Source organism: Paenibacillus taihuensis (genome assembly GCF_003386535.1).
Classification (GTDB): domain Bacteria; phylum Bacillota; class Bacilli; order Paenibacillales; family Paenibacillaceae; genus Paenibacillus_Z; species Paenibacillus_Z taihuensis.
Window position 1 is genome coordinate 1 of record NZ_QTTN01000035.1, and the last position, 54,554, is coordinate 54,554.

Here is a 54,554-nt window from a genome sequence, read left to right on the forward strand (position 1 = left end):
TTTCCCAACTCGACCATGCAGCCAAGTTGCATATCCGGTATTAGCATTCGTTTCCGAATGTTATCCCGGTCTCACAGGCAGGTTGCCTACGTGTTACTCACCCGTCCGCCGCTAACCTTACCCGAAGGTAAGATCCGCTCGACTTGCATGTATTAGGCACGCCGCCAGCGTTCGTCCTGAGCCAGGATCAAACTCTCCATAAAGGCGAAATGGCGGAGCCATTTGCGCTAAATGAATTCGCTTGTTAGCTCATTCAAAAAACTAGCTTAATTGTATGACCTTTTGACAGGTCGCTCATTGTTCAGTTTTCAAGGAACAAATTGTTTCTTTTTACTCTCGTGCGCCGTATGTCTCAGCGGCGACTTGATTAATATATCACACCGTTAATAAACAATGCAACCCTTTTTTTCATTTTTTTTATTCACATGTGAATTGACCTTTAAATCAGCGGTATGAGCGCATATTGAGCGCGTAACGGGACAGCTCTTTCGGGGAGGCGATACGGGCATACATCCGAAAAATCACTTTATAACGTTTAGCAATCGCGGTCTTAATATCACCGTCTAGCCGGGAATCGTTCAAGTCGAGTAGCATTTCGTCGAGTTCTTTGCGGAGTACATAGTCTAGTTCTTTACATTCTTTGTCGTTGAACAATATTCCAAGCATAACCGATTGCGGCCTCCTTCTTTAAACTAGCCGATACAAAACGGCGGTCTCGCATGACACGAAACCGCCGCTTTATTGTTATGCACAAAAATTGGTAATTTTATTACTTTCCTAATAACCAGACTGTAACTGTACTTTCAATTAACGCTGCAAAGGCAAGCATGACAGTTAGTAAAACCATGACCGGAAGTGTTCGCATGACGAAACGTTCGAGCTCCTGCGACCAACCTGGTCTTCTCGTTAGCAGCGCGCCGATGCCTTGGAGCATGATTTTGCCAAACCGCAGTCCATATGCGCATGCAATTACAATCGCGGCAAGCTCGATGATGCCGTGAGGAAGCAGCCCTTTAAAGACGATGGTAAATAACGTGTCTCCGCCCTGCTCCGCTGACTTATGAACCAAATAACCGATCATCATCCCGTTGATCGCCAAGAAGATGATGGGTACTATGCCGAAGATAGCTCCTATGTACATGACCAGAATGGCTTTAATGACGTTATTAAAGAAAATAAACACCATTAAGAATAATGTCGGGTGGCTGCTGGAATCGATATTTTGCGCGACGTTACGAAGTCCGCTCATCTGTCCTTGAATAAAGGCCTCGAGGTCCGGATTCGTAGCTCCAACAACCATGCCTGCGAGCAGAAAGATCGTACTGAATGCAATATAATGCCGCATCATCTTCAGATGGCGGAATATTTCCTTGGGAGAGAACATAAGTGCAAGCACCTCTTTAAGCAGTTTTTGGGCCGAGCTGTAATAAGTTGATGGTACGAGCATATCTTGTACTAGAACAAGCCTAATTAGAGGGGAGTGTACGAAAATAATGAACATGTTTTATGTAATGAACGGACGAAAGCTGAAACGTTATTTTCTAATGACAGTCGGGATTATCTTTGCTGCCGGCGTAATTTACGCAGAGAAGGACAATATTACGGTGTTTGCCCCGGACCAGCCCGCGGCGATCTACAGTGTTCCGACGGATAAGAAAGTGGTTGCGCTGACGTTCGATATTAGCTGGGGTGAAAAGCGTACGGAGCCGATTCTCGAGGTGCTGAAGGAAAAAGGGGTTAAGAACGTTACCTTCTTCCTCTCCTCCCCTTGGAGCCAGTCCCATCCGGATATTGTGAAGAAGATCGTCGATGCAGGGTATGAAATCGGAAGCCACGGCCATAAGCATGGCAATTATAGCACGTTCAGCGATGAGGAAATTCGCACTCAAATCGAAACGGCACAAAACATCCTTACACAGGTAACCGGCAAAACTCCGTCCCTGATTCGCATGCCTAATGGCGATTTTGACAAAAGGGTCCTTCGTATTGCGGAACAAATGAACTATAAAGTCATTCAGTGGGATACAGATTCGCTCGATTGGATGAACATTGGCACGGAGAAAATCATTAACCGCGTTGTGAGCAAGGCTCATCCGGGCGATATCATTCTCATGCATGCAAGCGACTCCGTAAAACAAACGCATGAAGCGCTGCCGGCCATCATTGACCAGCTGCGCAGCAAAGGCTATGAGTTTGTGACGGTGTCCGAGCTGATCGCGCAAACGGAGCTGCAGGGCAAAACGGTGCAGGATAAAGCAACGATGTTCCATCAGCAGCTCGACGCTTCAGCAGAAAATTAATGTTATGAACTAGACGGCCGGTTTCGCATTCGATGCGGAATCGGCTGTTTGCTCTTTGCGGACAAGACGGTGCAGCAGCAGGATTTGATAAGCGTTGCAAGCGAACATCGGAACAATCATGAAGAACATGGCATTAACGTTCGCTCCATCGCCCTGCAGCGCTTTCCACGACTCAATAACGGTAACGACCACTTGCAGGAACAGCGTAGGAATAAACGCATTGTTGTTCGTAAGTTTTGATTTGTAATATGCCACTCCATATGCGGCAATTGCTAGTCCTAGCGGCAGTACCCAGAAAATCCAACTATTTAAGGACGCGCGATCCTGATACAGCAAATAACCGATGCCTCCGAGGGCAAATAATACAGTGTAAGCTTGCAGCGCATTCCAGAGGTAGCCTTTGCGCAGAACGCTCAGGGCGATGTAATTCAGCGTCAAGTAAGAAAAGAAGCCCATTTGGCTGAATGCACCGAACAGCAGGCCGACGAGCGCCATCATGCCTGCATTAAAGCCTGCCGCTTCCACGCCGACAAAGCCGAACGAGCGGTCCGTCCACTGCATCATGCTGCCAACAATAGTTGTAACGACAGCGCCGACTGCCATTGTGCTCCAGAATAAGAAAAACCATTTTCGAATATTCACGTTAATTCAGCTCCTAAACAATTTGTGCGGGCAAGTATTATGCCGTTTAAACGGCTTATTTTTCAATCAAGTTTAATCATCCTTCATTGTACCACGCCACTTGCAAAAAGCTATGTCTCGTCCATGATAATCCGATGAACATTGTCGCATACTACAGCTAGAAAAAAGCCGTATTTTCAGAAGGGAGACAGTGCCAATATGCTCAAACGTTTGTCATGGGTAGGTGCCATCGCCATTATCGCATCACTATTGTCCGGCTGCGGGTCTGAGCCGACCAGCGCGTCCAGTGAGCCGATTAGTTATAAGGATATGAAATCGATGGTCATCGACATTCTTAAAACCGAGGATGCCCAAAAGGCGCTTCAGGAATCGGCCTCAGCAACTATAGGCAACAACGGTACCGGTGCACGAATTCTGTCCGTACAAGATCAGGAACAAATGCGGATGGCTGTAAAAGAAACGCTCGTATCACCGGAGTACAATAAAACGATCGAGAAATTGATGACAGATCCCCGCTTCGCTGGCGAGTTTGCGAAGGCAGTCAATAAGCAGAACAAGCAAATTCATAAGGATTTGCTGAAGGATCCGACTTATCAGAAGGATCTTATGCAAGTGATGAAGAGCCCTGAAATGGATAAAATGATTCTGGAAGTGCTGCAAAGCACGCAATATCGCAAGCAGGTCATGTCGATCATGCAGGAATCGATGCAAAGCCCGCTCTACCGCTTAGAAATTCTCGATCTGCTTAAAAAAGCCGTTCAAGAAGAACTTAAGCCGAAGCCTGATGAAAAAGTGACAAAGCAAAAGGATAGCGGCGGCGGTGAGGGTGACAGCGGCGGTGATAGTGGCGGCGACAGCGGCGGCGATGGTATGGGTGACTCCGGCGGCGGCGGTTGATCCAATTCGAAAGTTATACAGGATAAGTGGATAAGTCGTGGATAAGGGAACTGGATAAGAGACAGTGGTTAAGCGGCAGTGGATATACACAGGTGGATAAGTAATTGAATAAAGAAAAGCCAACATCTTATGCACAATTGTGCAGGATGTTGGCTTTTTTAGTTGATGAAGGTGACGTGAAGGGTTAAGAGTGCAGTGCGTGTAGTGCAAAGGCGTGTAAGCAGTCCAGTGAGTTGTGGCTTACGCTTCACACTTCGCGATAACAGAGTCAGCCACTTCCAAGTAGATGCGGCCCGTGTCTGTATCGGCTTTATATACGCATGGTGCAAAATCCGGCTCGGTCGCGAGGTTGTCCGGCGCGCCAAGCGGAATTTGGGCAAGCAGATCCGCGTTCAGCGACTCCGCCAGTCTCGCGCCGCCGCCGCGGCCAAACACGTACTCGTGCTCCCCGTCCTTGCTGATGTAGTACGACATATTCTCAACGATACCGATAATTTCATGTTCGGTCTTGATTGCCATTGCGCCTGCTCGTGCAGCAACGAAGGCAGCTGTCGCATGCGGCGTCGTAACGATGATTTCCTTGCTCTGCGGAATCATCTGATGAACATCTAGCGCCACGTCGCCTGTGCCTGGCGGCAGGTCAAGCAGCAGGTAGTCCAGCTCGCCCCACTCGATCTCCGCGAAGAAATTGCGGAGCATCTTGCCGAGCATTGGACCACGCCATACGATCGGCGCATTGTCTTCAACGAAGAAGCCCATCGACATCACTTTGACCCCGAATTTCTCAATCGGGATTACGCGTTCGTTCACGACCTCTGGGCGCTCCTCGATGCCCATCATATCGGGCACGCTGAAGCCGTAGATGTCGGCGTCGATAATGCCCACACGCTTGCCCCTGCGGGCTAAGGCGACCGCGAGATTGACGGTCACCGTGGACTTGCCGACGCCGCCCTTGCCGCTGGCGACGGCGATGAAGTGCGTCCCGCTGCTACCGCCGAGCAGCGGATTCGCCTCAAGGCCGGCCCCGTGACCACGTACGGGGCCCGCGCCGCCTGCCGCGCCTGCGGCGGAAGCGCCCGCAGCTGCTGCTGCGCCTGCGCTGCCGGCCGCCTGCGGCGCGGCCTCGCCGGACCGAAACCGGCAGTGCACGGTTTCGGCGCCGGCTGCGGTCAGCGCTTCGCGCAGAGCAGCCTCAAGCGCGCTCTCCGCGCTCGCGGCCGCACCGATGACCGTCATCGATACGTGACGGTCCTTCACTACAACATCGCGGAAGGTAATCTGCGTGCCTTCCGCTTTATAAGGAGCCGCCACTGATTCGGCGGCTTCAATTACATTCTCACGGGTCAACATGTATATTCGTCTCCTCTTGTCCCTGATTTCAACATTAGTGCATATATGCTGTAAGTACTTGCTCTTATTATAACAAGACAATGCCCGCCTTCCAACCTCAGCACCGAATAAGCGAAGCCTTAAGCTCGTCTATCCTTTAGGCGCAGCTCCCCACTTCTCGCCCGCTGTGAAGCGCAGAACGCCTTGATAGATCGATGCTGCCACCTTCTTCTGATACTCGGCATCTGCCAGCCTGGAAGCCTCGCCTGGGTTCGATAAGAAGCCCACCTCAACGAGCGCGGTTGGTACATCTTGCATAGCCTTCAAGAGGTAGACGGTATTCACTGTGGCCGCAAGGCGATCCGTGTTGGCGAGATTTCGCCGTATTTCATCTTGAATTAGTGATGCGAGGACGGCGTTCTCCGGCATATTCGGATAGAAGAATGTCTGTGCGCCGGACCATTTAGGCGAAGGTATACTGTTCATGTGAATGCTCAGCAGCAGGCTTGCATGGTTGTCCTTCACGAATTGTGCCCGTTTCACCAAGTCCTGCGTTTTACGCTGGCTGATCTTCGAGGTTCCCTTGTCAGCAAGGTCGTAATCACCTTCTCGGGTCATCACGACAATTGCGCCGGCCTCCTGCAGATAATCCCGAAGCTGAAGAGCAATCGCGAGGTTCAAGTCCTTCTCCACAAGCCCCTGATTGCTAACCGCTCCTCCGTCCACTCCGCCGTGTCCCGCATCGATGGCGATCACTTTGCCGGATAGCGGCAGCGTCCAATACGTCCAGGTACGCGTAGCCGGCACTTCCTGCGTCAACAGGATCACGGTTAGCAGAACAGCGATGACACCTAGCGTAATGCGGACCGCGCCTCGATAGGTAATCCAGATGACGAAGCGTTTCCGAACTTTGGTCATACAAAAAGCCACCCCAATCTCCATCCGATGATCATGCACAGAAGTTGTCCTGTGCTTCTTTATCATCCTATGGGACGAGGTGGCTTGTTATGCTCTTAATTCACAGGCTGTTCAGCCATACCTTCGATAAGAATCTTGGCCACTTCCGGACGGGAGAATTCTGGCGGAGGGCATACGCCATCGCGCAGCAGCGCACGAACCTTCGTACCGGACAATGTCAAATGATCCTCTTTGCCGTGCGGGCAAGTTTTGCTCGATGCCATGTTGCCGCACTTCGTGCAGAAGAAGCTGTGTTCAAAATAAAGCGGCTGGATACCGAGATCGTCCGCCGGGAACGAACGAAGCAGCTCTTGCGCTTCATACGTACCGTAGTAATCACCTACACCAGCATGGTCACGTCCAACGATGAAGTGCGTGCAGCCGTAGTTTTTGCGAACCATCGCATGGAAGATCGCTTCACGCGGGCCAGCATAACGCATTGCTGCCGGGAATACGCCAAGGAACGTACGATCCGCTGGGTAGTAGTTCTCGAGCAGCGCGATGTAGCTCTTCATCCGAACGTTCGCTGGAACATCATCGGACTTCGTTTCGCCAACAAGCGGGTTCAAGAAGAGTGCATCTACAATTTCCATTGCACACTTCTGGATATATTCATGAGCACGGTGAACCGGATTACGTGTTTGGAAGCCAACAACTGAGCGCCAGCCCTTCTCCGCGAAGATCCGTCTTGTTTCAGCCGGGTCAAAATAAAACTCGTTGAATTTCTCCGGCACAGGACGGTTCAGTACAGTAATCGAACCCCCTACGTACGTAGAAGGACGAGCGTAGAGCTTCGCTACGCCTGGGTGTGCAACATCGTCTGTCTTGAACACATTCACAGCTTCGTGCTTCTGATCAACGTTATAGATGCTCTCGATCTCGATAACGGCATATACCGTATTATCTTCACCAATAAGCGCTGCACGCTGGCCTGTGGACAGTTCAGCTGCCTTCGCTTCTTCAACGGCAAGTGTAATTGGGATACTCCATACTGTGCCGTCTGCAAGCCGCATACGCTCAACAACCGAGCGATAGTCCGCTTCATTAAGGAATCCTGTAAGCGGCGAGAACGCGCCTACGCCGATCAAATCCAAATCGGAAATAGTCCAATTGTTAATGATGATGGATGGTAACGATGCCGCTTCTGGTAAGAGCGCTTCGCGTTCAGCGCCTGTTGCGATTCGGTTGACGAGTACGCCGCCATGCGGCTTAATGCTGGTCATGTATGGGAAACTCCTCTGCTTATTAATTAATTATTTTATTTATGCAATCCGCACTCTGTTTTCTCTTGACCGGACCAACGTCCTGCACGAGGATCTTCACCTGGCATAACTTGGCGTGTGCAGTATTCGCAGCCGATACTCGGATAGTTGTTGTCGTGTAGCGGATTGTAGTAAACATTGTTCTCACGGATATAGTTCCAAACATCCTCGGAAGTCCAGTTCGCGATCGGATTGAATTTTACCAATCCGAACTTCGTGTCGTACTCGATCTTCTTCGCATTAGCACGAGTCGGCGCTTGGTCACGGCGAATGCCTGTGATCCATGCTTCGTACTTGGACAGGATTTGTGTAAGTGGATCTACCTTACGAATGTTACAGCATTGAGTTGCATCCGACTTCCACAGCTCTTCGCCGAATTGGACAGCTTGCTCCTCAGGCGTAATGGCTGGCTTCACTTGAACGAACTTCAGGTTGTAGATCTCTTCCATCTTGTCGCGTGTCTCATACGTTTCTTTAAAGTGGAAGTCCGTATCCAGATAGAAAATATCTGTCTTCGGGCTAATCTTCTGCAGCATATCGACAAGCACGACATCTTCCGCGCCAAAACTGCATGCAAATGTGATGTTCGGGAATGTTTCTACCGCGAACTTCAGGATTTCTTGCGGCGTTGCGTTTTCCAGTAGTTCTGCCTGCTCTTTGATGAGCGCTTCTTTTTCAAACAGATTCATGGTGATGCCCTCCATATCTTAATTCCTAGTAAATCAATCTACATTAAATTATACGTCCATTCTGGAAATTGTTCAATGCTTATAAATATGTATATAAATGAAAAATGCCCTCTCTGCTTGAACAGAGAAGGCATTTGATGAAAAATATTAACGTTTCGAGAATTGTGGTGCACGACGAGCTGCTTTAAGACCGTATTTCTTACGTTCTTTCATACGTGGGTCACGAGTCAAGAAGCCAGCACGTTTCAGAGCTGGACGGAATTCAGGGTCTGCTTTGAGCAATGCACGGGAAATACCGTGACGGATTGCGCCAGCTTGGCCGGAGATACCGCCGCCGTGTGCGATTACCAAGATATCGTATTTGCTTGTAGTCTCAGTAAGAGCAAGCGGTTGTTTAACGATCAGCTTCAGTGTTTCCAAACCGAAGTAGTCATTAAGATCACGTTTGTTGATAATGATTCGTCCTTCACCCGGCACGAGACGTACACGTGCTACAGAGTGTTTACGACGACCGGTTCCATAGTATTGAACTTGTGCCATGAAACTGACCTCCCTCTAATTAACCGCGAAGTTCGTAAACTTCTGGATTTTGTGCTTGATGCGGGTGTTCCGATCCTGCATATACTTTGAGTTTAAGCTTCATTTTGTCGCCAAGGCGATTTTTAGGAAGCATGCCGTGGATAGCTTGTTCCAGAACGTATTCTGGCTTGTTCTTGATCATGTCTTGGGCTGGAGTAACTTTCAAACCGCCTTGGTACATGGAGTGACGGTAGTACATTTTGTTTTGCAATTTCTTGCCTGTCAGGTGGATCTTTTCAGCGTTGATGACAACTACGAAGTCACCCGTGTCAACGTGAGGTGTAAATTGTGGTTTGTGTTTGCCGCGGATCAGGGCTGCAGCTTCGCTCGCAAGGCGGCCAAGCGTTTTGCCTTCTGCGTCAATGACGTACCATTTGCGTTCAACTTCATTTGGCTTAGCCATATAGGTAGTGCGCATGGATGTTCCTCCTTCTTCATTTCAAACAATCGGTTCATTTATGTTGTTATGTGACCTTTAAAGATGATGCTGAATCGACCATCGGTCTCCTCGAGCCAATCATCCGTAAACGGCTCGATTAATCGTCAAAATACTGATGTTACGCGGCGATCTCAGTCGGGGCTGTGGGAGAGCCACTAAGAAAGCACAAGTTATATTCTACTACAACGAATAGGCAAGTGCAAGTGATTTCTTTGGATACGATGCATGTGAAGAGTTGGAAATACTCATCAATCGTCGTACTCCACTTCCCACAACATAAGTCCGTGAGCCATAGCCGTAGGTCCAGCTTTAGTGCGGTCCTTGGCAGCTAGAATGCGGACAACATCATCTACATTCCACTTGCCTTCTCCAACTCGCAGAAGCGTTCCTACAATGATTCTTACCATGTTGTAAAGGAAACCATCCCCCGTAATGAAGAGATCAAGCTTCCCTTCGCTCTCGTCCAAACGTGCGCTGATCACTGTCCGCGTATGGGTTCGTTTGGTCGATCGCTGCGATGCGAATGATGTGAAGTCATGCTGGCCTACCAGCTTCGCAAGCGCAGCTCTCATCTCGGGCAGACGAAGAGGCATGGGATAATGAAATCGATAATACCGTTCAAAAATATCCGCAAACTTGTTCGTATCGATGGAATACCGATACGTCTTCCGTTTGGCGCTGTAACTGGCATGAAAATCAAGGGGCACTTCATCCGCTCTCAGTACCGAAATATCATCCGGAAGTCTGGAATTGAGCGCCAATGCCCAGCGATGCACGGGTATTGGTGATGAAGTCAGGAAGTTGATGACTTGTCCACGTGCGTGAACGCCAGCATCTGTTCTTCCTGACGCAGTAATATTTACTTTCTCCCCCGTTAGCACGACAATTGCCTGCTCTAAGACATCTTGAACCGTGTTACCGATCGGTTGTGTCTGAAAGCCGTGGTAGGACGTTCCTACATAGCTGATGACCATCCGAATGTTCCTCATCCCAAGTCTCCTTTCACCGGTGCTCCTAAGGGCAACAAAAAAAGGTGGCCGCAAGGTCCACCCTTCGTTTGCTACGCGCGGTCTACCAGTTCCAAGTAAACCATAGGCGCCGCGTCACCGCGACGAGGTCCTAGCTTCAAGATACGCGTATAGCCGCCTGGACGCTCCGAGTAACGAGTTGCCAGTTCTGAGAACAATTTTTGGATTGCATCTTGCTCACCTGCAGCAAGAGACTCACGGCGAACGAAAGCTGCAACTTGACGACGCGCGTGAAGATCACCGCGTTTAGCAAGCGTGATCAGCTTCTCAGCGATTGGACGAAGTTCTTTCGCTTTCGCCTCAGTCGTTTGAATACGCTCATACAAGAACAAGTCAGTAACGAGATCGCGGAACAATGCTTTCCGGGAGCTAGCGTCACGGCTCAATTTTGAATATGCCATTCGAATTTCCCCTCCTTAAAACAGTCTATAGACCTCTAGTCTGTGCTGCTTTCTATTCTTCCATGCGGAGGCCAAGACCAAGTTCTTCAAGCTTCTCTTGAACTTCTTCCAAAGACTTGCGTCCGAGGTTACGGACTTTCATCATGTCTTCTTCCGTCTTCGTGATCAGCTCTTGAACGGTGTTGATACCTGCACGTTTGAGACAGTTATAAGAACGCACGGACAGATCGAGTTCTTCGATCGTCATCTCGAGCACTTTCTCTTTCTTGTCTTCTTCTTTTTCAACCATGATCTCAGCATCTTTCGCTTCGTCAGTCAGACCAACGAACAGATCCAGATGCTCAGTCAAAATTTTGGCGCCGAGGCTGACTGCCTCTTCCGGACGAATGCTTCCGTCAGTCCAAACTTCAAGTGTGAGCTTATCGTAGTTAGTCACTTGACCAACACGTGTATTCTCAATCGAGTAGTTTACACGAGTAATCGGCGTGTAGATCGAATCAACAGGGATAACGCCGATAGGCTGATCTTCCCGTTTGTTGCGATCTGCTTGCACATAACCGCGTCCGCGGTTAGCAAATACTCGCATGTGAAGACGTGCACCGGAGGCCAGCGTCGCGATATGAAGATCAGGGCTTAAAATCTCGACATCGCTGTCTGCGCGAATATCGCCAGCCGTAACGTTGCCTTCACCTTCCGCATCAATTTCCAATACCTTCTCTTCGTCGGAATGGATTTTTAGCGAGAGGCCTTTGAGATTCAGGATGATTTCAGTAACATCTTCCATCACACCTGGAACCGTAGAGAACTCATGAAGAACACCATCGATTTGAACAGATGTTACCGCTGCGCCAGGCAGCGACGACAACAGAATTCTACGAAGGGAATTCCCAAGCGTTGCTCCGTATCCACGTTCAAGCGGTTCAACGACGAACCGTCCGTAAGTGCCATCCTCATTCAGTTCTACGGTTTCGATTTTCGGCTTTTCGATCTCAATCACTAATAGAACCCTCCCTCAAAACGTCGCTCCGTTACCATTATCGCGATTGTAAGTCAAATCATGTAGTATGGCAAACCTTCACAACCATTATTCACAAGTTGGATTAATTTGATACCACAAAATTTGGACTATACGCGACGACGTTTTGGCGGGCGGCATCCGTTATGTGGAACCGGAGTTACGTCTTTAATAAGGTTAACTTCCAGACCAGTTGCTTGAAGCGAACGAATTGCTGCTTCACGACCAGCGCCTGGGCCTTTAACCATTACCTCGACCGTTTTCATACCGTGTTCCATTGCCGCTTTAGCTGCGGATTCAGCAGCCATTTGAGCTGCATAAGGCGTGCTCTTACGGGAACCTTTAAAGCCGAGGTTACCCGAGCTTGCCCAAGAAATCGCGTTTCCGTGCGGATCTGTAATCGTTACGATCGTATTATTGAATGTCGAGCGGATGTGCGCTACGCCAGAATCAATATTTTTACGGTCACGACGTTTCGTACGCACCACTTTTTTTGGTTTAGCCATTATCGGTTATCCCTCCTTCTTATTTCTTCTTGTTCGCTACAGTCCGGCGAGGACCTTTACGCGTACGAGCATTTGTTTTAGTCCGTTGACCACGAACCGGAAGACCACGACGGTGACGAACACCACGGTAGCAACCGATTTCGATCAGACGTTTGATGTTAAGCGAGATCTCACGACGAAGGTCGCCTTCAACTTTAACAGTCTTGTCGATTGTTTCACGAAGTTGGCTAACTTCATCTTCAGTCAGATCGCGAACGCGAGTATTTTCGCTAATACCAGTCGTTTCCAGGATCTTGTTAGCAGTTGTTCTGCCGATACCGAAGATGTACGTTAGAGCGATGACAACGCGCTTATCACGCGGTAAGTCTACACCAGCAATACGTGCCATGTACCGTTATTCCTCCTTTATCCTTGTTTTTGTTTGTGTTTCGGATTTTCACAAATAACCATAACATTGCCTTTGCGGCGAATGACTTTACATTTCTCGCAAATCGGCTTGACCGAAGGTCTTACCTTCATTGTGATTACCTCCCGATATCTTTCGTGGGCAGGCGCCTTAAGCGACTACTTCCGATAGGTAATGCGTCCTCTTGACAAATCATAAGGTGACAACTGAATGACTACTTTATCTCCTGTCAGAATACGGATGAAATGCATTCTGAGCTTGCCCGATACGTGAGCGAGAATCTGGTGTCCGTTCTCCAGTTCCACCTTGAACATGGCGTTAGGTAGTGGTTCAATAACCGTACCTTCGACTTCAATGACGTCTTCTTTAGCCAAAGTCAGTCTCCTTTCCCTTGCAGAGCCTTCTGAATAGCATAACGCAATTTTGCGTTTGTTACACGGCCGGTTTCCCGCATGCTGTCAGCCACTTCTGGACTGACGACCGGTTGCATCAGAAGATGCAGTACGTTCTTCTTCTTCGATTGATCGAAGCGCCGCTTGTCGCCGTCTGCTACAAGAACAAAACGTTCATCCAGAACCTGAATGATAACGGCATATGAGCCTGCGTCTTTCCCCCGAAGCACCTTCACAAGTCGACCGATCTCCGGCATATATTCCAATGCGCTCAACCTGCCTGCTCCCTGGATAGGGTTAATATTTCGCAGCCATCTTCAGTTACAGCCACCGTATGCTCGAAGTGAGCACACCATGAACCGTCTTCCGTAACGACTGTCCAATTATCCTCCAGAGTACGCACATATCGCTCACCGATGTTGACCATCGGCTCAATCGCCAGAACCATTCCTGGTTTAAGACGAGGTCCGCGATCGGGTAATCCGTAGTTCGGAATTTCAGGTTCTTCATGGAGGTCTGCACCAATACCATGACCGACAAACTCACGAACAACAGATAAACCAGCAGCTTCGATCACTTGTTGAATCGCATGCGAGATGGTAAACAAACGAACATCCGGCTTCACGAGTGCGAGTCCTGCATACAGTGACTGTTCTGTAATGTCGAGCAGCCGCTTTGACTCTTCACTTATCTCGCCCACACCATAGGTCCATGCCGAATCGCCATGATACCCTTTGTACTGTGCGCCGATATCAATACTGATGACGTCGCCGTCGTTCAGTTTGCGTGGTCCAGGAATGCCGTGTACCAGCTCATTGTTTACAGAAGCGCAGATGCTGGCAGGAAATTGATTGTACCCTTTGAAAGAAGGTATGGCGTCCTGACTGCGAATGTACGATTCAGCAATTTCGTCCAATTCCTTGGTGGTTACACCTGGGCGAATCGCTTGTTTAAGCAATCGATGCGTTTCCGCAACAATTTGACCAGCTCTTCTCATATATTGCAATTCCGAATCGGATTTGCATATGATCATTCCGCTGTTCCCCGTAGGCAGCTTACGATCTCAGCCGTAACTTCGTCGATTTCCCTCTCGCCGTCTACTTCACACAAAACGCCTTTGTTCGAGTAGTACTCGAGCAATGGAGCCGTTTTGGAGATGTATTCGTCAAGACGCGTGCCTACTTTTGCTTCCGTATCGTCTGACCGCTGATACAGCTCGCCGCCGCATTTATCACAAACGCCTTCTTGCTTCGGCGGGTTGAACATAACATGGTACGTGGAGCCGCATGATTTACAAATGCGACGACCGGTCAGACGCGCAAGCAGTAGACCGCGGTCAACCTTGAGGTTAACGACGTGATCGATACTGCGTCCCATTTCAGCCAACATCCCGTCCAGCGCCTCAGCTTGCTGAAGCGTGCGTGGAAAACCGTCAAGCAGGAAGCCTATGTTGCAATCCTCTTGCGCAAGGCGGTCACGAACGATGCCGTTCGTAATTTCATCGGGAACAAGAAGACCTTGATCCACGAATTCTTTCGCCTTCACACCAAGTGGAGTGCCTTGCTTCATTGCCAAACGGAAAGCATCGCCAGTGGAGATATGCGGTACTTTGAAAGTATCCACAATACGTTCCGCCTGTGTGCCTTTACCTGCGCCTGGAGGGCCCATGAATAAGATGTTCATTAGCGTGTTCCTCGCTTTAAACATAATAGGCTCGGCCGGGTCCCGCCACATGCTACATGCGCGGAAGCCCGCTAGCGAACCTATAGTTATTTATTGATAAACCCTTTGTAGTGGCGCTTGATCAATTGCGTCTCGATCTGCTTCATCGTATCCAATGCAACACCGATAACGATTAGCAGCGATGTACCGCCCAGCTTAACGTCACGAGGCAGATCTGCGAGCGTACCGAACAGAACCGGCAGGATCGAGATAAGCGACAAGAAAATCGCACCGCTGAGCGTGATACGCGACATGACGCGTGTAATGTAAGAGGATGTTGGTTTACCTGGGCGAATACCTGGGATATAACCGCCATTCTTCTTCATTTGATCAGCCATCTGCACCGGATTGATTTGCACGAACGTGTAGAAGAACGTGAAAGCTACAATCAGAATTACATACAACACCATACCAAGCGGTTTGTCGTAAGGCATGTGTTCTTGAACCCATCTTGCCCAAGAGTGTGTCGACCAGAAGTTCGCGATCGTGATCGGGAACATCAGCAGCGACACAGCGAAGATTACCGGAATAACCCCTGCGCCGTTAACTTTGAGCGGAATGTGTGTCGATTGACCACCGTACATTTTCCGACCAACTACGCGTTTAGCGTATTGAACCGGAATTTTACGAATCCCTTGTTGAACGAAGATAACCCCGACTACGATTGCAATGATTGCAATAATAATCGCAACTACCTTAATGATGTTGAGGAAGAGCGAACCTTGCACATCCACGAACTCTTGTTGGTAAATCGAACGCGCATGTGAAGGAATTCTTGCTACGATACCGGCGAAGATCAGGACCGAAATCCCGTTACCGATGCCTTTCTCTGTGATTTGCTCTCCGAGCCACATGAGGAAGGCAGTTCCTGCCGTAAGGATTATCGCAATCATAATATAATCCGTATACGTCGCATTAGGAATCATATCGAGCGAGTAGAGCCGATTGAAACCGATCGCTGTACCGAAACCTTGGACAAGACCAAGAATAACGGTACCGTAACGAGTAATTTGAGCAAGCTTACGTTTTCCGTTCTCGCCTTCTTTCGCCCATTCAGCGAATTTAGGAATTACGTCCATCGACAACAATTGTACGATGATCGATGAGGTGATGTAAGGCATGATCCCGATCGCGAAAATCGAGAACTGGAACAGTGCCCCACCGGAGAACGTATTAAGCAAACCAAACAACTCAGAACCGGCCTGATCCGTTTGCGTAAATACATCTTTATCTACACCAGGAACCGGGATAAAAGAACCGATTCGGTAAACGAGCAAGATGAACAAAGTGAACAGGATCCGCTTGCGAAGGTCTTCCACTTTCCAAATGTTGGACACGGTCTTGAACAATTAGATCACCTCGGTTTTACCGCCGGCAGCCTGGATTTTCTCTACCGCAGATTGAGAGAACTTGCTTGCTTTTACCGTAAGCTGAACAGTGATTTCGCCGTTACCCAAGATTTTGATTCCGCTCTGTGGGTTTTTAACGATACCTTGCTCAAGCAGTAGCTCAGGAGTTACTTCTGTGCCAGCTGCAAAGCCGTTCAACTCATCGATGTTCACAATCGCATACTCTTTACGGAATGGGTTGTTGAAGCCGCGTTTAGGCAGACGACGGTACAATGGGTTTTGACCGCCCTCGAACCCTGGGCGAACGCCACCACCGGAACGAGCATTTTGACCTTTGTGACCGCGACCGGCAGTCTTACCGTTTCCGCTACCGATACCACGGCCTTTACGGAAACCTTCTTTACGAGAACCCGGTGCTGGTGAAAGTTCATGCAATTTCATCGTGCGTTGCACCTCCTTAATGTTTTGTGTTGTCTTCCGACATCACTTGTTGTTGCTATATTACTTCGCCCTGAATGGCGATTAACCTTGTACTTCTTCCACTTTAACCAAGTGGCTGACATGAGTAATCATGCCACGGATAGCTGGGCTGTCGCTGTGGACAACCGATTGACGAATTTTGCGAAGACCGAGCGTAGCAACAGTCGCACGCTGTTTCTCGTTACGACCGATCAGGCTGCGAACGAGGGTGATTTGCAATTTTGCCATCGTATTCTCCTCCTTAGCCCAAAAGCTCTTTAACTGTTTTGCCACGAAGTTTAGCAACATCTTCGGCACGTTTCAGACGGGAAAGTCCTTCTAGTGTCGCGTTAACCATATTCATGGAGTTTGAAGAGCCAAGCGATTTAGTCAGAATGTCACCTACACCTGCAAGCTCAAGAACGGCACGAACCGGGCCGCCTGCAATTACTCCAGTACCTTCAGATGCTGGCTTCAAAAGAACGCGGCCAGCGCCGAAGTGACCAAGTACTTGGTGAGGAATTGTTGTTTTCACGAGTGGAACATGAATCAGGTTTTTCTTAGCGTCTTCAATACCTTTGCGGATTGCATCAGGTACTTCGCCAGCTTTACCGATTCCTGCGCCAACGTATCCTTTACCGTCGCCTACAACTACCAGCGCGCTGAAGCTGAAACGGCGTCCGCCTTTTACTACTTTCGCTACACGGTTGATTTGAACTACTTTTTCAGTAAGTTCCAATGCATTTGGATCTATACGCAAGTCGAGTTACCTCCTTCATAAGTATTGTCGATTAGAATTCAAGACCTGCTTCACGAGCTGCATCAGCCAGTGCTTGAATTCTTCCGTGGTACAAATATCCGCCGCGATCAAATACGACTTGGTCATAGCCTTTCGCTTTAGCGCGAGCAGCAATTACTTCACCGATTTTGCGAGCAGCCTCAACGTTACCGCCATTGCTAATTTGCTCTGCAACTTCTTTATCGAGCGTCGATGCTTGTGCGATTGTTACGCCTTGAACATCATCGATCAGTTGTGCATAGATGTGCTTGGAGGAACGGAATACAGAGAGACGTGGACGCTGCGTAGTTCCGTTGATTTTCTTACGTACACGCAGGTGACGTTTCAGACGAGCTTTGTTCTTATCGCCTTTTGTAATCATTCGTTGTACACTCCTTTCTCAGTCCTTATGACGCTATCCGGTCAAGCAGCGCGGTTAAGCAGCTGCTTACTTCTTCTTACCAGCTTTACCTTCTTTACGAAGGATACGCTCGCCTTCATACTTGATACCTTTACCTTTATACGGCTCAGGTTCACGTACGGAACGGATCTTCGCAGCAGTTGCACCAACAAGCTCCTTGTCGATACCTCTTACGATGATTTTCGTGTTCGAAGGAACTTCAAACTCGATGCCGTTCTCAGGAGTGATTTCTACTGGGTGCGAGTAACCAACGTTAAGTACGATTTTCTCGCCAGTTTTGTTTGCACGGTAACCAACGCCTACTAGCTCAAGGTTCTTAACGAAGCCTTCAGTTACACCACTAACCATGTTAGCAATGATGCTGCGAGTTGTACCGTGCAGGGAACGATGCAATTTATTGTCAGAAGGACGCTCAACAGTAAGAACGCTGTCCGCAACTACCACTTTCATATCCTTGTGAAGTTCGCGGCTCAGAGTACCTTTAGGTCCTTTAACAGTGATTACGCTATTGCTCAGGTCGATGTTTACACCGCCTGGAACTGTAATTGGTTTACGGCCAATACGAGACATTGTTACACCTCCAATCGTTGTGACAGTTAATTACCAAACGTAGCAGACAACTTCGCCGCCGGACTTAACTTGGCGAGCTTCTTTGTCAGTCATAATTCCTTTGGATGTGGAAATGATCGCCATTCCCAAGCCACCCAGTACGCGAGGCACTTCAGTGCTCTTCGTGTAAACGCGTAGACCCGGCTTGCTGATGCGTTTCAGCCCCGTAATTACACGCTCTTGGTTCGGGCCATATTTCAAGAAAATACGGATAATCCCTTGTTTGCTATCTTCGATAAACTCAGCATCGCGGATAAAGCCCTCGCGTTTCAAAATTTCTGCGATTTGCTTCTTCACTTTAGAAGCAGGCATTTCTACCGTCTCATGACGCACAACGTTTGCGTTGCGAATGCGTGTAAGCATATCTGCGATCGGATCAGACATAACCATTGTGTAAACCTCCTTCCCGAACTAGGCTGATTACCAGCTTGCTTTTTTAACGCCAGGTATCTGGCCTTTGTATGCTAATTCACGGAAACAAATCCGGCAAATTTTAAACTTTTGCAAAACGGAATGCGGACGGCCGCAACGTTCGCAGCGTGTGTAAGCCTGCACTTTGAATTTAGGTGCACGTTGCTGCTTAACCTTCATCGAAGTTTTTGCCACTTGGTATTACACCTCCTGTGGATTACTTCGTAAACGGCATGCCCAATTGGGTCAGCAGTTCACGAGCTTCTTCGTCCGTTTTTGCCGTCGTGACGATGACGACGTCCATACCACGAACTTTATCAACTTTATCATACTCGATCTCCGGGAAGATCAGCTGCTCTTTCAAGCCAAGTGTGTAGTTACCACGGCCGTCGAACGCTTTGTTCGAAACACCGCGGAAGTCACGCACGCGCGGAAGAGTAACGTTGAACAGTTTATCAAGGAAGTAGTACATGCGCTCACCGCGCAGCGTTACTTTAACCCCGATTGGCATGTTTTCGCGAAGTTTGAAACCTGCGATCGATTTTTTCGAACGTGTTACGACAGGTTTTTGACCAGCGATCAAGCGCATATCTTCAACAGCAGCGTCAAGCACTTTGGAGTTCGAAACAGCTTCACCAACACCCATGTTGATAACAACTTTCTCGATTTTAGGCACTTGCATTACTGTCGAATAGTTGAACTTCTGCATCAGAGCAGGAGTGATTTCGTTAAGAAAACGATCTTTCATTCTTACTGCCATGTAACGTGAACCTCCTTTCCGTATCGGTCAATTAATCAATAACCTCGCCGGACTTTTTAGCGATCCGGACTTTATTGCCGTTATCAAGCACTTTGTAACCGATCCGAGTTACTTTACCGCTCTTAGGATCGATGTGCATAACGTTGGAAACATGAATCGCCGCTTCTTGCTCGATAATGCCGCCTTGCGGATTAGCTTGCGAAGGACGAGTATGCTTCTTCACCATATTGACGCCTTCGACGAGAACGCGGTTTTGACGTGGATACGCAGCAATTACGCGGCCTTTTTTGCCTTTGTCTTTACCCGTAATAACCATAACCGTGTCGTCTTTTTTGACGTGCAACTTATTGTTGTGAGATTCCAACACTTTTTTTAACCGTGGCATGAGTACACCTCCTGCGTGCCCTGCGCTTAAGTGCGCAAGATTCTAATTAGATAACTTCCGGAGCAAGCGATACGATTTTCATGAAGTCGCGGTCGCGAAGTTCGCGAGCTACTGGTCCGAAAATACGTGTGCCGCGCGGGCTCTTGTCTTCTTTTACGATTACAGCTGCATTCTCATCAAATGCGATGTACGAACCGTCTTTACGGCGAACCGCACGTTTAGTACGAACGATAACCGCTTTTACTACGTCACCCTTTTTGACAACGCCACCGGGTGTTGCTTGTTTGACGGAGCAGACGATCAGATCGCCGATGTGGCCTACACGACGTCCAGTACCACCTAGTACACGAATGCACATCAGTTCTTTCGCGCCGGAGTTGTCAGCGACGGCCAAACGCGTAAATGGTTGAATCATTTCAACGTCCTCCTTTCGAGAAAATGCTTCTTAAAGCATTCTTAGAAAATAACAGCTGCTTCAACGATTTCGACTAAACGGAACCGTTTGTCTTTCGAAAGCGGGCGAGTTTCCATGACTTTGACGATGTCGCCAATCTTAGCCTGGTTATTCTCGTCATGTGCTTTGAATTTTTTCGTATACTTGATACGTTTGTGGTACAGGTCATGCTTCTTATATGTCTCAATCGCTACAACGATTGTTTTGTCCATTTTGTCAGACACGACTTTACCGATTTGAACTTTGCGCGCATTACGTTCGCTCATGTTCATCCTCCTTCCATACATTCGTTATCGGTTCACGGGTATAAGCAGATTAGCTGCTAATTCCGAGTTCTCTTTCACGAAGAACGGTTTTGGCACGAGCTATGTCCTTACGAACATCGCGGATGCGAGTCGGGTTTTCCAGTTGGCCGGTAGCCAATTGAAAACGAAGGTTGAATAGCTCTTCTTTGAATCCAGCGACTTTTTGTTCGAGTTCAACAGAGGTTAGGTTGCGGAAATCGTTAGCTTTCATTTGCTTCACCACCCACTTCTTCGCGTTTCACGAACTTCGTTTTCACTGGAAGCTTATGTGCTGCAAGACGCATAGCCTCACGAGCGATCTCTTCAGATACGCCAGCAAGCTCGAACATTATTTTGCCCGGTTTTACGACAGCAACCCATTTCTCAACGTTACCTTTACCGCTACCCATCCGCACTTCAAGAGGCTTTTGAGTAATTGGCTTGTCTGGGAAGATCTTGATCCAAACTTTACCACCACGTTTGATGTAACGAGTCATCGCGATACGCGCTGCTTCGATTTGACGGTTAGTGATCCATGAAGGCTCAAGAGCTTGAAGACCGAATTCGCCGAATACTACTTCAGTGCCGCCTTTAGCACGACCAGCCATGGAACCACGTTGTTGCTTACGATGTTTGACACGTTTAGGTACCAACATGATTAGTTGCCTCCTTCCTGTGGAGCTTTCTTCTTAGTTGGAAGGATTTCACCACGGTAGATCCATACTTTAACGCCGATACGGCCGTAAGTTGTATGAGCTTCCGCTGTTCCGTAGTCAATATCCGCACGCAGCGTATGAAGAGGAACTGTACCTTCGCTATAGCTTTCTGAACGAGCGATCTCAGCGCCACCAAGACGGCCGCTAACGGAAGTTTTGATACCTTTCGCGCCGGAACGGAGTGTACGTTGAATCGATTGTTTCATTGCACGACGGAAGGAAATCCGGCGCTCAAGTTGTTGTGCAATGCTTTCAGCTACGAGGACTGCATCCAGTTCAGGATGTTTGATCTCGGAGATGTTGATATGCACTTTTTTGCCTTTAGCAATTTTCGAAAGCTCGGAACGAAGTGTCTCAACTTCGGAGCCGCCTTTACCAATTACCATACCAGGCTTAGCTGTATAAATTGTAACGTTAACGCGGTTAGCTGCACGTTCGATTTCGAACTTGGAAACTGCCGCATCTTTCAATTTGTTCTTCAGGTGCTCACGGATCTTAACATCTTCCATAAGCAAGTCGCCGAAGTCTTTGCCAGCGTACCATTTGGATTCCCAATCACGGATAACGCCGATACGTAGACCGACGGGATTTACCTTTTGTCCCACACGTTTTCCCTCCTTATTTTTCGGATACCACCAAAGTAATGTGGCTGGTTCTCTTATTAATCCGGCTAGCACGACCCATTGCGCGCGGGCGGAAACGTTTCATTGTTGGTCCTTGGTTCACAAACACTTGTGAAATGACCAATTTGTTCACGTCCAATTGGTAGTTGTGCTCCGCGTTTGCGATAGCGGAATTCAGCAACTTCTCAACGATTGGAGATGCCGATTTAGGCGTGTGACGCAAAATCGCGATTGCTTCGCCAACTTGCTTGCCACGAATCAAATCAACAACCAATTGAGCTTTGCGAGGTGCAATGCGGACGTGATTAGCGAACGCTTTAGCTTGTTGCATGGATGAACCTCCTCTCAAACTTTATGACCTTAAGCTTTAATCCGATTAACGACGGCCAGTCTTCTTGTCGTCGTTGCCGTGACCTTTATACGAACGCGTTGGCGCGAACTCACCGAGTTTGTGGCCAACCATATCTTCTGTCACATAAACCGGTACATGTTTTTTACCGTCATAAACAGCGAACGTGTGTCCGATGAATTGCGGGAAAATTGTAGAACGACGCGACCAAGTTTTAACGACTGTCTTCTTCTCAGCTGCGTTCAGAACTTCAACCTTCTTAAGCAGGTAACCGTCAATAAACGGACCCTTTTTCAAACTGCGACCCATGGATGATCCTCCCTTCACGCTATTGTTACGTGGGCGCCGCGCGTTAAGCAGATGACGCCGAGGCGCCTATTACTTCGTACGACGACGAATAATGTATTGGCTCGATGCTTTCTTCTTCTTGCGTGTCTTAGCGCCAAGAGTCGGTTTGCCCCATGGCGACATAGGCGATTTACGTCCGATTGGTGCACGGCCTTCACCACCACCGTGTGGGTGATCGTTAGGATTCATTACAACACCACGTACTTCAGGACGCTTGCCCATCCAACGGGAACGGCCGGCTTTACCGATTTTCACGAGCTCGTGATCCTCGTTGCCTACAGAACCAATTGTCGCACGGCATTTCTTCAGAATACGACGTACTTCGCCAGACGTCAAGCGAATTGTAACGTAGTGTTCTTCTTTACCAAGAAGCTGAGCATCAGTACCTGCAGCACGAACCAATTGTCCGCCTTTGCCAGGCTTCAACTCGATATTGTGGATAACTGTACCTACTGGGATGTTTTCAAGTGGCAACGTGTTACCAATCTTGATATCTGCATCCGCTCCGGAAACGATTTGATCCCCAACTTTAAGACCTTTAGGTGCGATGATGTAGGCTTTCTCGCCATCCACATAGTGGATAAGTGCGATGTTGGATGTACGGTTCGGATCATATTCGATCGTCGCTACGTTACCTACGATACCATCCTTGGTACGTTTGAAGTCGATGATACGGTATTTACGCTTATGGCCGCCACCGTGATGACGAACCGTAATTTTACCTTGGTTGTTACGACCAGCTTTTTTGAAAAGCGGCGCAAGAAGCGATTTCTCCGGTGTGCTTGTCGTGATCTCTTCGAAAGTCGAGACGGACATACCACGACGCGCTGGAGATGTCGGTTTATACTTCTTAACTGGCACTTCGATTCCCTCCTTAACCGATATCTTGTTTAATCACGTTAGCCCTACGGCCCGAACGCGATTAAACTGTTTCGAAAAACTCAAGCTCATTGCTGTCAGCACTGAGTTGCACGATCGCTTTTTTCCACTCGGATGTATATCCGCTGTGGCGGCCATAGCGTTTAGGCTTAGCTGGCATGCGAAGCGTGTTTACGCTTGTTACTTTCACTTTGAAGATCGATTGGATCGCGAGTTTGATCTCAGTCTTGTTCGCACGAAGATCAACTTCGAATACATAGCGTTTGTTCGCCATGAAATCGCTCGTTTGTTCCGTAATGATCGGGCGCTTGATAATATCGCGTGGATTTTTCATTACGCAAGCACCTCCTGTACTTTTTCAACTGCTTCTTTAGTGATGATTAGCTTGTCGTATTTCATAACGTCTAGAACATTGATGCCATCGGCTGCAACGAACTTCACGTTAGGAAGGTTACGAGCGGAAAGAGCTACATTATCTTCGTAGCTTGCTGTAACAACAAGTGCTTTACGAGCCACTTTCAGGTTGTTCAGAATAGCTGCGAATTCTTTAGTCTTAGGAGCTGCGAATGTCAGTTGATCAAGAACGATAATTTCGTTATCAACAACTTTGCTCGACAATGCAGATTTGATTGCTAAGCGACGAACTTTCTTAGGAAGTTTGAAGCTGTAGCTGCGTGGTGTTGGTCCGAACACTGTACCACCGCCAACCCATTGCGGGGCACGGATGCTACCTTGACGTGCGCGACCTGTACCTTTTTGTTTCCAAGGCTTACGTCCGCCACCGCGTACTTCGGAGCGGCCTTTAGTCTTGTGCGTACCTCTGCGCTCAGAAGCTTGCTGCAACAATACTGCGCTGTGCAATACGTGAACGTTAGGTTCAACTCCAAATACTGCATCGGACAATTCAACCTCGCCAACTTGCGATCCATTCACGCTAAAAAGTGCTACTTTCGGCATTTCATGTTCCTCCTTTCTTTAACGATTATTTCTTCACCGTAGATTTAACTTTAACGAAGCTATTTTTAGGACCCGGAATGGAGCCTTTAACGAGCAATACGTTGCGCTCAACATCAACGCGTACGATTTCAAGGTTTTGAATCGTAACTGTTTCGTTACCCATGTGACCTGGAAGGTGTTTACCTTTAGGAACGCGGTTCGCTTGAATCGAACCCATCGAACCTGGTCCACGGTGATAACGGGAACCGTGCGCCATTGGACCGCGGCTTTGATTCCAACGTTTGATGTTACCTTGGAAACCTTTACCTTTGGAAGTTGCCGTAACGTCAACAAACTCGCCAGCTGCGAATACATCAGCCTTAATCTCTTGGCCAACTTCATATTCAGCGATGCCGCGGAATTCACGAACGTAGCGCTTAGGAGCCGTTTCGGCTTTTTTCGCGTGGCCGATTTCCGGCTTGTTTGCTCTGCTTACTTTCTTGTCAGAGAAACCTACTTGAATGGATACATATCCATCATTCTCTTGGTCTTTCTTCTGCAAAACAACACAAGGGCCTGCCTCGATTACCGTTACTGGTACTACGTTACCGTCAGCAGTAAACACTTGCGTCATTCCAAGTTTTTTACCTAAGATACCTTTCATGTTGACACCTCATTTCCTTTCGGTTTCAAATGTGCTTATTACAGTTTGATTTCGATATCTACACCGGATGGTAGATCCAAGCGCATCAACGCATCAACCGTTTGCGGTGTTGGGTTAACAATATCGATCAAACGCTTATGAGTGCGCATTTCGAATTGCTCCCTAGAATCCTTGTACTTGTGTACCGCACGCAGAATGGTGATGATTTGCTTCTCAGTTGGAAGCGGAATCGGCCCAGACACGCCTGCACCGGAACGTTTCGCAGTTTCAACAATCTTCTCTGCGGACTGATCCAGAATTCTATGATCGTATGCTTTCAAACGAATACGAATCTTTTGCTTTGCCATTTCAAAGTCCCTCCTTCTATCGCCCAATTTAGTATCGGACATACTCCGTAAGAAAACCCGACACGCTCCTCATGGCAAAGGAGCCTGGTGTGTCGGCAACCTCTCACATCATCGCAACGTCACAGACCAACAGACAATATTATATCGAATTCCATGGGCGATTGCAACAAAATTGTTTTGTTTTTTTCAAGAATGTTTTGGGATAGTAAAAGCCAATCCCTGTCAAACGCCATAATAAAAAGTGGCTATAACCATGAGCCACTTCTCTAATTCGATCTATTGCCATTGCTGCTTCGCTGATCGCTTCAATCAGCACGTCTTTGTCTTCACCTATAATAATGAATACAGCCCAATATCGCAAACATCAAAAAATAGAAAAAAAACAAGTCCTCACCAAGTGAGGACTTGTTCGAGCTGCAGCTTTCGCTGCAGTTCATTATTTTTGGATGGATGCTACTGCACCTGCACCAACTGTACGGCCGCCTTCGCGGATCGCGAAGCGAGTACCATCTTCCAGAGCGATTGGAGCGATAAGCTCAACCGTTACTGTGATGTTGTCGCCAGGCATAACCATTTCAGTGCCTTCTGGCAAGCTGATGATGCCAGTTACGTCAGTTGTACGGAAGTAGAATTGTGGACGGTAGCCTGTGAAGAAAGGCTTGTGACGGCCACCCTCTTCTTTAGTCAGAACGTAGATTTGAGCTGTAAAGTTCGTGTGTGGTTTAACGGAACCTGGCTTAGCAAGTACTTGACCACGCTCGATGTCTTTACGGTCTACACCACGAAGCAATGCGCCGATGTTGTCACCAGCTTGTGCGGAATCAAGCAATTTGCGGAACATTTCAACGCCTGTTACAACGCATTTGCGAGTTTCTTCAGCAATACCGATGATTTCAACTTCGTCGGATACTTTAACTACGCCACGCTCAACGCGTCCTGTAGCAACAGTACCACGGCCTGTGATTGTGAACACGTCCTCAACTGGCATAAGGAACGGCTTGTCAGTATCACGTTGTGGAGTTGGGATGTAAGTGTCGACTTGTTCGAACAATTCAACAATTTTGTCAGCCCAAGCGCCATCTGGGTTTTGAAGTGCTTCACGAGCAGCGCCACGGATGATTGGAGTATCATCGCCTGGGAACTCATATTCGCTAAGAAGGTCGCGAACTTCCATCTCAACCAATTCAAGAAGCTCTTCGTCTTCAACCATGTCGCATTTGTTCAGGAATACGACGATGTAAGGTACGCCTACTTGGCGGGACAGAAGGATGTGCTCGCGAGTTTGCGGCATTGGGCCGTCAGCTGCGGATACAACCAGGATTGCGCCGTCCATTTGAGCAGCACCAGTGATCATGTTCTTAACGTAGTCGGCGTGACCTGGGCAGTCAACGTGAGCGTAGTGACGGTTAGGCGTCTCATACTCAACGTGAGCTGTCGAGATCGTGATACCGCGCTCGCGCTCTTCTGGAGCTTTGTCGATTTGGTCGAATGCTACAGCAGCACCACCGTATCTTTTCGAAAGAACTGTTGTGATTGCAGCAGTCAACGTTGTTTTACCGTGGTCGACGTGACCGATTGTACCGATATTAACGTGCGGTTTATTACGTTCAAATTTAGCCTTAGCCATTGAACTAATTCCTCCTTAATTATAGAGAAGATTATGTGATCGGCCGGATGGCGCCGAGTGAGGCTCATCATCCGGCCAAAGTACAACTTATATCATCCAACCTGCAGGCAGCTATTAAGCAGTACCTTTGGACTTGGAGATGATTTCTTCCGAAATCGAACGCGGTACTTCTTCATAGTGCGAAAGCTCCATGGAGAATACGCCGCGACCTTGTGTGCCGGAACGAAGAACTGTGGAATAACCAAACATCTCAGCGAGAGGCACCTTAGCACGAACGATCAACGCACCATGGCGAGTGTCCGAACCTTCGATACGACCACGACGGGAGCTCAGCATACCCATTACGTCGCCCATGTACTCTTCAGGTACAGTTACTTCTACCTTCATGATTGGCTCAAGCAGAATTGGACTACATTTGTCTTTAGCTGCTTTAAGCGCCATCGATCCAGCAATTTTGAACGCCATCTCCGAGGAGTCAACGTCATGGTAGGAACCGTCGACTACGACTGCTTTGATATCAACAACCGGGAAGCCGGCGATGACACCATTTTTCATCGATTCTTCGATACCTGCTTGAATTGGAGCAATGAACTCACGCGGAATCGAGCCACCCACAGTTTTGTTTTCGAATACAAAACCTGATCCTGGCTCAAGCGGTGAGAACTCAACCCAACAATGTCCGAATTGACCGCGTCCGCCGGATTGACGAACGAATTTACCTTCGACCTTCGCAGGTGTCTTAAACGTTTCGCGGTAAGCAACTTGTGGTTTACCAACGTTTGTTTCAACTTTGAATTCACGAAGCATACGGTCAACTAGAATCTCAAGGTGAAGCTCACCCATACCAGCGATAATCGTTTGGCCGGTCTCTTCGTCCGTGTGAGCACGGAACGTAGGATCTTCCTCAGACAGCTTTTGAAGAGCGATACCCATCTTGTCTTGGTCAGCTTTTGTCTTAGGCTCAACCGCGAGCTGGATAACCGGCTCAGGGAAGTTCATCGACTCAAGGATAACCGGGTTTTTCTCATCACAAAGCGTATCGCCTGTAGTTGTATCTTTCAGACCTACTGCAGCTGCAATATCACCGGAGTAAACTTCGCTGATCTCTTGACGGCTGTTAGCGTGCATCTGAAGGATTCGGCCGATCCGTTCGCGTTTGCCTTTCGTTGCATTCACAACGTAAGAACCCGAGCTAAGAACGCCGGAGTATACGCGGAAGAACGTCAGTTTACCTACGTACGGGTCAGTCATGATTTTGAACGCCAATGCTGCAAACGGTTGGTCGTCAGCAGACTTGCGGATTGTCTCTGTACCATCTTCAAGGTGACCCTTGATATCAGGAACGTCGATAGGAGCCGGCAAGTAGTCAACAACAGCGTCAAGCATCAATTGAACGCCTTTGTTACGGTACGAAGAGCCCACGATTACTGGGAAGATCTTAACTTCGCAAACACCTTTACGGAGTGCAGCCTTGATCTCTTCAATAGTCAGTTCTTCACCTTCGAGATATTTCATTGTAAGCTCTTCATCAAGCTCAGCAACTTTCTCTACCAGTTCCAAACGAAGCTCTTCCACTTTGTCTGCATACTCAGCAGGAATTTCAATCTGCTCAGGATCTTTACCAAGATCGTCTTTGTATTTGTAAGCAACACGTTCAATAATGTCGATTACACCTACGAAGTCGTTCTCAGCGCCGATTGGCAGCTGAATCGCTACTGCATTTGCTTGCAAGCGCACACGCATATCGTTTACAACGTTAAGGAAGTCTGCGCCGATAATGTCCATCTTGTTGACGTATGCGATACGCGGTACACCGTAACGGTCAGCTTGACGCCATACTGTTTCGGATTGCGGCTCTACGCCTTCTTTTGCACTGAATACACCTACGGCCCCGTCCAATACGCGCAGGGAACGTTCAACTTCTACTGTGAAGTCAACGTGTCCCGGGGTGTCGATAATATTGATGCGGTGACCTTTCCATTGAGCAGTTGTAGCAGCGGACGTAATCGTGATACCGCGCTCTTGTTCTTGCTCCATCCAGTCCATCGTAGCTGCACCTTCGTGCACCTCGCCGATTTTGTGGGTACGGCCTGTGTAGAACAGGATCCGTTCTGTAGTGGTCGTTTTACCAGCATCGATATGCGCCATGATCCCGATATTACGCGTATTTTTCAAGGAGAACTCTCTTGCCATAATTCAGTCTCCTTTCGATTATGCGAATCCTACCAGCGGTAGTGAGCGAATGCTTTGTTCGCTTCAGCCATTTTGTGTGTATCTTCGCGCTTCTTCACGGATGAACCAGTGTTATTGGAAGCATCAATGATTTCTGCAGCCAAACGCTCTTCCATCGTCTTCTCACCGCGGTTACGTGAATAGTTCACGAGCCAACGGAGACCAAGTGCTGTACGGCGTTCAGGTTTAACTTCGATCGGTACTTGGTAGTTCGAACCGCCGACACGGCGAGCCTTTACTTCAAGTACTGGCATGATGTTCTTAATTGCTACTTCAAAAACTTCCATAGGGTCTTTGCCTGTACGTTCGTTGATGAGTTTGAATGCATCATACAGAATCGTTTGAGCAACACCGCGTTTACCATCGATCATGATACGGTTGATCAGACGAGTTACAAGCTTGCTGCTGTAAACCGGATCTGGCAACACGTCACGTTTCGTTACTGGACCTTTGCGTGGCATGTGGAAGTCCCCCTTTCTTCTAGTTTTACATTTTAGGATGAGGTTAACCGCGAACGGCTATCCTTTTATTATTTTTTTACTTTAGGACGTTTTGTTCCGTATTTGGAACGAGCTTGTTTACGGTTGTTAACACCTGCAGTGTCAAGCGCGCCGCGAACGATGTGGTAACGAACACCCGGAAGATCTTTTACCCGGCCGCCGCGTACCAATACTACGCTGTGCTCTTGAAGGTTGTGACCGATACCGCCGATGTAAGCAGTAACCTCTACACGGTTCGTCAAACGTACACGTGCATATTTCCGCAAAGCGGAGTTCGGTTTCTTAGGAGTCATTGTACCTACACGAGTACAAACACCGCGCTTTTGAGGTGAGCTCAGGTTTGTTTCTTCACGTTTCAGTGCGTTGAAGCCTCTTTGCAAAGCTGGCGATTTCGATTTAACGACTTTCGCTTCACGGCCTTTGCGAACGAGTTGGTTAATTGTTGGCATGTTGCATCCCCCTTCCTGACTTAGTAAAGCATTTCAAGACATATCGGCTATTAAGCCCACAGATCCAGGCGGTTCATAAAGAGACAAACGAAAGTTTCTACCTTGTCTTCCAACTTGGTAAAAACGATATTTGCTTTATTCGATTTCTGGAATAACCGCTGCCATCGCTGCGCCAACTTCAATGCCGCAGGTTTCCCCAAGGCTCTTCATCGTGTCAGACCAGGTGATGGGCACTCCCGCTTTCTCGCAAAGCTGAACAATATTGTTCTTTAGCCGCGGATCTGCATCTTGCGCAACATAGACTGTTGTGGCGAGACGTTTCTCGACCATCTTCGTCGTTTGTTTACTACCTATAACAAATCGCATCAAAACCATCCTTCCAGGTCAAGCATTATGACAGGTGAAGAGGTTGTGCGATCAGGCACACTACGACATATTAGCACTTCGCGTAGCCTAATGTCAAGCATCATACGGATGAATTTCGTGTAAATTATTGGGACAGCAGTTCGCACGGCATGACGGCGCAAAGAGCGGCTAAGCGGCCGAGTACGAATACGCAGCTACTTAAGCACGCTCTTTGACCTCACGCTATTAGAAGTGTTCCTAGCAGAGCCTATTTAAGACTCTACTGGTACACTTTCTGCTTCTGCTTGTTGCTCTTCAAGGGTAGGCTCATCGTCCATACCGGCAACATGTACGCTGCGATAACGCTGCATACCTGTACCTGCAGGGATAAGCTTACCGATGATTACATTCTCTTTCAGACCAAGCAACTGGTCGACTTTACCTTTGATCGCGGCATCCGTCAAGACACGTGTTGTCTCTTGGAAGGACGCTGCGGACAAGAAGGAATCCGTCTCAAGCGATGCTTTGGTAATACCAAGCAATACCGGCTTCGCCACAGCTGGCTCTTTGCCAGATAGGATGGCTTCACGGTTAGCTGCTTCGTACTCATGGATATCGACGAATGCACCTGGCAACAGCGTAGTGTCACCTGCTTCTATGATACGAATCTTACGCAGCATCTGCTTAACCATAACTTCGATATGCTTGTCGTTGATTTCTACCCCTTGGTTCCGGTAAACGCGCTGAACCTCTTGCAGAATGTAGTTCTGTACGCCGCGGATGCCTTTGATGCGGAGCATATCCTTCGGATCGATCGAGCCGTCTGTCAGTTCATCGCCAGCTTCAATCTGTCTGCCTTTGACGACACGTATACGCGAACCAAAAGTGACGGTATATGTTTTGGTCTCGGCTTCGCCTTGGACTTCGATTTCACGGCGATCCTTCGTCTCGCGGATGTCTTTAATAACACCATCGATTTCGGAGATGATCGCTTGACCTTTCGGGTTACGCGCTTCGAAAAGCTCCTGGATACGCGGCAAACCTTGCGTGATATCGTCGCCGGCAACACCGCCGGTATGGAATGTACGCATTGTGAGCTGTGTTCCTGGTTCTCCGATGGATTGTGCAGCGATAATACCGACCGCTTCACCGATCTCAACGAACTTACCTGTTGCCAGGTTGCGTCCATAACAGATCTTACATACGCCATGACGTGCACGGCAGCTAAGAACGGAACGGATTTGCAGCGTTTCAACGCCTGCAGCAATGATCTGCTCCGCTTTGTTCGAATCAATCAATTGGTTACGTTGAAGGATGACTTCGCCAGTTTGCGGGTGGCGAACAGTCTCGAACGAGTAGCGGCCTTCAATACGGTCGTACAGGTCTTCAATAACCTCTTTACCGTCTTGAATCTTGCTAACTCTAAAGCCTTTATCCGTACCGCAATCATCTTCGCGTACGATAACGTCTTGCGCAACGTCAACCAGACGACGAGTCAAGTAACCCGAGTCAGCTGTACGCAGCGCCGTATCGGCAAGACCTTTACGCGCACCGTGCGTCGAAATGAAGTATTCGAGGACCGTCAGACCTTCACGGAAGTTCGATTTGATTGGCAACTCGATGATACGACCAGATGGGTTGGCCATCAGACCACGCATACCGCCGAGCTGCGTAATTTGCGATTTGTTACCCCGTGCTTTAGAGTCCACCATGAGCATGATGGAGTTGTAACGATCCATCGACTTCATGAGGATTTCGGTAATTTGGTCTTTGGTCTTACTCCAAATTTCGATAACACGATCATAACGCTCTTCGTTCGTGATCAAACCGCGACGGTATTGATTCGATACGACTTTAACTTTATCTTCAGACTCTCTTAGGATGTCCTGTTTCTCCGGCGGCACGATAACGTCTGCTACAGCAACAGTAATGCCCGCACGTGTCGAGTATGTGAACCCAAGTTGTTTAATGTGGTCAAGCATGATGGAAGTCCGCGTTGTGTGGTACTGACGGAAACACTCAGCAATGATAAGGCCAAGGTATTCCTTACCCACGCCGCCAACTGTTGGCAAAGCGTCCATAAACTTCAGCAAATCAGCGCCTTTTTCATGGACAAAATATTTATCCGGAGTTCCGTTCAGCAAGTTCACTTTCGTAGGCTCGTTGATATACGGGAAGTCCGCAGGATAAATTTCGTTGAAAATGACTTTACCCACCGTTGTACAAATCAGCGCCTTCTGCTGTGCATCGGTAAAGGAAGTCTTCTTAAGCACCTTAACTGGAATAAAGATGCGTGCATGCAGCGATACGATACCGCGTTGGTACGCGGAAATCGCTTCGTTAACGTTAGCAAATACCGAACCCGCACCTTGCGCCTCTTTATTGTCCATGGTCAAGTAGTAGCTGCCCAGAACCATATCCTGGGAAGGAGTTACGACCGGCTTACCGTCTTTCGGGTTCAAGATGTTACCCGATGCGAGCATCAGCAAACGAGCTTCTGCTTGCGCTTCAGCGGAAAGCGGTACGTGAACGGCCATTTGGTCACCGTCGAAGTCAGCGTTGTACGCTGTACAAACGAGCGGGTGAAGTTTAATGGCACGGCCTTCAACGAGAATCGGTTCGAACGCTTGGATACCCAAACGGTGAAGAGTCGGGGCACGGTTCAACAGAACTGGATGCTCCCTGATTACTTCTTCAAGCACATCCCATACTTCTGGGCTGACTCGTTCAACTTTACGCTTTGCGCTCTTGATGTTGTGCGCAAGGCCTTTGTTGACAAGCTCTTTCATTACGAACGGCTTGAAGAGCTCAAGCGCCATTTCCTTCGGCAAGCCACACTGGAACATCTTCAGGCTAGGACCTACGACGATAACGGAACGACCAGAGTAGTCAACCCGTTTACCGAGCAAGTTCTGACGGAAACGTCCTTGTTTACCTTTAAGCATATGGCTGAGCGATTTCAATGGACGGTTACCTGGACCCGTTACCGGGCGGCCGCGGCGACCGTTATCGATCAGCGCGTCAACGGCTTCTTGAAGCATACGCTTCTCGTTCTGCACGATGATGTCCGGCGCACCGAGGTCTAGCAGACGCTTCAGACGGTTGTTACGGTTAATTACACGGCGGTACAAGTCATTAAGGTCAGACGTTGCGAAACGGCCGCCATCAAGCTGTACCATCGGACGAAGCTCTGGCGGAATAACAGGCAGCACGTCAAGAATCATCCATTCCGGCATATTGCCGGAGTTACGGAATGCTTCGATAACTTCAAGGCGCTTGATCGCGCGGTTACGGCGCTGGCCTTGAGCAGTGCGAAGATCTTCTTTCAGTGTTTCAAGCTCACGCTCAACATCGATGTCTTGAAGCAATTTCTTAACCGCTTCAGCACCCATGCCGGCATGGAAGCCATACCCGTATTTCTCACGGTAGCTGCGGTATTCTTTCTCGGAGAGCAGCTGCTTCTTCTCAAGCGGCGTATCTCCTGGATCAGTTACCACATAAGATGCAAAGTAGATAATCTCTTCAAGCGAACGAGGAGACATATCCAGCGCAAGCCCCATACGGCTCGGAATTCCTTTGAAGTACCAGATATGGGATACAGGAGCTGCAAGCTCAATGTGACCCATACGCTCACGGCGAACCTTCGCGCGTGTTACTTCAACGCCACAGCGGTCACAGACGACGCCTTTGTAGCGGACACGTTTGTACTTACCGCAATGACATTCCCAGTCTTTCGTAGGCCCGAAAATCTTTTCGCAGAAAAGACCTTCTTTCTCCGGTTTCAAAGTCCTATAGTTGATCGTTTCCGGTTTCTTTACTTCTCCGCGGGACCACGATCTGATTTTATCCGGAGATGCCAATCCAATCTTCATATACTCGAAGTTGTTCACGTCCAACAAGGAGCAACCCTCCTTCGTCCTGGTTCACTTAAGTTTGCTGTTACATGCCTTGGCAGCCAGCAGAGCGCATCCGTAAGAGCGGCTCCTGCCGGCTTGATCCGCCCGTGAAGACAGGATCGGCAATGTGTATGACATTAAACAGTGATACGGCTAATTATTCTACGCCGACCTCTGCACCTTCAAGATTGAGGTTGAGTTTGTCATTCGCTCCGTCATCCTCATCGTCGATCTCTTTCATTTCGATCTCTTCTTCGTTCTCAGTCAGGATTTTAACGTCCATACCTAAGCTTTGAAGCTCTTTGATCAAAACTTTGAACGATTCAGGAACGCCCGGCTCTGGAACGTTCTCGCCCTTCACGATCGATTCGTACGTTTTGACACGACCGACAACGTCATCGGACTTCACAGTCAAAATCTCTTGCAGTGTATAGGCAGCACCGTATGCTTCAAGCGCCCATACCTCCATCTCCCCGAAACGCTGACCACCGAACTGAGCTTTACCACCCAGCGGCTGTTGCGTAACGAGCGAGTAAGGACCTGTGGAACGCGCATGGATCTTATCGTCAACCATGTGCGCCAGCTTGATCATATACATGACGCCAACGGTAACTTCACGTTCGAAAGGCTCGCCGGAGCGTCCATCGTACAGAATTGTTTTACCGTTACGCTGCATGCCTGCTTCTTCCATCGTATCGAATACGTCATACTCACGCGCGCCGTCGAATACAGGAGTTGCAGAGTGGATACCAAGACGCTTACAAGCCATACCAAGATGGACTTCAAGCACCTGACCGATGTTCATACGAGATGGTACGCCCAGCGGGTTAAGAACAACCTCTACAGGCGTGCCGTCCGGCAGGAACGGCATATCTTCTTCCGGAAGGATACGTGCGATGACACCTTTGTTACCGTGACGTCCCGCCATTTTGTCACCTTCGGAAATTTTGCGTTTTTGAGCAATATAGGCACGTACGAGTTGATTAACGCCTGGTGGCAGCTCGTCACCGTTCTCGCGCGTAAATACTTTCACGTCAACGACAATACCGTCAGTACCATGAGGTACGCGGAGGCTCGTGTCACGAACTTCGCGCGCCTTCTCACCGAAGATTGCGTGGAGCAAACGCTCTTCTGCAGTCAGTTCAGTCACACCTTTAGGCGTTACTTTACCAACGAGAATGTCCCCTGCGCTAATCTCAGCACCGACACGGATGATGCCGCGCTCATCAAGGTTGCGGAGCGCTTCTTCACCGACGTTCGGAATGTCGCGTGTAATTTCTTCTGGTCCTAGCTTCGTATCACGCGCTTCGGACTCGTATTCCTCGATATGAATCGACGTGTACACGTCTTCTTTAACGAGTTTCTCGCTTAGTAGGATCGCATCCTCGTAGTTGTAGCCTTCCCACGTCATAAACGCAACGACGACGTTACGTCCAAGCGCCAATTCGCCCATTTCAGTGGAAGGACCGTCAGCCAGGATATCGCCTTTCTTCACGATGTCGCCTTTATGGCAAATCGGACGTTGGTTGATGCAAGTACCTTGGTTAGAGCGCATGAACTTGTGCAGCTTCATCTTCACAAGGTCGCCTGTTACAGGCTTGCCATCAACAGTTTCAACGCGGCGCAGCCAAATTTCGTTAGCCGATACGCGCTCGATGACGCCATCGTACTTGGAAACGATCGCGACGCCGGAGTCTTTCGCCGACTTATGCTCCATCCCTGTTCCGACAAGCGGTGATTTCGGAATAAGCAGTGGAACGGCTTGACGTTGCATGTTGGAACCCATGAGCGCACGGTTGGAGTCATCGTTCTCGAGGAACGGAATGAGCGCCGTCGCGACCGAAACGACTTGCTTCGGCGATACGTCCATGTAGTCAACGCGTTCAGTTGGCATCGTCAAAATGTTGTCTGCCTGCTTGTTATAACGAACGATAACTGCATCATCTACGAACTTACCCTCTTCAGTAAGCTTCGCATTCGCTTGCGCGATAACGTAGTTATCTTCTTCGTCAGCAGTCAGGTATGCGATCTGCTCCGTTACAATGCCAGATTTCGGATCAACCCAGCGGTACGGAGCTTCGATAAAGCCATATTCATTAATGCGCGCGAATGTCGACAAGGAGTTGATCAGACCGATGTTCGGTCCCTCCGGCGTCTCGATCGGACACATACGGCCATAGTGAGAGTTATGAACGTCTCGTACCTCGAAGCCCGCGCGCTCACGCGTCAAACCGCCCGGTCCGAGTGCGGACAAACGGCGTTTGTGCGTAAGTTCAGCAAGCGGGTTCGTCTGATCCATAAATTGCGACAATTGCGAGGATCCGAAGAACTCTTTAATCGACGCAATAACAGGGCGAATATTAATAAGCGCTTGAGGCGTAATCGCATTCGCGTCCTGGATGGACATCCGCTCACGAACAACGCGCTCCATACGGGACAAGCCGATACGGAACTGGTTCTGAAGCAGCTCGCCAACGGAACGCAAACGACGGTTACCCAAGTGGTCGATGTCATCCGTGCTACCAACGCCATGAAGCAAGTCAATGAAGTAGTTGATAGATGCGATAATATCAGCAGGCGTAATATGCTTAACAGCTTTGTCGATAATGCCGTTTGCAATAACTTTGATCACTTTACTCTCATCCAGCGGCGAGTACACACTGATCGTCTGCAGTGGAATGCTGTCAGCATCAAGCACACCGTTAGCAACGTGGTAGGTTTTGAAGCCTACGTTGTTCTCCAAGTGCGGGATGAGTTCATCCAGCAAACGACGGTCAATCATTTGACCAGCTTCAGCGAGGATCTCGCCCGTAGCCGGATCGACCAATGATTCAGCCAGTCGTTGGTTGAACAAACGGTTCTTGATATGCAGCTTCTTATTAATCTTGTAACGCCCAACGTTAGCCAGATCATAACGCTTTGGATCAAAGAAACGCGCTACGAGCAAACTCTTAGCGTTATCCAGCGTCGGCGGCTCGCCCGGACGAAGTCTTTCGTAAATCTCGATAAGCGCTTTTTCCGTGGAATCGGTGTTATCCTTATCCAGCGTGTTGCGGATATATTCGTCATGGCCCAGCAATTCCAAAATTTCAGCATCTGTTCCAAAACCAAGCGCACGAAGAAGAACCGTAACTGGAATTTTACGAGTACGGTCGATACGGACATAGACAATGTCCTTCGCGTCCGTCTCAAGCTCCAGCCACGCACCCCGGTTCGGAATCACAGTTGCTGTATAGTTTCTCTTGCCGTTTTTGTCCACTTTCGTACTAAAGTACACGCTAGGTGAACGAACCAATTGGCTGACGATAACGCGTTCCGCACCATTGATAATGAAAGTGCCCGTTTCGGTCATGAGCGGGAAATCGCCCATGAACACTTCTTGCTCTTTCACTTCGCCAGTTTCCTTGTTAATGAGCCGCACTTTAACACGCAGCGGCGCTGCATAAGTAACGTCGCGCTCTTTCGACTCATCGACAGAGTACTTAGGCTCCCCAAGTGAATAGTCGATGAACTCAAGCATCAAATTGCCTGTAAAATCCTGAATCGGCGAGATATCTCGGAAAAGCTCAAGCAAGTCCTTCTCCAAAAACTTCTCGTACGATTTTTGTTGGATTTCAATCAGGTTCGGAACTTCGAGCACCTCGCGGATGCGGGCATAGCTTCTACGCGTGCGACGCCCATACTGAACAAGTTGTCCTGCCAACTTAACCTCACCCCTCATGTCTGCTTCACAGAAAGTGAACAATGACCTTGTATAAACAAGCTTAAACAGTTCGCTGTAACTTCTCGCTCATGAATCGGATGTACCTATTCATTAGAAAGAGACCTCGAACGTTTATCACATTGTTAAAATCAGATCTGCTAACGCAAAATACTGATTCAAATAAAGAAAAGCCCTTATCGAGAGTTCGAAAGAAGAGCATACTCCTGTCTGTCATACCTCTGCAGCGCGTTAGGCCGCAAAAGTCCCATATCAAGTAATTTTGACCCAAAATGTAAACATTATACGTCAAATGCGCGTATTCTATACGTTAAAATAGCGCTTGACATTTTAGTTCACTAAAGACATTGTGCCCATTTTAATACTGACATTTTATAATGATATCACATAGAGAAAGTCAAGTCAACAAAAGATTCATTTTTCTCCTAGACTTCCTTCAGCGCCCTAAATATGCGGTATCCCTTGTCCTTAGTCACCTCTTCGACATTGCCGAATATCGCTTCGAGCTTTGCCTCAGCAGATGGCGCGCCTTGTTTCTTCTGGATGACAACCCACATTGCGCCGCCTGGAGCAAGCAGCTTCGCGCCTTCCTCGAAGATACGATGCACGACTTCTTTCCCTGCCCGAATCGGAGGATTCGTAATGACGGTATCGAAGGTTTGTCCTATCACCTTTTCATAGATATCGCTTTGCAAGGCTACTGCATTGGTAACGCCATTCAGCCTCACATTCTCATTGGCGAGCCCAACCGCACGCTCATTAATATCGATCATCGTAACGACGCCTTTGGTCGCCAGCTTCGCTGCTGTAATACCAATGGGTCCGTAACCGCAGCCGACGTCCAGCACATTCGCATCTTCACGAAGCTCAAGTGCATCAAGCAATACTCTGCTGCCATAATCAATGCCCGTCTTCGAGAAAACGCCGGCATCTGTCATAAACCGCAGCTTATATCCACGGATCTCCGTTTCCAGCTGATGGCGATCATGCTCCGTTCCCGGTTTACGCGTATAGTAGTGGTCTGCCACGAAAGTTCCCTCCTTACCCTAAACGGTCCTATAAATTAAGGAAACCCCTTGAAGCAAGTGCTCCAAGGGGTTCGCCGCTATAAAGCGGATTATTACTTCACTTCTACGGAAGCGCCTGCTTCTTCAAGCTTAGCTTTAACAGCTTCAGCGTCTTCTTTGGAAACACGTTCTTTAACTGGCTTAGGAGCGCCGTCAACAAGGTCTTTCGCTTCTTTCAGGCCAAGACCTGTGATTTCGCGAACTACTTTGATAACGTTGATTTTGGAAGCACCAGCGTTGTTAAGGATTACGTCGAATTCAGTTTGCTCTTCAACAGCAGCTGCGCCGCCGCCAGCAACTACTGCAACTGGAGCTGCAGCTGTTACGCCGAATTCTTCTTCGATTGCTTTAACCAGGTCGTTCAGTTCGAGTACGTTCATGCCTTTAATGGCTTCCAAGATTTGCTCTTTACTCATGAGATAAACCTCCAATAATTTGTTTTGTTTTTGGTATTGAACTCCGGCTTGCCGGAAAGGAAATTAAGCTTCTTGTTTCTCTGCAACAGCTTTAACCGCAAGGGCGAAGTTGCGCATTGGTGCTTGAAGCACGCTGAGAAGCATGGAGAGCAAACCTTCTTTGGAAGGCAGGTCTGCCAGTGCTTTGATTTGATCTGCGTCGAATACTTGACCTTCAACAACGCCGCCTTTAAGTTTCAGAGCGTCGTTCTTCTTAGCGAAGTCAGCCAAGATTTTGGCAGGAGCAACAGCATCGTCTTTGCTGAATGCGATCGCCGTAGGACCAGCCAATACGGAATCCAATTCAGAAAGTTCTGCTTGAGCAGTTGCACGGCGAACCAGAGAATTCTTCAAAACTTGGAACTCAACGTTCGCTTCGCGCAATTGCTTACGAAGCTCAGTTACTTGAGCAACGTTAAGACCACGGTAGTCAGCAACAACTGTAGCGGAGCTCTCACGAAGTTTCGTTGTGATTTCTGCAACAGCAGCTTCTTTACCTTGAATGATTTTTGCGTTAGCCAAAATGTACACCTCCCGTTATGTTGTCAACATCCCGATCGAAAGCAGCGGAGTCCTTTTCCAGTCGGTGCATGAGAAAGGCCCCCGCAGACAGTGCGAAGGCCATGATGGTCCGTAAATCGCACCTGCCAATGCAGGCAGCGAACAAACACGTTTATCATAACACCTCGGTAGGAAATTAAGCCGCGCGGGCACCTACTGTCTTCGGTATGCATATTCGAATTTCAAAGTTGCGTTTTCTCTTAGCGGAATGCAGCTGCGTTTACACGCGCGCCAGGACCCATTGTCGAGGAAACAGCAATGTTCTTCAGGTAAACCCCTTTAGCTGCAGCCGGCTTAGCACGGTTCAGCGCATCGATCAGCGATTTCAAGTTCTCGCTCAGTTTCTCAGCGTCGAACGATACTTTACCGATTGGTGCGTGGATTTGACCTGCACGGTCAAGACGGTATTCAATCTTACCAGCCTTGATTTCTTGAACGGCCTTTGTAACGTCAAACGTTACTGTACCTGCTTTAGGGTTAGGCATAAGACCTTTACCACCGAGGATACGACCGAGTTTACCAACTTCAGCCATCATGTCCGGAGTTGCTACGCAAACGTCGAACTCGAACCAGCCTTGTTGAATTTTAGCGATTACGTCAGCGTCGCCAACATAATCCGCGCCTGCTGCTTCTGCTTCTTTAGCTTTGTCGCCTTTAGCAAAAACGAGTACGCGCTTTGTTTTACCAGTGCCGTGAGGAAGTACAACTACGCCACGAACAGCTTGGTCTTGTTTCTTAGGGTCTACACCCAGACGAACTGCTACTTCAACTGTTTCGTCGAATTTCGCAGTCGAGGCTTTCTTAACGAGCTCGATTGCTTCAAGAGCTTCGTATGTCGCCTCGGAATCAATCAGCTTTGCAGCTTCAACATATTTCTTACCGTGTTTAGCCATTAAAATTCTCCTCCTTGTGTGGTAGTAGCGGAAAATACTCCATGCGAAATGGAGATCCTCCCACCTAAGCGGAAACCGAGTTCCGCCCAGTCAGACAACGCCATCTGGCGTGTCTTAGTTGTTGCTGATGCGAATTAGTCTTCGATTACAACGCCCATGCTGCGCGCTGTACCTTCAACCATGCGCATTGCCGCTTCTACAGAAGCTGCGTTGAGGTCAGGCATTTTTTGCTCAGCGATCTCACGAACGACCGAACGTTTAACTGTTGCCACTTTCTTCTTGTTAGGCTCGCCGGAACCTTTAGCAATCTTAGCAGCTACGCGAAGAAGTACTGCAGCCGGTGGAGTCTTAGTTTCGAAAGTGAAAGAACGATCCTCGAATACTGTGATTACAACCGGGATAATAAGACCCGCTTGATCAGCTGTACGAGCATTGAACTCTTTACAGAACGCCATGATGTTTACGCCTGCTTGACCTAGCGCTGGACCGATCGGCGGAGCCGGATTCGCTTTACCCGCTGGAACTTGCAGTTTAACCAACTTGATGACCTTTTTTGCCATGATGAACACCTCCTTGCCGTAATAATCACATGTTCATACAAAGAAAGCACAAGGTCTATTAAACCTTCTCCACTTGACCGTAGTCAAGCTCTACCGGAGTTTCTCTGCCGAACATGTTGACATGTACCTTCAGCTTACTCTTGTCGAGCAGAATTTCTTCCACGGTTCCGACAAAATTAGCGAACGGCCCGACTTTAACACGTACCGTTTCCTTCAGATCGAATTCGATCTTCGGTTTCGGTTCATCCATGCCCATGTGTTTCAAAATCTGCTCCACTTCATCAGGCAAAAGTGGCGTAGGCTTTGAACCTGAGCCAGTTGAACCGACAAATCCGGTTACGCCGGGAGTGTTGCGAACGACATACCAGGAATCATCCGTCTGAACCATCTCGACGAGGACATAACCAGGGTAAACTTTACGCATGACGGTCTTTTTCTTACCGTCTTTGTTTACGACCTCTTCCTCCATCGGCACAAGCACGCGGAAGATCTTATCTTCCATGCCCATCGATTCAACACGCTTCTCCAAGTTCGCTTTTACTTTGTTCTCATACCCTGAATAGGTGTGAACAACATACCATCTTTTCTCCATCGTTTCCATCACAAGCCACCCTTGGCCCCTTCTTAAACAATCAGTTCAACCAATGCGGAAATCCCGATGTCAAGAACCCAGAAGTAAATTGTCACCGCTACAATCGTAAAGAAAACTACGAGCGTATAGCTTGTCAATTCCTTGCGGCTTGGCCAGCGGACCTTCTTCAGTTCCGCGAAGCTGTCGGTTAAGAAGGAAAAAGTCGACCCGAAGCTCTGCTTCAGTTTAGCTAAAAATGCCACGTCCACACCTCCAAAATGACCCTATCGAGTTTCGCGATGAGGAGTATGCTCGTTACAATACTTGCAAAACTTCTTCATCTCAATACGGTCAGGGTGATTCCGTTTGTTCTTGCTGGAAGCATAGTTTCTTTGTTTGCAGTTTGTGCAAGCCAACGTAATAATTACCCGCATTGCTGACACCTCCCGAACTAACCATAAATAAATAAAGTTTGAAGCATTTATGTGAATCTAGCCTGATTCAGAACCCATAATAAAAAAAGACCTATTTATTTAGGGCTACCAAAACACTTTATCACAAGCAATATACAGTGTCAACGGAAAACTGTTCCTGAACGCTGGTATATCACTTCCTGCTCGTTCACATAAGAGACGTAGACGACAACCCAAATAAGACGAACATTTCCATTTCCGCAATTGACATTATTGTCAAAGGAGAGGCAATTCAAACCACGAAAGACCCTCCCATTAAAAAAAGAGCCCCGAGGGCTCCCTATTTAAGACAATTAACTTCCAATATCACGCAGTTCCAGGTAACGCTCCAGCTTACGTTTTACGCGCTGCAGCGCATTGTCGATGGACTTTACATGACGGTCGAGATCGACAGCAATCTCTTGATAGGATCTTCCATCCAGATAGAGCATGAGCACCTTGCGCTCAAGATCGCTCAGAATTTCCGACATTTTATCTTCTAAACCAATGAATTCCTCTTGGTTAATAATCAATTCTTCCGGATCCGATACTCTCGTTCCGCAAATGACATCCAGCAGCGTACGATCAGAATCTTCGTCGTAGATCGGCTTATCCAGCGAAACATACGAATTCAGCGGAATATGCTTCTGGCGTGTGGCAGTCTTTATTGCCGTAATAATTTGCCGTGTTATACACAACTCAGCAAAAGCCTTGAAGGAAGCAAGCTTGTCCCCTTTAAAATCGCGAATCGCTTTATAAAGTCCAATCATGCCTTCTTGGACGATATCCTCGCGGTCGGCCCCGATCAAGAAATAGGAACGCGCTTTAGCCCGGACAAAGTTCTTATATTTGTTTATTAAATACTCAAGCGCTTCGCTGTCACCCTCGCGAACCGTCTCTACAATGTCCTCGTCCGTTCTGCAGTCATAGTCCAGCGTTTTCCATTCTCTGAGGTCGATGCTCACGAACAATCCCTCCGGCTCGAAAGGCGTACAATGCCCTTAACTTTCAGTAGCATAATCTATATACCGGCGCGCATTTGTTAATTCAATTAAGAGCATGCAGCAAACCTGGAAAAATCAATCTAGTACTAGTATCCACGATCAGAAACATAGACTCAGTATACATTATGTAACCTAAAGCAGTCAATGATAACGGCGCCTCGCGGCTGTTTATTATCTAGCAATTCTGGAATATCAAACCGAATTCTGCACGTTTCGGTAAATAGAGATTAAGCCCTTGTTAAGCTGGCTTTACGCTACAACTCGCCTCTTCGCATCTTTTCCAGCTTCATCCGAATATCCATCTTCAAATTGCTGTCGAGCTCATTCCTCACGCTCGCCTTTTGCTCCACTTTATGTTGAATGGCTTTGCGGCTCTGCTTGATCTCCGTCAACAACTCGCGCGCGGACTTACGAAGAGCACCTTTGCCGAAAATAACATGCTGCTCGATCATATCTGACGTAGCCACATGGATATTCCGACTTCGAAGCGCCATATCCGATGCAAGCCGCTCAATACAAGCATCGGCTGTTTCCTTCTCCTTCGTAAACACGACTGTCAGTCTGCGCTGCTTGAACGTTTTGCCGATGCCTGGCACTTGATGCGCGTCAAACACGACGATAACCGTCATGCCGGTAAAACCTTGATAGTCAGCGAGCATTTCCAGCAGACGGTCGCGCGCGTCCTCGAAGTCCTTGTCCCGCAATGCGGCAAGCTCCGGCCAAGCGCCGATCATATTGTACCCGTCGACAAGCAGTACATCGTCGCGCCGCTTCATTGGTTACCGAGCGGCAATGGCAAGGCGCTGACGCAGCACTTCGTACATAAGCACTCCCGCAGCAACGGAAGCATTGAGCGAATTGAGCTGTCCGTTCATCGGCAGCTTGATGAGAAAATCGCACTTGTCACGTATTAACCGGCCGATACCTTTCGCCTCGTTGCCGATTACGATCGCAAGCGGCATATCGAACTTGGTCGAAGACGCGTACACGTCCTGCTTCGCGCCAACATCCGCACCTGCTACCCAGATACCCGCTTCTTTCAGCTTATCGATGGTTTGTGCCATATTCGTAACACGCGCAACCGGAATGTATTCCACCGCGCCTGCCGATGTTTTGGACACTGTAGCCGTGAGCGATGCCGACCGGCGCTTCGGAATGATTACACCGTGAACTCCCGTACATTCTGCTGTCCGCAAAATCGAACCGAGGTTGTGCGGATCCTCAATCTCATCAAGCAGCAGGAAGATCGGCATCTCGCCGCTCTCTTTCGCCCGCGCGAGCAGCTCATCCACTTCGTAGTAGCGGTGTGCCGCCGCTTGCGCGACAACGCCTTGATGCGGAACGCCTTCGACCATCTGGTCCAGCTTGCGCTTATCGACCACCTGGACGATGATCCCCGCTTTCTTCGCTTCCATCATAATCGGCTGCGCGTTCTTCTGCGCTTGCTCCGCGATCCAGATCTTATTGATGTCGCGGCCGGAGCGCAGCGCCTCCATAACCGGGTGCTTCCCTGCAATCCATTCTTGTGATTCTTCTTGTTCACTCATACCCATAAAACTGAACCTCCTCATCTTCTGACTTATTCATTATGTCTGCCCGTTTGTATCTTCATTGAACGCGATCGCCATCAATTCGCGAATACGCGCAATCTGCTTACCGTAGTACAGGTAGCCAATCAAGCACTCCAGCGCCGTCGCTTGCTGATAGTGCGCCGGGTCGGCGTTCTTCGGCGCCGAGCCCGACTTTGCATTGCGCCCTCGGCGAACGATGTCCGCCTCGGCTTCCGTCAAGTACGGCTGCCACTTCTCCAGCAGCATGCACTGTGCCTTCGCCGAGACGAACTGCGTCGCCTGCCGGTGCAGATGGTTCGGCTTATGGTTCGGCAACGAGATCAAATATTGCCGAACGAGCACTTCAAACACCGCGTCACCGATATAGGCAAGCACGATCGGATTCAGCAGGTTGATCGGCTTCGTCGGCATATGAAACAACAGATTATCTTCTGCTAAAATATTGATATCCACCGGCTCCTTCATTACTTCCGCCGCCAACGAATGCCTTGAGGCGTATCTTCCAGCACGATGCCAAGCGCCGACAATTGGTCGCGGATTTCGTCCGCCCGCTTCCAATCCTTGTTCTTGCGCGCTTCGGTGCGCTGTACGATAAGTGCGTCGATATCCGCATCCAGCAGCTCTTCTTCTGTCTCAAGCAGACCCAGTACGCGGTTGAATCCTTCAAACGCTTCAAGCAGCAGGTTCAGCGCTGCTTGGGACGCAACTGGACGCTGCAAGTACAGGTTCGCCTCGCTAACCAGATCGAACATCGCCGTAATGGCATCAGGCGTGTTGAAGTCGTCATCCATCTTGGCGTTAAACTGCGCTTTGATGTCGCCGATTCGCGCTTCCAATGCCGGAACCGATTCATCCGGCTCGCTTACCGCGACAGACATGCGGTGCTTCAGGTTCGCAACCGAGTTCACGATCCGCTCTACGCTGTTCTCTGCTTGCGCAATCGTCTCATCACTGAAGTTGAGCGGGCTTCTATAATGCGCGGACAGCATGAAGTAGCGAATAACCGCCGGCTTGATTCGTGTCAAAATCTCCTGCACCGTAATGCCGTTGCTGAGCGACTTGGACATTTTCTCATTATTGATGTTAATGAAGCCGTTATGCATCCAATAGTTCGCCAGCGGTTTGCCAGTCACCGCCTCAGACTGTGCAATCTCGCACTCGTGATGCGGGAACTGCAGGTCATGGCCGCCGCCGTGAATATCGAGCGTATCGCCAAGATATTTGCGCGCCATCGCCGAGCACTCAATGTGCCAGCCCGGACGGCCTGCGCCCCACGGACTATCCCACTTGATCTCGCCTGGCTTCGCAGCTTTCCACAATACAAAGTCTTGACCGCTTTCTTTGCGTTCATCCACGCCGATACGGATACCGAGCTGCAGCTCCTCTAAGTTCTGATGCGACAGCTTGCCGTAGTCGGCAAACGTACTCGTGCGGTAATAAACATCCCCGCCGCTCTCATACGCATGGCCGCGATCCACAAGCTCGGCGATGAACGCAATGATCTCTTCAATGTGATCCGTAACACGCGGATTCAACGACGCCTTATTGATACGCAGGCCTTCGATGTTCTCCTTGAACGCTGCAATGAACCGTTCCGCCACTTCCGGCACCGTCGTGCCGAGCTGCTCCGCCTTCCGGATCAGCTTATCATCGACGTCGGTGAAGTTGACGACGTACGTCACTTCGTAACCGATATACTCCAGGTAGCGGCGCACCACGTCGAAGAAGATGGCAGGACGCGCGTTGCCGATATGAATGTAATCATAAACGGTCGGTCCGCACACATACATTTTCACTTTGCCCGGCTCAAGCGGGGTAAAGACTTCTTTTTCCCGTGACAGGGTATTATAAATTCGCAGGCTCATTTTCTCGCTTCTCCTCACGTGCTTTACGTTTCTCTTCCTCAAGCTCCAACCGCAGCATCATGACTTCCTTCTGCATCTCCCGGAGCATCTCAATAACAGGGTCTGGCAATTGCGTATGATCCAATCGATCACCGACACGCTCGCCGTCACGCTTCACTACGCGTCCGGGAATTCCGACAACGGTACTGTTAGGCGGCACCTCTCGCAGGACGACTGAGTTGGCGCCGATATTCACATTGTCCCCAACCTTGAAGGAGCCTAGAACTTTCGCCCCTGATGCAATAACGACATTGTTGCCGATCGTTGGATGCCGCTTGCCCTTCTCCTTGCCTGTACCGCCGAGCGTTACGCCTTGGTAAATGACGACGTTGTCGCCAATCTCGCACGTCTCCCCGATGACAATGCCCATTCCGTGGTCGATGAAGAGCTTCGATCCAATGGTCGCACCCGGATGGATTTCAATGCCTGTGAAGAACCGGCTCGTCTGGGATATAGCGCGGGCAATTGTGAACCATTTACGCTTATAGAACGCGTGCGCAATACGGTGCGCCCATATCGCGTGGAGACCAGAATAAGTGAAGATAACCTCCAGCTTATTCCGCGCGGCTGGATCGTTCTCAAGAATCGTTTCTATATCAGATCTAAAATGTCGAAACACGGCCGGAGTCCTCCTCTCAGACAGGGGTAAACAAAAAGCCTCCGCAGCCAATTGGCTGCAGAGGCGTGTATACGCGGTTCCACTCTGCATCGGAAATGATTCGCATGTAAATTCGCAGACCATCATTACCGTCTCAATAGCCCGTAACGAGGACCAAACGTCACCACCCACCCTGCTGATAACAGCAGTTCGGAGGCGCAGCTCCCAGGCGCAATGTCTATTCCGAGGAATGAGCAACTCCCAGCCATCATGCCGTATCCGAACCATATCGATTATGCTCCGGCTCCGTTTGAAGGTCGCCCTCTCTGTCAATTCCCGATTGAAATAAACGATCCTGTTCCAAGCCTTATAGGTGTTGCAAGCCTTCCGCTTGACAGCCGACAGAAATTAAAGTAACTCAAGTATAGCTTAGCGCCCGAGAACTGGCAAGTAGGGTAACTGCCCTGCTCCAGTTTCACGCCCCGCTTCCCGAACCCGCTCCAGATCCCTTGCTCTTAAGCCAAACGACCAGCAAGACGCTGTTCAACCTTCGCACGGCCAAGCAACGCGATTGATTGATTCAAGTCTGGTCCGTGCGTCTGTCCAGTAAGAGCAGCCCGGATTGGCATGAACAGCTGCTTGCCCTTGAAGCCGGTCGACGTCTGAACCGCTTTGATCGCCGCTTTAATGCCATCCACTTCGAATGCTTCGAGAGCCTTCACTTGCTCCAGGAACGCCTGCAGCACGACAGGGACTTGCTCCTCGGCAAGCACCGTTGCCGCTTCTTCCTCATCGGACGTTTCGCTGCTGAAGAACAGCTCGGTTAACGGCACGATTTCCGCTGCGAAACGCAGTTTATCTTGATAGAGCGCCACAAGGTCGCTTACCCATGCGCGTTCTTCGGCACTGAGTTCAGCCGGCATGCGGCCCGCTTCCTGCAGATGCGGCAAGCACAGATTAACGACGCGCGGCAGCTCTGTCTTCTTAATGTATTCATTGTTCATCCAAGCCAGCTTATTCGTGTCGAATACAGCCGGACTCTTGCTGAGGCGGTTCGCATTGAACACCTGGATCAGTTCTTCACTCGTGAAAATCTCTTGCTCGCCCTCCGGCGACCAGCCGAGAAGTGCAATAAAGTTAAAGAGCGTCTCCGGCAAGTAGCCGAGCTTATCGTACTGCTCGATAAATTGGATGATCGACTCGTCGCGCTTGCTGAGCTTCTTGCGGGACTCGTTCACGATCAGCGTCATGTGCGCGAATACCGGCGGCTCCCAGCCGAATGCTTCATAGATCATCAGTTGGCGCGGCGTATTGGAGATGTGATCTTCCCCGCGAAGCACGTGGCTGATCGCCATCAGGTGATCATCGAGCGCAACCGCGAAGTTGTACGTCGGAATGCCATCCTTCTTCACGATAACCCAGTCGCCAATGCCGTCCGATTCAAAGCTGATCTGTCCTTTGACCATATCATCGAATGTATATGTTCTGCCTTCCGGCACACGGAAACGGACGCTCGGAATACGGCCTTCCGCTTCGAACGCGGCACGCTGCTCATCCGACAGATCACGGTGTTTGCCGGAGTAACGAGGCATTTCGCCGCGAGCCGTCTGCTCTTCCCGCTCCTGCTCCAGCTCTTCTTCCGTGCAGTAGCACTTGTACGCAAGACCTTTGTCGATCAGCTCTTGCCAATATTGCTTATAGATATCAAGGCGTTCCGTCTGACGGTACGGGCCATAGCCGCCGCCGATATCAACGCTCTCATTCCAATCAATGCCGAGCCACTTCAAGTACTTCAGCTGACTCTCTTCGCCGCCAGCCACGTTGCGCTTTATGTCGGTATCCTCAATCCTGATAATGAATTCGCCGCCTAAATTACGTGCAAATAGATAATTAAATAAGGCCGTTCTCGCGTTGCCGATATGTAGATGTCCAGTCGGTGACGGCGCGTACCGCACTCTGATTGGTTGTGTCATGGTCGTCTAACTCCTCCCGTTAATCGCATTGTATTGCAGAATCATAGCACAACTTTTACAAGGCAGACAACAGACTGTGCGGCAATCCCTTCGCCGCGTCCCGTGAAGCCGAGCCACTCGGTCGTCGTCGCTTTCACATTCACCTGCGAGAGCTCTTCCGCCTCCAGCGCGCCTGCAATAATCTCGACCATATGCGGAATGTGCGGCGCCATCTTCGGCTTCTGCGCAATAATGGTTGCGTCAATATTGCCGAGCTTGTAGCCCCGCTCCTTGACGAGCTTCCAAATATGCTCAAGCAGCTTCAAGCTGTCCGCGTCTTTGAAGGCTGGATCTGTATCCGGAAAATGTTTGCCGATGTCGCCGAGGCCAAGCGCGCCTAGCACTGCATCACTTATCGCGTGCAGCAGCACGTCTGCATCGGAATGGCCGAGCAGCCCCTTCTCGTAAGGAATCGTCACGCCGCCGATAATGCACGGACGCCCCTCCACCAATTGATGCACATCAAAGCCTTGTCCTACTCGAATCATTTCTCTCTATCCCCTCTCCCGCTCCCGGCTTGCCAGCAGAAACTCTGCGTAAGGCAAATCCTCAGGTGTCGTAATCTTAATGTTCGTATATTCCCCTTCGGCGACGGAAACAGGAACGCCCATATGCTCGACCGCCGATGCATCATCGGTGCCGAGAAACCCGTCCCGCTCCGCCTGCGCAAGCGCCTGCTGCAGCAAGGAACGACGAAAAGCTTGCGGCGTTTGGATCGCCCACAAGCTTCGCCGGTCCGGTGTCGAAGTAATGACGCCGGTCTCATTCACTTGCTTTATTGTATCTTTAACAGGCACAGCCAGCACAGCCGCTTCCGTCTCTTCCGCTTTGACCATGCATCTGCGTACGGCATTTGCCGTTACGAGCGGACGGACACCATCATGGACCATGGCCCATTCGATGCCGCTGTCCAGCGCCTTAATGCCAATCGCTACGGAATGCTGACGCTCACTTCCGCCGACGAGCACCGATTTTACTTTGCTCAGCCCATACGCCGATACGAACTGCTCGCAGCGCGCTGTATCTTCCTTGCCTACAACGAGCACCACTTCGGCAATTTCGTCCATCGCTTGGAACCCTTCAAGGGTATGTACAAGAATAGGCTTGTCCTGCAAGAGCAAATATTGCTTGCTCTCCGCCGTGCCCATCCTCGTACCGCGGCCTGCCGCCACAACGACGACACCCCATTTTGCACCTGCTGCATCCATGCCTTCAACCGCCCTCGTGTTAATAGGATCGCTCGGAAAGTAAGCAATTCGCTTACAAACCCATCCCCTATCATACCGCTTTAGAGCGCTTTTTCCAACAGCTTCGGCTTCGCGAAAATCATCCGGCCCGCAGACGTTTGCAGCACGCTCGTCACGAGCACTTCCATCGTCGTACCGATGTAGTCACGTCCGCCTTCGACGACGATCATGGTGCCGTCATCCAGATACGCGACACCTTGTCCATGCTCTTTGCCGTCCTTGATGACTTGCACGACGATCTCTTCGCCTGGAAGAACGACCGGCTTCACCGCATTCGCAAGGTCATTAATATTCAGAACCGACACGCCCTGCAGCTCGCACACTTTGTTCAAGTTGAAGTCGTTCGTCACCACTTTGCCGTGCAGCACCTTCGCCAGCTTCACTAGCTTGCTGTCGACTTCGCCATCTTCTGCTTCGCCTTCATAGATCAGGACCTTCACATCGAGCTCTTTCTGGATTTTGTTGAGAATATCTAGACCTCTGCGGCCCCGGTTGCGCTTAAGCAAGTCCGACGAATCGGCGATATGCTGCAGCTCCTCGAGCACGAACTCCGGAATGACCAGCGTTCCTTCAATGAATCCCGTTTTGCAAATATCGGCGATTCGGCCGTCGATAATGACGCTCGTATCGAGAATTTTATGCTCCTCGTAGCTGCTTTCCTCGGATGCTTGCACCTGCGCGCTCTGACGCTCGGACAACGATTTGAACATCGATGCCATCTCTTCGCGCTTGTTCAGTCCAATTCGCATGCCCATATAACCAAGAAGAATGGTCAGTCCAATTGGGATAAAGATTCCCGGACCCGTCAAGCCCGACAGTGCCGGATAAATAAGTGCCGATAACGCCAGACCGCCAAGCAGACCGCCGCCGCCGGACAACAGCTCGCCTGTCGGCATCGCCGAAGCCCTCTCCGCACCTTGTTGCATCCATCTCAAGATGGAACCTGCCAAAACCGTTGCTGCCGCAAAGCCGCAAATTGCGCCAATGCCTACGTTCATGTAGTAGCCGCCTGAATGCTGCATAATACCATTAGTTGATTCCATAAAGCTCATGCTCCCATTAATGGAGCCATACATTTGAGCACCTAGAAATCCGCCGAACACGATTCCCACTAATTGAATCATTCGTTTCATCATATAAATCCACCTCCACTAACAATTATGTGCCAATTATTGTCACGTTAATCGCTCGTAAACCCAATCCATTAGAAATTATTAACTTGTCCCGCAAATCGGACAAAATCGCATAATTCGGTTTTGAAAAGCGAGCTTCGGAGGCTTATAATAAAAGTAAAGCAATTCCAATCCTGAAATGAGGTGGTACCCGATGAACGCACCAACATTGGAGCAGTTTCAGAAGCAGGTTTCAGAGCTGCTGCTGCGACATCGCAGCTTGCTGGACGTCATGTCAAAGTACGGGCAATCCGGTGCTTCCGCTAATCGCGCGGTAGCTAAAGCCGTTACGGAATGCGGATGTATTGAATTAAACGCGCGGAAGCAAGAATTTGCAGACGACTTCAATCTCGAGCAGGCCAAGACCAAGCTTCACCATCACATTTCAGGCGATCTGTGTGAGCATTGCAAGGAAGCCATTCAAAATGAGCTTGGGCGCAATATGTTCTACATGTCCGCCATGTGCAATTTGCTTGATATCAAGCTAGTTGACGTCATCGAACGGGAATCCGATAAATGCAGCACGCTGGGGTTATTTAACCTCACGTAATGTCACGCAGCTTACAATAACAGACCTTCAACATTTCACGTCGCCAAATAGCAAAAACCGCCTCGTCGCTCCGTAATGGAATCGACTAGGCGGTCTTTTTTTGTTTACGCGCTATGCGCTATGCTCGCTATGAACAGCTTCCTCTTGAAGCTGATTTTCCAGCATTCTCTTCCGTTTCCGGCTAGGGAGACGGCGATCAACGTTTTTTTTTAAGCCGTACAGTGCATAGAGCACGAGCGGGATAAAGATGATCTTCGATAAGTGGTGCGGGAACAGAATGCCGAGCACAACAGCGACTGCGACGACAATCGGTACAACCCATATCGCGTTCTTCGGAATGCCGAGCTTCTTGAAGTTTGGATAACGGACTGTGCTTACCATCAGGAACGACAGGATCAGCGTAGTCGCCATCAATACGGAAACAGCAATATCTTTGTGGAACAGCGCGAGTGTCGCGAGTACACCGCCTGCTGCCGGAATCGGCAAGCCGATGAAGTAACCCGGCATCCCCGAGATGACATTGAATCGTGCGAGACGCAGCGCTCCGCAGATCGGGAACAGTGCTGTAATAATCCAAGCCGGAGCTGGATTAAGCTCTTGGAAAGCGACGCTATACATAATAAAAGCCGGTGCAACGCCGAAGGAAATGACGTCGGACAAAGAATCCAGTTCTTTGCCGAACTCGCTTTGGGCGTTAAGCGCACGAGCAACCCGACCATCCACGCCGTCCATCAGCATTGCGATAATGACCATCATCGCAGCTACTTCAGGCTTTGCATTATCAGGGAATATAAGAATGATGGCGACGATGCCTAGAAATAAATTCGCCACGGTAAAAAGACTCGGTATTGACTTCGTGATCATTTGCTCCACCTCATCTTTACTATGCCCCAAAACCGCAATTTGCAGTATCGACGGCAAACTGAGAAAAAAACTTCCTGCGGAGTGTTAAAAGGGATGCATAAATCGGATTAATTGTAAGTGATACCCAAATTACGTCCGTCTGCATTCCCTCATTGTATGAGATTTAGATTTGCCTGTCAATGAACATCTGCTCTTGGATCCGTTTGAGCCCTTCCTTAATCGTACGCGCCCTTACTTCGCCAATACCGTCGACAGAATCGAGCTCTTCAATCGTCGCCATCAAAATATGCGGCAGGTAGCCGAACCGTTCAACTAGGTTGTTCATGATGACTGCCGGCAGGCGTGGAATACGGCTTAACAGACGATAGCCGCGCGGTGCGACCATCTCTTCCGATGCAGCGCTGAAGCCGCTGTAGCCAAGCAGCTTAATGATCTGAGGCAGCTCAAGCAGCTCTTCGGAGCTGAGCTTGCGGATGCTTGTGCGGATCTCGCGGATCCGATCCTCATGCGGATCTTTCACGTAGTCTTTGAGCAGGAACCATGCCTCTTCCTCAACACCGCCGACGAGCTCTTCCATCTGCATGGCGATAAGACGGCCCTCGGTACCCAGCTCATTCACATACTTCTTAATCTCAGTCTTTACGCGAATGACCATTTCCACCCGCTTAATGACATGCGCCACTTCCTGGAGCGTGACCATCTCTTCAAACTCCAGTGCGGACAGGTTGGTGAACGACTGGTTGAGCACCACTTTGTATTTCTCAAGCGTCTGAATCGCTTGGTTTGCTTTCGTCAGGATAACGCCCATTTCCTTGAGCGAGTATCTGAACTGTCCTTGGTACAGCGTAATGACGTTCCGACGCTGCGAGATCGATACGACGAGCTTGCCGGTCTGCTTCGCAACCCGCTCCGCGGTCCGATGGCGGATGCCCGTTTCGCTGGACGAGATCGAGCTGTCCGGGATGAG

General features: G+C 49.3%; 72 protein-coding genes, 1 rRNA gene and 1 other annotated feature (1 of these 74 running past the window's edge). Of the genes, 3 read left to right on the forward strand and 70 right to left on the reverse strand.

All coding sequences use genetic code 11. The features are described from left to right. The 3 genes from A8990_RS23190 to A8990_RS23200 form a co-directional block, all read right to left on the reverse strand. Positions 1-203 (reverse strand): 16S ribosomal RNA (locus A8990_RS23190); the annotation flags it as partial. A 241-nt stretch (positions 204-444) separates the two neighbouring features. Further along, positions 445-666 carry a hypothetical protein gene (locus A8990_RS23195; RefSeq protein WP_112885733.1) on the reverse strand — a complete coding sequence of 74 codons (222 nt, stop codon included), beginning with the start codon at positions 664-666 and terminating at the stop codon, positions 445-447. A 103-nt stretch (positions 667-769) separates the two neighbouring features. After that, entirely contained in the window at positions 770-1,384 is a 615-nt protein-coding gene (locus tag A8990_RS23200; protein ID WP_116191435.1) for a stage II sporulation protein M, read from the reverse strand. Between the two features lie 109 nt (positions 1,385-1,493). Between A8990_RS23200 and pdaB the strand changes: the two genes are divergently transcribed. After that, positions 1,494-2,300 (forward strand): polysaccharide deacetylase family sporulation protein PdaB, encoded by an 807-nt coding sequence (gene pdaB, locus A8990_RS23205; RefSeq protein ID WP_116191436.1) that lies wholly within the window; start codon positions 1,494-1,496, stop codon positions 2,298-2,300. Between the two features lie 9 nt (positions 2,301-2,309). Here the strand turns inward: pdaB and A8990_RS23210 are convergent, their stop codons facing one another. Next, positions 2,310-2,942: a KinB-signaling pathway activation protein gene (locus tag A8990_RS23210; RefSeq protein WP_181909741.1), complete on the reverse strand. Its 633-nt coding sequence runs from the start codon at positions 2,940-2,942 to the stop codon at positions 2,310-2,312. A gap of 198 nt (positions 2,943-3,140) precedes the next feature. Between A8990_RS23210 and gerD the strand changes: the two genes are divergently transcribed. Beyond that, on the forward strand, positions 3,141-3,839 hold the full coding sequence (gerD, locus tag A8990_RS23215) for a spore germination lipoprotein GerD (RefSeq protein WP_116191437.1): 699 nt from the start codon (positions 3,141-3,143) through the stop codon (positions 3,837-3,839). Positions 3,840-4,079: 240 nt separating this feature from the next. On the opposite strand, the gene A8990_RS23220 is transcribed toward gerD, so the two are convergent. From A8990_RS23220 to A8990_RS23525, 64 genes are all read right to left on the reverse strand, one after another. Next, positions 4,080-5,189: an Mrp/NBP35 family ATP-binding protein gene (locus tag A8990_RS23220; protein WP_116191438.1), complete on the reverse strand. Its 1,110-nt coding sequence runs from the start codon at positions 5,187-5,189 to the stop codon at positions 4,080-4,082. 129 nt (positions 5,190-5,318) lie between these two features. Beyond that, on the reverse strand, positions 5,319-6,086 hold the full coding sequence (gene cwlD / locus A8990_RS23225; protein ID WP_116191439.1) for an N-acetylmuramoyl-L-alanine amidase CwlD: 768 nt from the start codon (positions 6,084-6,086) through the stop codon (positions 5,319-5,321). Between the two features lie 95 nt (positions 6,087-6,181). Continuing rightward, complete coding sequence (sat, locus tag A8990_RS23230) at positions 6,182-7,348, reverse strand: sulfate adenylyltransferase (RefSeq protein ID WP_116191440.1); 1,167 nt, start codon at positions 7,346-7,348, stop codon at positions 6,182-6,184. Between the two features lie 35 nt (positions 7,349-7,383). Further along, positions 7,384-8,076, reverse strand: a complete 693-nt coding sequence (locus A8990_RS23235; protein WP_116191441.1) for a phosphoadenylyl-sulfate reductase — start codon at positions 8,074-8,076, stop codon at positions 7,384-7,386. Positions 8,077-8,223: 147 nt separating this feature from the next. After that, positions 8,224-8,616 (reverse strand): 30S ribosomal protein S9, encoded by a 393-nt coding sequence (gene rpsI / locus A8990_RS23240; RefSeq protein WP_116191442.1) that lies wholly within the window; start codon positions 8,614-8,616, stop codon positions 8,224-8,226. Positions 8,617-8,635: 19 nt separating this feature from the next. Next, on the reverse strand, positions 8,636-9,073 hold the full coding sequence (gene rplM, locus A8990_RS23245) for a 50S ribosomal protein L13 (RefSeq protein WP_116191443.1): 438 nt from the start codon (positions 9,071-9,073) through the stop codon (positions 8,636-8,638). Positions 9,074-9,342: 269 nt separating this feature from the next. After that, the gene (gene truA / locus A8990_RS23250) at positions 9,343-10,083 is read right to left on the reverse strand and encodes a tRNA pseudouridine(38-40) synthase TruA (RefSeq protein WP_116191444.1); all 741 of its coding nucleotides are present in this window, start codon (positions 10,081-10,083) and stop codon (positions 9,343-9,345) included. A 71-nt stretch (positions 10,084-10,154) separates the two neighbouring features. Beyond that, a complete protein-coding gene (rplQ, locus tag A8990_RS23255; protein WP_116191445.1) occupies positions 10,155-10,523 on the reverse strand; it encodes a 50S ribosomal protein L17 in 369 nt (122 codons plus the stop codon). A gap of 52 nt (positions 10,524-10,575) precedes the next feature. Next, positions 10,576-11,520 carry a DNA-directed RNA polymerase subunit alpha gene (locus tag A8990_RS23260; protein ID WP_116191446.1) on the reverse strand — a complete coding sequence of 315 codons (945 nt, stop codon included), beginning with the start codon at positions 11,518-11,520 and terminating at the stop codon, positions 10,576-10,578. A gap of 128 nt (positions 11,521-11,648) precedes the next feature. Beyond that, positions 11,649-12,044 (reverse strand): 30S ribosomal protein S11, encoded by a 396-nt coding sequence (gene rpsK, locus A8990_RS23265; RefSeq protein WP_116191447.1) that lies wholly within the window; start codon positions 12,042-12,044, stop codon positions 11,649-11,651. Positions 12,045-12,063: 19 nt separating this feature from the next. Then, a complete protein-coding gene (rpsM, locus tag A8990_RS23270) occupies positions 12,064-12,432 on the reverse strand; it encodes a 30S ribosomal protein S13 (RefSeq protein ID WP_116191448.1) in 369 nt (122 codons plus the stop codon). A gap of 17 nt (positions 12,433-12,449) precedes the next feature. Next, positions 12,450-12,563, reverse strand: coding sequence for a 50S ribosomal protein L36 (gene rpmJ / locus A8990_RS23275; protein WP_003333770.1), 114 nt, complete (start codon positions 12,561-12,563; stop codon positions 12,450-12,452). A 45-nt stretch (positions 12,564-12,608) separates the two neighbouring features. Continuing rightward, the gene (gene infA, locus A8990_RS23280) at positions 12,609-12,824 is read right to left on the reverse strand and encodes a translation initiation factor IF-1 (RefSeq protein ID WP_015847200.1); all 216 of its coding nucleotides are present in this window, start codon (positions 12,822-12,824) and stop codon (positions 12,609-12,611) included. A gap of 2 nt (positions 12,825-12,826) precedes the next feature. Then, entirely contained in the window at positions 12,827-13,099 is a 273-nt protein-coding gene (locus tag A8990_RS23285) for a KOW domain-containing RNA-binding protein (protein ID WP_116191492.1), read from the reverse strand. Positions 13,100-13,113: 14 nt separating this feature from the next. Next, positions 13,114-13,875 (reverse strand): type I methionyl aminopeptidase, encoded by a 762-nt coding sequence (gene map, locus A8990_RS23290; protein ID WP_116191449.1) that lies wholly within the window; start codon positions 13,873-13,875, stop codon positions 13,114-13,116. Then, positions 13,872-14,525 (reverse strand): adenylate kinase, encoded by a 654-nt coding sequence (locus A8990_RS23295; RefSeq protein ID WP_116191450.1) that lies wholly within the window; start codon positions 14,523-14,525, stop codon positions 13,872-13,874. The genes map and A8990_RS23295 overlap by 4 nt, the downstream gene beginning before the upstream one ends. An 86-nt stretch (positions 14,526-14,611) precedes the next feature. Beyond that, entirely contained in the window at positions 14,612-15,913 is a 1,302-nt protein-coding gene (secY, locus tag A8990_RS23300) for a preprotein translocase subunit SecY (protein WP_116191451.1), read from the reverse strand. Further along, positions 15,914-16,354 (reverse strand): 50S ribosomal protein L15, encoded by a 441-nt coding sequence (gene rplO, locus A8990_RS23305; protein ID WP_112885749.1) that lies wholly within the window; start codon positions 16,352-16,354, stop codon positions 15,914-15,916. Positions 16,355-16,435: 81 nt separating this feature from the next. Next, a complete protein-coding gene (gene rpmD / locus A8990_RS23310; protein ID WP_132491087.1) occupies positions 16,436-16,621 on the reverse strand; it encodes a 50S ribosomal protein L30 in 186 nt (61 codons plus the stop codon). Positions 16,622-16,634: 13 nt separating this feature from the next. Next, a complete protein-coding gene (gene rpsE / locus A8990_RS23315) occupies positions 16,635-17,132 on the reverse strand; it encodes a 30S ribosomal protein S5 (RefSeq protein ID WP_090583257.1) in 498 nt (165 codons plus the stop codon). Between the two features lie 31 nt (positions 17,133-17,163). Next, positions 17,164-17,532, reverse strand: coding sequence for a 50S ribosomal protein L18 (rplR, locus tag A8990_RS23320; RefSeq protein ID WP_116191453.1), 369 nt, complete (start codon positions 17,530-17,532; stop codon positions 17,164-17,166). 66 nt (positions 17,533-17,598) lie between these two features. Beyond that, positions 17,599-18,141 carry a 50S ribosomal protein L6 gene (gene rplF, locus A8990_RS23325; protein ID WP_116191454.1) on the reverse strand — a complete coding sequence of 181 codons (543 nt, stop codon included), beginning with the start codon at positions 18,139-18,141 and terminating at the stop codon, positions 17,599-17,601. Between the two features lie 30 nt (positions 18,142-18,171). Continuing rightward, a complete protein-coding gene (gene rpsH / locus A8990_RS23330) occupies positions 18,172-18,570 on the reverse strand; it encodes a 30S ribosomal protein S8 (protein ID WP_090583251.1) in 399 nt (132 codons plus the stop codon). A gap of 30 nt (positions 18,571-18,600) precedes the next feature. Next, positions 18,601-18,786: a type Z 30S ribosomal protein S14 gene (locus A8990_RS23335; RefSeq protein WP_090583249.1), complete on the reverse strand. Its 186-nt coding sequence runs from the start codon at positions 18,784-18,786 to the stop codon at positions 18,601-18,603. Between the two features lie 22 nt (positions 18,787-18,808). After that, positions 18,809-19,351 carry a 50S ribosomal protein L5 gene (rplE, locus tag A8990_RS23340; RefSeq protein WP_116191455.1) on the reverse strand — a complete coding sequence of 181 codons (543 nt, stop codon included), beginning with the start codon at positions 19,349-19,351 and terminating at the stop codon, positions 18,809-18,811. A gap of 31 nt (positions 19,352-19,382) precedes the next feature. Next, positions 19,383-19,736: a 50S ribosomal protein L24 gene (gene rplX, locus A8990_RS23345; RefSeq protein ID WP_112885755.1), complete on the reverse strand. Its 354-nt coding sequence runs from the start codon at positions 19,734-19,736 to the stop codon at positions 19,383-19,385. Between the two features lie 46 nt (positions 19,737-19,782). Then, positions 19,783-20,151, reverse strand: a complete 369-nt coding sequence (rplN, locus tag A8990_RS23350) for a 50S ribosomal protein L14 (protein ID WP_090583243.1) — start codon at positions 20,149-20,151, stop codon at positions 19,783-19,785. A 41-nt stretch (positions 20,152-20,192) separates the two neighbouring features. Then, entirely contained in the window at positions 20,193-20,456 is a 264-nt protein-coding gene (gene rpsQ / locus A8990_RS23355) for a 30S ribosomal protein S17 (protein WP_116191456.1), read from the reverse strand. Positions 20,457-20,505: 49 nt separating this feature from the next. Continuing rightward, positions 20,506-20,706, reverse strand: a complete 201-nt coding sequence (rpmC, locus tag A8990_RS23360) for a 50S ribosomal protein L29 (protein WP_090583239.1) — start codon at positions 20,704-20,706, stop codon at positions 20,506-20,508. Then, on the reverse strand, positions 20,696-21,130 hold the full coding sequence (gene rplP, locus A8990_RS23365) for a 50S ribosomal protein L16 (RefSeq protein WP_116191457.1): 435 nt from the start codon (positions 21,128-21,130) through the stop codon (positions 20,696-20,698). The genes rpmC and rplP overlap by 11 nt, the downstream gene beginning before the upstream one ends. 2 nt (positions 21,131-21,132) lie before the next feature. Then, complete coding sequence (gene rpsC, locus A8990_RS23370) at positions 21,133-21,795, reverse strand: 30S ribosomal protein S3 (protein ID WP_116191458.1); 663 nt, start codon at positions 21,793-21,795, stop codon at positions 21,133-21,135. A 13-nt stretch (positions 21,796-21,808) separates the two neighbouring features. Then, positions 21,809-22,144 (reverse strand): 50S ribosomal protein L22, encoded by a 336-nt coding sequence (rplV, locus tag A8990_RS23375; protein WP_116191459.1) that lies wholly within the window; start codon positions 22,142-22,144, stop codon positions 21,809-21,811. A gap of 45 nt (positions 22,145-22,189) precedes the next feature. Then, entirely contained in the window at positions 22,190-22,471 is a 282-nt protein-coding gene (gene rpsS / locus A8990_RS23380; protein ID WP_116191460.1) for a 30S ribosomal protein S19, read from the reverse strand. A 69-nt stretch (positions 22,472-22,540) separates the two neighbouring features. Next, entirely contained in the window at positions 22,541-23,371 is an 831-nt protein-coding gene (gene rplB, locus A8990_RS23385; protein WP_116191461.1) for a 50S ribosomal protein L2, read from the reverse strand. Between the two features lie 61 nt (positions 23,372-23,432). Then, positions 23,433-23,723: a 50S ribosomal protein L23 gene (rplW, locus tag A8990_RS23390; protein WP_116191462.1), complete on the reverse strand. Its 291-nt coding sequence runs from the start codon at positions 23,721-23,723 to the stop codon at positions 23,433-23,435. Next, the gene (gene rplD / locus A8990_RS23395) at positions 23,723-24,346 is read right to left on the reverse strand and encodes a 50S ribosomal protein L4 (protein WP_116191463.1); all 624 of its coding nucleotides are present in this window, start codon (positions 24,344-24,346) and stop codon (positions 23,723-23,725) included. The genes rplW and rplD overlap by 1 nt, the downstream gene beginning before the upstream one ends. 25 nt (positions 24,347-24,371) lie before the next feature. Next, entirely contained in the window at positions 24,372-24,989 is a 618-nt protein-coding gene (rplC, locus tag A8990_RS23400; protein ID WP_116191464.1) for a 50S ribosomal protein L3, read from the reverse strand. 38 nt (positions 24,990-25,027) lie between these two features. Continuing rightward, positions 25,028-25,336 (reverse strand): 30S ribosomal protein S10, encoded by a 309-nt coding sequence (gene rpsJ / locus A8990_RS23405; protein WP_005544556.1) that lies wholly within the window; start codon positions 25,334-25,336, stop codon positions 25,028-25,030. Positions 25,337-25,475: 139 nt separating this feature from the next. Then, positions 25,476-25,652, reverse strand: coding sequence for a hypothetical protein (locus A8990_RS31695; protein ID WP_181909742.1), 177 nt, complete (start codon positions 25,650-25,652; stop codon positions 25,476-25,478). Positions 25,653-25,772: 120 nt separating this feature from the next. Further along, entirely contained in the window at positions 25,773-26,963 is a 1,191-nt protein-coding gene (tuf, locus tag A8990_RS23410; protein ID WP_116191465.1) for an elongation factor Tu, read from the reverse strand. A gap of 114 nt (positions 26,964-27,077) precedes the next feature. After that, positions 27,078-29,156, reverse strand: a complete 2,079-nt coding sequence (gene fusA, locus A8990_RS23415; protein WP_116191466.1) for an elongation factor G — start codon at positions 29,154-29,156, stop codon at positions 27,078-27,080. A gap of 29 nt (positions 29,157-29,185) precedes the next feature. Beyond that, positions 29,186-29,656, reverse strand: coding sequence for a 30S ribosomal protein S7 (rpsG, locus tag A8990_RS23420; RefSeq protein WP_116191467.1), 471 nt, complete (start codon positions 29,654-29,656; stop codon positions 29,186-29,188). Positions 29,657-29,724: 68 nt separating this feature from the next. Beyond that, on the reverse strand, positions 29,725-30,144 hold the full coding sequence (rpsL, locus tag A8990_RS23425) for a 30S ribosomal protein S12 (RefSeq protein WP_090583216.1): 420 nt from the start codon (positions 30,142-30,144) through the stop codon (positions 29,725-29,727). Positions 30,145-30,279: 135 nt separating this feature from the next. After that, positions 30,280-30,510, reverse strand: coding sequence for a ribosomal L7Ae/L30e/S12e/Gadd45 family protein (locus A8990_RS23430; RefSeq protein WP_116191468.1), 231 nt, complete (start codon positions 30,508-30,510; stop codon positions 30,280-30,282). A gap of 251 nt (positions 30,511-30,761) precedes the next feature. Then, positions 30,762-34,388: a DNA-directed RNA polymerase subunit beta' gene (gene rpoC / locus A8990_RS23435; RefSeq protein WP_116191469.1), complete on the reverse strand. Its 3,627-nt coding sequence runs from the start codon at positions 34,386-34,388 to the stop codon at positions 30,762-30,764. Positions 34,389-34,542: 154 nt separating this feature from the next. Beyond that, positions 34,543-38,106: a DNA-directed RNA polymerase subunit beta gene (gene rpoB, locus A8990_RS23440; protein ID WP_181909743.1), complete on the reverse strand. Its 3,564-nt coding sequence runs from the start codon at positions 38,104-38,106 to the stop codon at positions 34,543-34,545. 425 nt (positions 38,107-38,531) lie between these two features. Then, entirely contained in the window at positions 38,532-39,134 is a 603-nt protein-coding gene (locus A8990_RS23445) for a class I SAM-dependent methyltransferase (RefSeq protein WP_181909744.1), read from the reverse strand. A 92-nt stretch (positions 39,135-39,226) separates the two neighbouring features. Then, positions 39,227-39,589 (reverse strand): 50S ribosomal protein L7/L12, encoded by a 363-nt coding sequence (gene rplL / locus A8990_RS23450; protein ID WP_116191471.1) that lies wholly within the window; start codon positions 39,587-39,589, stop codon positions 39,227-39,229. Between the two features lie 63 nt (positions 39,590-39,652). Beyond that, positions 39,653-40,150 (reverse strand): 50S ribosomal protein L10, encoded by a 498-nt coding sequence (rplJ, locus tag A8990_RS23455; RefSeq protein ID WP_116191472.1) that lies wholly within the window; start codon positions 40,148-40,150, stop codon positions 39,653-39,655. Between the two features lie 61 nt (positions 40,151-40,211). Then, positions 40,212-40,373, reverse strand: a sequence feature (ribosomal protein L10 leader region). Between the two features lie 16 nt (positions 40,374-40,389). Next, positions 40,390-41,082, reverse strand: a complete 693-nt coding sequence (gene rplA, locus A8990_RS23460) for a 50S ribosomal protein L1 (protein WP_116191473.1) — start codon at positions 41,080-41,082, stop codon at positions 40,390-40,392. A 134-nt stretch (positions 41,083-41,216) separates the two neighbouring features. Further along, positions 41,217-41,642 carry a 50S ribosomal protein L11 gene (gene rplK / locus A8990_RS23465; RefSeq protein ID WP_090583195.1) on the reverse strand — a complete coding sequence of 142 codons (426 nt, stop codon included), beginning with the start codon at positions 41,640-41,642 and terminating at the stop codon, positions 41,217-41,219. 58 nt (positions 41,643-41,700) lie between these two features. Further along, positions 41,701-42,234: a transcription termination/antitermination protein NusG gene (nusG, locus tag A8990_RS23470; RefSeq protein ID WP_116191494.1), complete on the reverse strand. Its 534-nt coding sequence runs from the start codon at positions 42,232-42,234 to the stop codon at positions 41,701-41,703. Positions 42,235-42,266: 32 nt separating this feature from the next. Then, positions 42,267-42,476 (reverse strand): preprotein translocase subunit SecE, encoded by a 210-nt coding sequence (gene secE, locus A8990_RS23475; protein ID WP_090583193.1) that lies wholly within the window; start codon positions 42,474-42,476, stop codon positions 42,267-42,269. 21 nt (positions 42,477-42,497) lie between these two features. Then, the gene (gene rpmG, locus A8990_RS23480; RefSeq protein WP_090583192.1) at positions 42,498-42,647 is read right to left on the reverse strand and encodes a 50S ribosomal protein L33; all 150 of its coding nucleotides are present in this window, start codon (positions 42,645-42,647) and stop codon (positions 42,498-42,500) included. A 332-nt stretch (positions 42,648-42,979) separates the two neighbouring features. Then, a complete protein-coding gene (gene sigH, locus A8990_RS23485; RefSeq protein WP_090583188.1) occupies positions 42,980-43,630 on the reverse strand; it encodes an RNA polymerase sporulation sigma factor SigH in 651 nt (216 codons plus the stop codon). Between the two features lie 293 nt (positions 43,631-43,923). Continuing rightward, complete coding sequence (locus A8990_RS23490; protein WP_116191474.1) at positions 43,924-44,445, reverse strand: NYN domain-containing protein; 522 nt, start codon at positions 44,443-44,445, stop codon at positions 43,924-43,926. A 3-nt stretch (positions 44,446-44,448) separates the two neighbouring features. Beyond that, positions 44,449-45,222, reverse strand: coding sequence for a 23S rRNA (guanosine(2251)-2'-O)-methyltransferase RlmB (rlmB, locus tag A8990_RS23495; RefSeq protein ID WP_425463927.1), 774 nt, complete (start codon positions 45,220-45,222; stop codon positions 44,449-44,451). A 33-nt stretch (positions 45,223-45,255) separates the two neighbouring features. Next, positions 45,256-45,705, reverse strand: a complete 450-nt coding sequence (locus A8990_RS23500; RefSeq protein ID WP_116191475.1) for a Mini-ribonuclease 3 — start codon at positions 45,703-45,705, stop codon at positions 45,256-45,258. After that, complete coding sequence (gene cysS, locus A8990_RS23505) at positions 45,705-47,105, reverse strand: cysteine--tRNA ligase (RefSeq protein ID WP_116191476.1); 1,401 nt, start codon at positions 47,103-47,105, stop codon at positions 45,705-45,707. Before cysS ends, A8990_RS23500 begins: the two co-directional genes overlap by 1 nt. Next, positions 47,086-47,763, reverse strand: a complete 678-nt coding sequence (gene epsC, locus A8990_RS23510) for a serine O-acetyltransferase EpsC (RefSeq protein ID WP_181909745.1) — start codon at positions 47,761-47,763, stop codon at positions 47,086-47,088. The genes cysS and epsC overlap by 20 nt, the downstream gene beginning before the upstream one ends. Before the next feature lie 494 nt (positions 47,764-48,257). Further along, positions 48,258-49,715, reverse strand: a complete 1,458-nt coding sequence (gene gltX / locus A8990_RS23515; RefSeq protein ID WP_116191477.1) for a glutamate--tRNA ligase — start codon at positions 49,713-49,715, stop codon at positions 48,258-48,260. Positions 49,716-49,756: 41 nt separating this feature from the next. After that, positions 49,757-50,242 carry a 2-C-methyl-D-erythritol 2,4-cyclodiphosphate synthase gene (gene ispF / locus A8990_RS32275; protein ID WP_245996166.1) on the reverse strand — a complete coding sequence of 162 codons (486 nt, stop codon included), beginning with the start codon at positions 50,240-50,242 and terminating at the stop codon, positions 49,757-49,759. Between the two features lie 6 nt (positions 50,243-50,248). Then, the gene (gene ispD / locus A8990_RS32280) at positions 50,249-50,962 is read right to left on the reverse strand and encodes a 2-C-methyl-D-erythritol 4-phosphate cytidylyltransferase (protein ID WP_245996167.1); all 714 of its coding nucleotides are present in this window, start codon (positions 50,960-50,962) and stop codon (positions 50,249-50,251) included. An 80-nt stretch (positions 50,963-51,042) separates the two neighbouring features. Then, positions 51,043-52,137: a PIN/TRAM domain-containing protein gene (locus tag A8990_RS23525; RefSeq protein WP_116191478.1), complete on the reverse strand. Its 1,095-nt coding sequence runs from the start codon at positions 52,135-52,137 to the stop codon at positions 51,043-51,045. 190 nt (positions 52,138-52,327) lie between these two features. Between A8990_RS23525 and A8990_RS23530 the strand changes: the two genes are divergently transcribed. After that, positions 52,328-52,723: a nucleoside triphosphate pyrophosphohydrolase family protein gene (locus A8990_RS23530; RefSeq protein ID WP_116191479.1), complete on the forward strand. Its 396-nt coding sequence runs from the start codon at positions 52,328-52,330 to the stop codon at positions 52,721-52,723. Positions 52,724-52,834: 111 nt separating this feature from the next. Here A8990_RS23530 and pssA read toward each other — a convergent pair whose 3' ends face one another. Both pssA and disA read right to left on the reverse strand, forming a co-directional pair. Beyond that, positions 52,835-53,587, reverse strand: coding sequence for a CDP-diacylglycerol--serine O-phosphatidyltransferase (pssA, locus tag A8990_RS23535; RefSeq protein ID WP_116191480.1), 753 nt, complete (start codon positions 53,585-53,587; stop codon positions 52,835-52,837). Positions 53,588-53,750: 163 nt separating this feature from the next. Continuing rightward, positions 53,751-54,554 carry the 3' portion of a DNA integrity scanning diadenylate cyclase DisA gene (gene disA / locus A8990_RS23540; RefSeq protein WP_116191481.1) on the reverse strand. 273 nt of this gene lie beyond the right edge of the window, so 804 of the gene's 1,077 nt are visible here — the last part of the coding sequence; the start codon falls outside the window, past its right edge; it ends in the stop codon at positions 53,751-53,753.

What these genes read in the sequence shown, in the direction of transcription:
- pssA (WP_116191480.1), bottom strand. Translation starts at nt 53,587, where the DNA reads ATGATCACGAAGTCAATACCGAGTCTTTTTACCGTGGCGAATTTATTT.
- map (WP_116191449.1), bottom strand. Translation starts at nt 13,875, where the DNA reads ATGATCATATGCAAATCCGATTCGGAATTGCAATATATGAGAAGAGCT.
- A8990_RS23430 (WP_116191468.1), bottom strand. Translation starts at nt 30,510, where the DNA reads ATGCGATTTGTTATAGGTAGTAAACAAACGACGAAGATGGTCGAGAAA.
- sat (WP_116191440.1), bottom strand. Translation starts at nt 7,348, where the DNA reads ATGACCAGCATTAAGCCGCATGGCGGCGTACTCGTCAACCGAATCGCA.
- gerD (WP_116191437.1), top strand. Translation starts at nt 3,141, where the DNA reads ATGCTCAAACGTTTGTCATGGGTAGGTGCCATCGCCATTATCGCATCA.
- ispD (WP_245996167.1), bottom strand. Translation starts at nt 50,962, where the DNA reads ATGGATGCAGCAGGTGCAAAATGGGGTGTCGTCGTTGTGGCGGCAGGC.
- rpsG (WP_116191467.1), bottom strand. Translation starts at nt 29,656, where the DNA reads ATGCCACGCAAAGGTCCAGTAACGAAACGTGACGTGTTGCCAGATCCG.
- rplE (WP_116191455.1), bottom strand. Translation starts at nt 19,351, where the DNA reads ATGGCAGTAAGAATGAAAGATCGTTTTCTTAACGAAATCACTCCTGCT.
- rpsQ (WP_116191456.1), bottom strand. Translation starts at nt 20,456, where the DNA reads ATGAGCGAACGTAATGCGCGCAAAGTTCAAATCGGTAAAGTCGTGTCT.
- rlmB (WP_425463927.1), bottom strand. Translation starts at nt 45,222, where the DNA reads ATGGGTATGAGTGAACAAGAAGAATCACAAGAATGGATTGCAGGGAAG.
- truA (WP_116191444.1), bottom strand. Translation starts at nt 10,083, where the DNA reads ATGAGGAACATTCGGATGGTCATCAGCTATGTAGGAACGTCCTACCAC.
- rplK (WP_090583195.1), bottom strand. Translation starts at nt 41,642, where the DNA reads ATGGCAAAAAAGGTCATCAAGTTGGTTAAACTGCAAGTTCCAGCGGGT.
- A8990_RS23220 (WP_116191438.1), bottom strand. Translation starts at nt 5,189, where the DNA reads ATGTTGACCCGTGAGAATGTAATTGAAGCCGCCGAATCAGTGGCGGCT.
- rplL (WP_116191471.1), bottom strand. Translation starts at nt 39,589, where the DNA reads ATGAGTAAAGAGCAAATCTTGGAAGCCATTAAAGGCATGAACGTACTC.
- rplD (WP_116191463.1), bottom strand. Translation starts at nt 24,346, where the DNA reads ATGCCGAAAGTAGCACTTTTTAGCGTGAATGGATCGCAAGTTGGCGAG.
- rpsS (WP_116191460.1), bottom strand. Translation starts at nt 22,471, where the DNA reads ATGGGTCGCAGTTTGAAAAAGGGTCCGTTTATTGACGGTTACCTGCTT.
- rpsL (WP_090583216.1), bottom strand. Translation starts at nt 30,144, where the DNA reads ATGCCAACAATTAACCAACTCGTTCGCAAAGGCCGTGAAGCGAAAGTC.
- tuf (WP_116191465.1), bottom strand. Translation starts at nt 26,963, where the DNA reads ATGGCTAAGGCTAAATTTGAACGTAATAAACCGCACGTTAATATCGGT.
- A8990_RS23490 (WP_116191474.1), bottom strand. Translation starts at nt 44,445, where the DNA reads ATGAAGCGGCGCGACGATGTACTGCTTGTCGACGGGTACAATATGATC.
- rplP (WP_116191457.1), bottom strand. Translation starts at nt 21,130, where the DNA reads ATGTTGGTACCTAAACGTGTCAAACATCGTAAGCAACAACGTGGTTCC.
- ispF (WP_245996166.1), bottom strand. Translation starts at nt 50,242, where the DNA reads ATGATTCGAGTAGGACAAGGCTTTGATGTGCATCAATTGGTGGAGGGG.
- A8990_RS23235 (WP_116191441.1), bottom strand. Translation starts at nt 8,076, where the DNA reads ATGAATCTGTTTGAAAAAGAAGCGCTCATCAAAGAGCAGGCAGAACTA.
- rplR (WP_116191453.1), bottom strand. Translation starts at nt 17,532, where the DNA reads ATGATTACAAAAGGCGATAAGAACAAAGCTCGTCTGAAACGTCACCTG.
- rplC (WP_116191464.1), bottom strand. Translation starts at nt 24,989, where the DNA reads ATGAAAGGTATCTTAGGTAAAAAACTTGGAATGACGCAAGTGTTTACT.
- A8990_RS23500 (WP_116191475.1), bottom strand. Translation starts at nt 45,705, where the DNA reads ATGAAGGAGCCGGTGGATATCAATATTTTAGCAGAAGATAATCTGTTG.
- rpmD (WP_132491087.1), bottom strand. Translation starts at nt 16,621, where the DNA reads ATGGCAAAATTGCAAATCACCCTCGTTCGCAGCCTGATCGGTCGTAAC.
- rplW (WP_116191462.1), bottom strand. Translation starts at nt 23,723, where the DNA reads ATGAAAAATCCACGCGATATTATCAAGCGCCCGATCATTACGGAACAA.
- A8990_RS23530 (WP_116191479.1), top strand. Translation starts at nt 52,328, where the DNA reads ATGAACGCACCAACATTGGAGCAGTTTCAGAAGCAGGTTTCAGAGCTG.
- rplA (WP_116191473.1), bottom strand. Translation starts at nt 41,082, where the DNA reads ATGGCTAAACACGGTAAGAAATATGTTGAAGCTGCAAAGCTGATTGAT.
- rplN (WP_090583243.1), bottom strand. Translation starts at nt 20,151, where the DNA reads ATGATTCAACCATTTACGCGTTTGGCCGTCGCTGACAACTCCGGCGCG.
- rplO (WP_112885749.1), bottom strand. Translation starts at nt 16,354, where the DNA reads ATGAAATTGCATGAACTTTCACCAGCACCGGGTTCTCGTAAAGAAGGT.
- nusG (WP_116191494.1), bottom strand. Translation starts at nt 42,234, where the DNA reads ATGGAGAAAAGATGGTATGTTGTTCACACCTATTCAGGGTATGAGAAC.
- rpmG (WP_090583192.1), bottom strand. Translation starts at nt 42,647, where the DNA reads ATGCGGGTAATTATTACGTTGGCTTGCACAAACTGCAAACAAAGAAAC.
- rpsI (WP_116191442.1), bottom strand. Translation starts at nt 8,616, where the DNA reads ATGGCACAAGTTCAATACTATGGAACCGGTCGTCGTAAACACTCTGTA.
- rplM (WP_116191443.1), bottom strand. Translation starts at nt 9,073, where the DNA reads ATGCGCACTACCTATATGGCTAAGCCAAATGAAGTTGAACGCAAATGG.
- rplX (WP_112885755.1), bottom strand. Translation starts at nt 19,736, where the DNA reads ATGCCACGGTTAAAAAAAGTGTTGGAATCTCACAACAATAAGTTGCAC.
- rpoB (WP_181909743.1), bottom strand. Translation starts at nt 38,106, where the DNA reads ATGAGGGGTGAGGTTAAGTTGGCAGGACAACTTGTTCAGTATGGGCGT.
- rpsJ (WP_005544556.1), bottom strand. Translation starts at nt 25,336, where the DNA reads ATGGCAAAGCAAAAGATTCGTATTCGTTTGAAAGCATACGATCATAGA.
- A8990_RS23200 (WP_116191435.1), bottom strand. Translation starts at nt 1,384, where the DNA reads ATGTTCTCTCCCAAGGAAATATTCCGCCATCTGAAGATGATGCGGCAT.
- rpmC (WP_090583239.1), bottom strand. Translation starts at nt 20,706, where the DNA reads ATGAAAGCTAACGATTTCCGCAACCTAACCTCTGTTGAACTCGAACAA.
- cysS (WP_116191476.1), bottom strand. Translation starts at nt 47,105, where the DNA reads ATGAGCCTGCGAATTTATAATACCCTGTCACGGGAAAAAGAAGTCTTT.
- rpsM (WP_116191448.1), bottom strand. Translation starts at nt 12,432, where the DNA reads ATGGCACGTATTGCTGGTGTAGACTTACCGCGTGATAAGCGCGTTGTC.
- rpmJ (WP_003333770.1), bottom strand. Translation starts at nt 12,563, where the DNA reads ATGAAGGTAAGACCTTCGGTCAAGCCGATTTGCGAGAAATGTAAAGTC.
- rpsK (WP_116191447.1), bottom strand. Translation starts at nt 12,044, where the DNA reads ATGGCTAAACCAAAAAAAGTGGTGCGTACGAAACGTCGTGACCGTAAA.
- fusA (WP_116191466.1), bottom strand. Translation starts at nt 29,156, where the DNA reads ATGGCAAGAGAGTTCTCCTTGAAAAATACGCGTAATATCGGGATCATG.
- rplV (WP_116191459.1), bottom strand. Translation starts at nt 22,144, where the DNA reads ATGCAACAAGCTAAAGCGTTCGCTAATCACGTCCGCATTGCACCTCGC.
- rplQ (WP_116191445.1), bottom strand. Translation starts at nt 10,523, where the DNA reads ATGGCATATTCAAAATTGAGCCGTGACGCTAGCTCCCGGAAAGCATTG.
- rplF (WP_116191454.1), bottom strand. Translation starts at nt 18,141, where the DNA reads ATGTCTCGTATTGGCCGTAAACCAATTACAGTTCCAGGCGGTGTAAAC.
- A8990_RS23195 (WP_112885733.1), bottom strand. Translation starts at nt 666, where the DNA reads ATGCTTGGAATATTGTTCAACGACAAAGAATGTAAAGAACTAGACTAT.
- pdaB (WP_116191436.1), top strand. Translation starts at nt 1,494, where the DNA reads ATGAACATGTTTTATGTAATGAACGGACGAAAGCTGAAACGTTATTTT.
- A8990_RS23525 (WP_116191478.1), bottom strand. Translation starts at nt 52,137, where the DNA reads ATGATGAAACGAATGATTCAATTAGTGGGAATCGTGTTCGGCGGATTT.
- rpsH (WP_090583251.1), bottom strand. Translation starts at nt 18,570, where the DNA reads ATGGTTATGTCTGATCCGATCGCAGATATGCTTACACGCATTCGCAAC.
- gltX (WP_116191477.1), bottom strand. Translation starts at nt 49,715, where the DNA reads ATGACACAACCAATCAGAGTGCGGTACGCGCCGTCACCGACTGGACAT.
- A8990_RS23285 (WP_116191492.1), bottom strand. Translation starts at nt 13,099, where the DNA reads ATGCCGGAGATCGGTCGACTTGTGAAGGTGCTTCGGGGGAAAGACGCA.
- cwlD (WP_116191439.1), bottom strand. Translation starts at nt 6,086, where the DNA reads ATGACCAAAGTTCGGAAACGCTTCGTCATCTGGATTACCTATCGAGGC.
- A8990_RS23295 (WP_116191450.1), bottom strand. Translation starts at nt 14,525, where the DNA reads ATGAACATCTTATTCATGGGCCCTCCAGGCGCAGGTAAAGGCACACAG.